The sequence below is a fragment of the Halomonas sp. HNIBRBA4712 genome, from assembly GCF_043558675.1.
Lineage (GTDB): Bacteria > Pseudomonadota > Gammaproteobacteria > Pseudomonadales > Halomonadaceae > Vreelandella.
The window spans coordinates 222,495-280,165 of sequence record NZ_JBIFXR010000003.1 but is presented as its reverse complement, the minus strand read 5'-3'; the positions used below and the strand labels follow the sequence as shown (position 1 = coordinate 280,165).

Annotated in this window: 46 protein-coding genes (2 of these 46 cut by a window edge); 27 read left to right on the top strand and 19 right to left on the bottom strand. The window is 61.3% G+C overall.

What is annotated here, in order from left to right; translation table 11 throughout:
* The 6 genes in view from ACGK9R_RS08510 to ACGK9R_RS08485 are tightly spaced (at most 20 nt apart) and all read left to right on the top strand, a layout consistent with a single transcriptional unit that may run on beyond the window.
* A protein-coding gene (locus tag ACGK9R_RS08510) for a hypothetical protein (protein WP_394580217.1) crosses the window boundary here: on the top strand, nt 1-591 show its 3' portion. It extends 204 nt beyond the left edge of the window; the window shows 591 of its 795 coding nt (coding positions 205-795); its start codon lies off the left edge, out of view; the stop codon is at nt 589-591.
* Nucleotides 588-1,598: a virulence RhuM family protein gene (locus ACGK9R_RS08505; RefSeq protein WP_394580215.1), complete on the top strand. Its 1,011-nt coding sequence runs from the start codon at nt 588-590 to the stop codon at nt 1,596-1,598. Before ACGK9R_RS08510 ends, ACGK9R_RS08505 begins: the two co-directional genes overlap by 4 nt.
* Nucleotides 1,599-1,611: 13 nt before the next feature.
* The gene (locus ACGK9R_RS08500) at nt 1,612-3,660 is read left to right on the top strand and encodes a DEAD/DEAH box helicase (protein WP_394580213.1); all 2,049 of its coding nucleotides are present in this window, start codon (nt 1,612-1,614) and stop codon (nt 3,658-3,660) included.
* A complete protein-coding gene (locus tag ACGK9R_RS08495) occupies nt 3,653-4,822 on the top strand; it encodes a GIY-YIG nuclease family protein (protein WP_394580211.1) in 1,170 nt (389 codons plus the stop codon). The genes ACGK9R_RS08500 and ACGK9R_RS08495 overlap by 8 nt, the downstream gene beginning before the upstream one ends.
* Before the next feature lie 20 nt (nt 4,823-4,842).
* Nucleotides 4,843-6,219 (top strand): Shedu immune nuclease family protein, encoded by a 1,377-nt coding sequence (locus ACGK9R_RS08490; RefSeq protein WP_394580209.1) that lies wholly within the window; start codon nt 4,843-4,845, stop codon nt 6,217-6,219.
* Complete coding sequence (locus ACGK9R_RS08485; RefSeq protein ID WP_394580207.1) at nt 6,216-8,234, top strand: ATP-binding protein; 2,019 nt, start codon at nt 6,216-6,218, stop codon at nt 8,232-8,234. Before ACGK9R_RS08490 ends, ACGK9R_RS08485 begins: the two co-directional genes overlap by 4 nt.
* A 246-nt stretch (nt 8,235-8,480) precedes the next feature.
* Here the strand turns inward: ACGK9R_RS08485 and ACGK9R_RS08480 are convergent, their stop codons facing one another.
* The 3 genes from ACGK9R_RS08480 to ACGK9R_RS08470 form a co-directional block, all read right to left on the bottom strand.
* On the bottom strand, nt 8,481-8,843 hold the full coding sequence (locus ACGK9R_RS08480; protein ID WP_394580205.1) for a hypothetical protein: 363 nt from the start codon (nt 8,841-8,843) through the stop codon (nt 8,481-8,483).
* 224 nt (nt 8,844-9,067) lie between these two features.
* Entirely contained in the window at nt 9,068-10,045 is a 978-nt protein-coding gene (locus ACGK9R_RS08475) for an Abi family protein (protein ID WP_394580204.1), read from the bottom strand.
* Nucleotides 10,046-10,083: 38 nt separating this feature from the next.
* Complete coding sequence (locus ACGK9R_RS08470; protein ID WP_394580202.1) at nt 10,084-11,931, bottom strand: 3'-5' exonuclease; 1,848 nt, start codon at nt 11,929-11,931, stop codon at nt 10,084-10,086.
* A 421-nt stretch (nt 11,932-12,352) separates the two neighbouring features.
* Between ACGK9R_RS08470 and ACGK9R_RS08465 the strand changes: the two genes are divergently transcribed.
* A complete protein-coding gene (locus ACGK9R_RS08465; RefSeq protein WP_394580200.1) occupies nt 12,353-13,015 on the top strand; it encodes an epoxyqueuosine reductase QueH in 663 nt (220 codons plus the stop codon).
* A gap of 73 nt (nt 13,016-13,088) precedes the next feature.
* Here the strand turns inward: ACGK9R_RS08465 and ACGK9R_RS08460 are convergent, their stop codons facing one another.
* Together ACGK9R_RS08460 and ACGK9R_RS08455 are read right to left on the bottom strand one after the other, a co-directional pair.
* Entirely contained in the window at nt 13,089-14,546 is a 1,458-nt protein-coding gene (locus ACGK9R_RS08460; protein WP_394580198.1) for a Na+/H+ antiporter family protein, read from the bottom strand.
* A 162-nt stretch (nt 14,547-14,708) separates the two neighbouring features.
* Nucleotides 14,709-14,939 (bottom strand): hypothetical protein, encoded by a 231-nt coding sequence (locus ACGK9R_RS08455; protein ID WP_394580196.1) that lies wholly within the window; start codon nt 14,937-14,939, stop codon nt 14,709-14,711.
* A 209-nt stretch (nt 14,940-15,148) separates the two neighbouring features.
* On the opposite strand from ACGK9R_RS08455, the gene ACGK9R_RS08450 reads away from it, so the two are divergent.
* From ACGK9R_RS08450 to ACGK9R_RS08435, 4 genes are all read left to right on the top strand, one after another.
* The gene (locus ACGK9R_RS08450) at nt 15,149-16,972 is read left to right on the top strand and encodes a CocE/NonD family hydrolase (RefSeq protein ID WP_394580195.1); all 1,824 of its coding nucleotides are present in this window, start codon (nt 15,149-15,151) and stop codon (nt 16,970-16,972) included.
* Between the two features lie 100 nt (nt 16,973-17,072).
* The gene (locus ACGK9R_RS08445) at nt 17,073-18,389 is read left to right on the top strand and encodes a short-chain fatty acid transporter (RefSeq protein WP_394580193.1); all 1,317 of its coding nucleotides are present in this window, start codon (nt 17,073-17,075) and stop codon (nt 18,387-18,389) included.
* Nucleotides 18,390-18,472: 83 nt separating this feature from the next.
* Nucleotides 18,473-19,153: a GntR family transcriptional regulator gene (locus ACGK9R_RS08440; protein ID WP_394580191.1), complete on the top strand. Its 681-nt coding sequence runs from the start codon at nt 18,473-18,475 to the stop codon at nt 19,151-19,153.
* A 375-nt stretch (nt 19,154-19,528) separates the two neighbouring features.
* On the top strand, nt 19,529-21,541 hold the full coding sequence (locus ACGK9R_RS08435) for a TonB-dependent siderophore receptor (protein WP_394580554.1): 2,013 nt from the start codon (nt 19,529-19,531) through the stop codon (nt 21,539-21,541).
* 75 nt (nt 21,542-21,616) lie between these two features.
* Here the strand turns inward: ACGK9R_RS08435 and ACGK9R_RS08430 are convergent, their stop codons facing one another.
* From ACGK9R_RS08430 to ACGK9R_RS08385, 10 genes are all read right to left on the bottom strand, one after another.
* Entirely contained in the window at nt 21,617-21,958 is a 342-nt protein-coding gene (locus tag ACGK9R_RS08430) for an AzlD domain-containing protein (RefSeq protein WP_394580190.1), read from the bottom strand.
* Complete coding sequence (locus ACGK9R_RS08425) at nt 21,955-22,668, bottom strand: AzlC family ABC transporter permease (protein WP_394580188.1); 714 nt, start codon at nt 22,666-22,668, stop codon at nt 21,955-21,957. The genes ACGK9R_RS08430 and ACGK9R_RS08425 overlap by 4 nt, the downstream gene beginning before the upstream one ends.
* On the bottom strand, nt 22,665-23,198 hold the full coding sequence (locus tag ACGK9R_RS08420) for a helix-turn-helix domain-containing protein (protein WP_394580186.1): 534 nt from the start codon (nt 23,196-23,198) through the stop codon (nt 22,665-22,667). Before ACGK9R_RS08420 ends, ACGK9R_RS08425 begins: the two co-directional genes overlap by 4 nt.
* A 73-nt stretch (nt 23,199-23,271) precedes the next feature.
* Nucleotides 23,272-24,276 (bottom strand): spore coat protein U domain-containing protein, encoded by a 1,005-nt coding sequence (locus ACGK9R_RS08415; RefSeq protein ID WP_394580184.1) that lies wholly within the window; start codon nt 24,274-24,276, stop codon nt 23,272-23,274.
* Between the two features lie 11 nt (nt 24,277-24,287).
* Entirely contained in the window at nt 24,288-26,585 is a 2,298-nt protein-coding gene (locus ACGK9R_RS08410; RefSeq protein ID WP_394580182.1) for a fimbria/pilus outer membrane usher protein, read from the bottom strand.
* 56 nt (nt 26,586-26,641) lie between these two features.
* Entirely contained in the window at nt 26,642-27,418 is a 777-nt protein-coding gene (locus ACGK9R_RS08405; protein WP_394580181.1) for a molecular chaperone, read from the bottom strand.
* Between the two features lie 48 nt (nt 27,419-27,466).
* Nucleotides 27,467-28,012, bottom strand: coding sequence for a spore coat U domain-containing protein (locus ACGK9R_RS08400; RefSeq protein WP_394580179.1), 546 nt, complete (start codon nt 28,010-28,012; stop codon nt 27,467-27,469).
* A gap of 10 nt (nt 28,013-28,022) precedes the next feature.
* Nucleotides 28,023-28,583 (bottom strand): spore coat U domain-containing protein, encoded by a 561-nt coding sequence (locus ACGK9R_RS08395; protein WP_394580177.1) that lies wholly within the window; start codon nt 28,581-28,583, stop codon nt 28,023-28,025.
* 369 nt (nt 28,584-28,952) lie between these two features.
* Nucleotides 28,953-30,179 carry a serine/threonine transporter SstT gene (sstT, locus tag ACGK9R_RS08390; RefSeq protein ID WP_394580175.1) on the bottom strand — a complete coding sequence of 409 codons (1,227 nt, stop codon included), beginning with the start codon at nt 30,177-30,179 and terminating at the stop codon, nt 28,953-28,955.
* Nucleotides 30,180-30,410: 231 nt separating this feature from the next.
* Nucleotides 30,411-30,734 carry a hypothetical protein gene (locus ACGK9R_RS08385; protein ID WP_394580173.1) on the bottom strand — a complete coding sequence of 108 codons (324 nt, stop codon included), beginning with the start codon at nt 30,732-30,734 and terminating at the stop codon, nt 30,411-30,413.
* A gap of 805 nt (nt 30,735-31,539) precedes the next feature.
* Between ACGK9R_RS08385 and ACGK9R_RS08380 the strand changes: the two genes are divergently transcribed.
* From ACGK9R_RS08380 to ACGK9R_RS08350, 7 genes are all read left to right on the top strand, one after another.
* The gene (locus ACGK9R_RS08380) at nt 31,540-33,210 is read left to right on the top strand and encodes an SLC13 family permease (RefSeq protein WP_394580171.1); all 1,671 of its coding nucleotides are present in this window, start codon (nt 31,540-31,542) and stop codon (nt 33,208-33,210) included.
* 164 nt (nt 33,211-33,374) lie between these two features.
* On the top strand, nt 33,375-34,199 hold the full coding sequence (gene nadE / locus ACGK9R_RS08375) for an ammonia-dependent NAD(+) synthetase (protein ID WP_394580169.1): 825 nt from the start codon (nt 33,375-33,377) through the stop codon (nt 34,197-34,199).
* A gap of 84 nt (nt 34,200-34,283) precedes the next feature.
* Nucleotides 34,284-35,435: an exonuclease SbcCD subunit D gene (locus ACGK9R_RS08370; protein ID WP_394580166.1), complete on the top strand. Its 1,152-nt coding sequence runs from the start codon at nt 34,284-34,286 to the stop codon at nt 35,433-35,435.
* Nucleotides 35,432-38,509, top strand: a complete 3,078-nt coding sequence (locus ACGK9R_RS08365; RefSeq protein ID WP_394580165.1) for an AAA family ATPase — start codon at nt 35,432-35,434, stop codon at nt 38,507-38,509. Before ACGK9R_RS08370 ends, ACGK9R_RS08365 begins: the two co-directional genes overlap by 4 nt.
* Nucleotides 38,510-38,537: 28 nt before the next feature.
* Entirely contained in the window at nt 38,538-39,251 is a 714-nt protein-coding gene (locus ACGK9R_RS08360; protein WP_394580163.1) for a tellurite resistance TerB family protein, read from the top strand.
* A gap of 127 nt (nt 39,252-39,378) precedes the next feature.
* Nucleotides 39,379-40,119, top strand: a complete 741-nt coding sequence (locus ACGK9R_RS08355) for a tellurite resistance TerB family protein (protein WP_394580161.1) — start codon at nt 39,379-39,381, stop codon at nt 40,117-40,119.
* Nucleotides 40,119-40,601, top strand: a complete 483-nt coding sequence (locus ACGK9R_RS08350) for a phosphatidylglycerophosphatase A (protein WP_394580159.1) — start codon at nt 40,119-40,121, stop codon at nt 40,599-40,601. The genes ACGK9R_RS08355 and ACGK9R_RS08350 overlap by 1 nt, the downstream gene beginning before the upstream one ends.
* 91 nt (nt 40,602-40,692) lie before the next feature.
* Here the strand turns inward: ACGK9R_RS08350 and ACGK9R_RS08345 are convergent, their stop codons facing one another.
* Nucleotides 40,693-42,075, bottom strand: coding sequence for an NAD-dependent succinate-semialdehyde dehydrogenase (locus tag ACGK9R_RS08345; protein WP_394580156.1), 1,383 nt, complete (start codon nt 42,073-42,075; stop codon nt 40,693-40,695).
* 220 nt (nt 42,076-42,295) lie between these two features.
* The gene (locus ACGK9R_RS08340) at nt 42,296-43,237 is read right to left on the bottom strand and encodes a LysR family transcriptional regulator (RefSeq protein WP_394580154.1); all 942 of its coding nucleotides are present in this window, start codon (nt 43,235-43,237) and stop codon (nt 42,296-42,298) included.
* Between the two features lie 182 nt (nt 43,238-43,419).
* On the opposite strand from ACGK9R_RS08340, the gene ACGK9R_RS08335 reads away from it, so the two are divergent.
* The 3 genes from ACGK9R_RS08335 to ACGK9R_RS08325 all read left to right on the top strand — a co-directional run bounded on the left by ACGK9R_RS08335 (nt 43,420) and on the right by ACGK9R_RS08325 (nt 47,263).
* On the top strand, nt 43,420-44,928 hold the full coding sequence (locus ACGK9R_RS08335; RefSeq protein WP_394580152.1) for a CoA-acylating methylmalonate-semialdehyde dehydrogenase: 1,509 nt from the start codon (nt 43,420-43,422) through the stop codon (nt 44,926-44,928).
* A 248-nt stretch (nt 44,929-45,176) separates the two neighbouring features.
* Nucleotides 45,177-46,868, top strand: coding sequence for a GMC family oxidoreductase (locus ACGK9R_RS08330; protein WP_394580150.1), 1,692 nt, complete (start codon nt 45,177-45,179; stop codon nt 46,866-46,868).
* Nucleotides 46,869-47,059: 191 nt separating this feature from the next.
* On the top strand, nt 47,060-47,263 hold the full coding sequence (locus tag ACGK9R_RS08325; protein WP_009101184.1) for a cold-shock protein: 204 nt from the start codon (nt 47,060-47,062) through the stop codon (nt 47,261-47,263).
* A 105-nt stretch (nt 47,264-47,368) separates the two neighbouring features.
* Here the strand turns inward: ACGK9R_RS08325 and ACGK9R_RS08320 are convergent, their stop codons facing one another.
* Nucleotides 47,369-49,414, bottom strand: coding sequence for a CocE/NonD family hydrolase (locus tag ACGK9R_RS08320; RefSeq protein ID WP_394580147.1), 2,046 nt, complete (start codon nt 49,412-49,414; stop codon nt 47,369-47,371).
* Between the two features lie 48 nt (nt 49,415-49,462).
* Nucleotides 49,463-50,764, bottom strand: coding sequence for an acetyl-CoA carboxylase biotin carboxylase subunit family protein (locus ACGK9R_RS08315; protein WP_394580145.1), 1,302 nt, complete (start codon nt 50,762-50,764; stop codon nt 49,463-49,465).
* 304 nt (nt 50,765-51,068) lie between these two features.
* Here ACGK9R_RS08315 and ACGK9R_RS08310 point away from each other — a divergent pair, with 304 nt between their 5' ends.
* From ACGK9R_RS08310 to ACGK9R_RS08285, 6 genes are all read left to right on the top strand, one after another.
* A complete protein-coding gene (locus ACGK9R_RS08310; RefSeq protein WP_394580143.1) occupies nt 51,069-52,838 on the top strand; it encodes an SLC13 family permease in 1,770 nt (589 codons plus the stop codon).
* 65 nt (nt 52,839-52,903) lie between these two features.
* Nucleotides 52,904-53,569 (top strand): alpha/beta hydrolase, encoded by a 666-nt coding sequence (locus ACGK9R_RS08305; RefSeq protein ID WP_394580142.1) that lies wholly within the window; start codon nt 52,904-52,906, stop codon nt 53,567-53,569.
* A gap of 114 nt (nt 53,570-53,683) precedes the next feature.
* Nucleotides 53,684-54,379 carry a DUF4040 domain-containing protein gene (locus ACGK9R_RS08300; protein WP_394580140.1) on the top strand — a complete coding sequence of 232 codons (696 nt, stop codon included), beginning with the start codon at nt 53,684-53,686 and terminating at the stop codon, nt 54,377-54,379.
* Nucleotides 54,376-55,866, top strand: coding sequence for a complex I subunit 5 family protein (locus ACGK9R_RS08295; RefSeq protein ID WP_394580138.1), 1,491 nt, complete (start codon nt 54,376-54,378; stop codon nt 55,864-55,866). The genes ACGK9R_RS08300 and ACGK9R_RS08295 overlap by 4 nt, the downstream gene beginning before the upstream one ends.
* A complete protein-coding gene (locus ACGK9R_RS08290) occupies nt 55,863-57,380 on the top strand; it encodes a proton-conducting transporter membrane subunit (RefSeq protein ID WP_394580136.1) in 1,518 nt (505 codons plus the stop codon). Before ACGK9R_RS08295 ends, ACGK9R_RS08290 begins: the two co-directional genes overlap by 4 nt.
* A protein-coding gene (locus ACGK9R_RS08285; protein ID WP_394580134.1) for a proton-conducting transporter membrane subunit crosses the window boundary here: on the top strand, nt 57,377-57,671 show its 5' end (the start). The gene runs 1,472 nt beyond the window's last position; the window shows 295 of its 1,767 coding nt (coding positions 1-295); the start codon lies at nt 57,377-57,379; its stop codon lies off the right edge, out of view. Before ACGK9R_RS08290 ends, ACGK9R_RS08285 begins: the two co-directional genes overlap by 4 nt.

The window sequence follows — 57,671 nt, the reverse complement described above, 5'->3', positions numbered from 1 at the left end:
TTCTACGAGTCCGCAAGTGCCGCTGACATTGAGTTCTACCAGCTCCTCAGCGAGATGCGCGACAGAACCTATCTTAGCGTTGCTGCTGGGATGTATCACGAATGGGATAAGCATTTTCGTAAATGGCTGACAGATGAAATACGCCATTGGCATACCGAAGAAATTGTTGCAAAAAAAGTATGGACCGTGGATTTTGGCAAGCTGGCTGACCTATTGGAAGGCCTTGGTTGGCAAGTTCGCAGTCAAGATTATTTTCCTAAACTGGATGCTTGTCGCTTGGTGGTCAATGTCTATAAGCATGGCAAGGGGAACTCGCTGAATGATTTGAAGAAGAGTTACCCAGAGCATCTTTCTCACCCATTCAACCACATTGATGATGCCTTTTCAGACTTGGATTATTTGGATCACACTCACCTATCTGTGAGTGATGATCAGCTACAAGCTTTCTCAGATGCGATTGTGGCCTTTTGGAAAGATGTCCCTGAAAATATTTTGAACCATGAAGATATTGAAGTACCCAGTTGGTTCGAAAGAGCCATGTCGGATGACCAGAAGGCTGTAAGTCGTCAGCAAGGAGGCTCCAATCCATGAGCGAACTGATCCTATACACCTCGGAAGACGGCCGGACCCAACTGCACCTTCGGGTGGATGGGGACAGCATCTGGCTAAGCCAGATGGAGATTGCTGAGCTATTCCAGACGACCAAGCAGAACGTCTCTCTGCATGCCAAAAACATATTTGAAGACAATGAGTTGGCCCCGGAAGCAACTGTCAAGGAATCCTTGACAGTTCAGTCCGAGGGCAATCGCCAGGTGAAGCGACGGATCAGTTACTACAACCTTGATCTCATCTTGGCCATTGGCTACCGCGTCCGCTCGCCACGGGGTGTGCAGTTCCGCCAGTGGGCCAGCACCCACCTCAAGGAGTTCCTGCTAAAGGGCTTCGTAATGGATGACGAACGCCTGAAGAACCCCAGTGGCTGGGACTACTTCGACGAATTGCTGGAGCGCATCCGGGACATACGGGCCTCGGAAAAACGCTTTTACCAGAAGGTCCGTGATCTATTTGCCCTCAGTTCCGACTACCAGGCCCGCGAGCGAGAGACCGCCCAGTTCTTTGCCGAGGTGCAGAACAAGCTGCTCTATGCCACCACCGGACACACGGCCGCTGAGCTGATCCTGAAGCGTTCAGACCCCAGCCAACCCAACATGGCGTTGACTAACTGGAGCGGTTCACGGGTACGCAAGCACGACGTCATCGTGGCCAAGAACTACCTAACAGCCGACGAGATCGACACGCTCAACCGGCTGGTAGTGATCTTCCTGGAACAGGCAGAGCTTCGGGTGAAGCAACAGAAGGATCTGACCCTGGACTTCTGGCGTAGCAACGTCGACAAGATGCTGGCCTTCAATGACCAGCCCATTCTCGAAGGTGCTGGATCGGTTAGCCGTGAGAATATGGAGAAGGTCGCCCGGGAACGTTATGAGATTTTCGACCAGCAGCGGCGTATTGCGGAAGCCAAGGCAGCCGATGTCGCTGACCTGAAGGAAATTGAACAACTGGAACAAGACCTCAAACACAAGGGCAAGAAGCCTTGACAGGTGTCGCGCTATGACAAAGATCGTACCCTCTGTTTCCGTCTCGTATGCCAGCAATGGCAGCTCCACCAAGTCCAATGCGTTGGGCATGCGTCCCATGCAGGAGCGCGCCTACGAGCGGCGCGGTGAGCAATACCTACTGATCAAGTCGCCACCGGCTTCCGGTAAAAGCCGGGCCTTGATGTTTATTGCGCTTGACAAACTCCACAACCAAGGACTCAAGCAGGCCATTATCGTTGTGCCAGAGAAGTCTATAGGTTCCAGCTTCAACGATGAACCGCTCAGTAATTTCGGCTTCTGGGCAGACTGGCACGTGGAGCCGAAATGGAACCTGTGTAATGCACCTGGCTCCGATAATGGGGGTAAGGTCAAATCGCTGGGCGTTTTTCTGGCCAGTGACGACAAGGTACTGGTCTGCACCCATGCGACCTTCCGTTTTGCCGTCGAACAGTTTGGCGTTACCGTCTTCGACGACCGACTGGTTGCAGTGGATGAGTTTCACCACGTCTCGGCCAACCCCGACAACAAACTAGGTGCTCACTTGGGGGAGTTCATTGCCCGCGACAAAGTGCATATCGTGGCCATGACCGGCTCTTATTTCCGAGGGGATGCCGAGGCAGTGCTGGCCCCCCATGACGAGTCGCGCTTCGATACCGTCACTTACACCTACTACGAGCAGCTCAACGGCTATGAATACCTAAAGCAGCTCGATATTGGCTACTACTTCTATTCAGGCTCCTACGCTGACGACATACTCAAGGTTCTTAATCCAGCCGAGAAAACCATCGTCCATATCCCCAGCGTCAATTCCCGAGAGAGCAGCGGTCAGAAGATCAAGGAAGTTGAACACATCTTTGAGGAGCTCGGTGAGTGGCAAGGAGCTGATCCGGTGACGGGGTTCCAGCTGGTAAAAATACCAGGGGGAAAAGTTCTGAAGATTGCTGATCTAGTCGATCCAGCACATCAAGGACGGATACAGGAAAGTCTCAGAGCTCTGTCAATGAAAACAGACCGTGACTACGTTGATATTATTATTGCGCTGGGCATGGCTAAAGAGGGGTTTGACTGGATCTGGTGCGAGCATGCGCTAACGGTAGGCTATCGCAATAGCCTCACAGAAATCGTGCAAATAATCGGCCGCGCCACCCGGGATGCCCCAGGCAAAACACGGGCACGCTTCACCAACCTGATTGCAGAACCCGATGCTGCTGAGCAGGCTGTGACGGAAGCTATCAACGATACCCTGAAAGCTATTGCCGCCAGTCTGTTGATGGAGCAAGTGTTGGCCCCGCGTTTCGAGTTCACGCCCAAAAAACCCACCAGTGGCCCGCAGGAAGGCTTCGACTACGGTGAGGAGGGCTATGACCCTGACAAGTGCAACGTGGGGGTCAACGAAGAAACTGGAAAGTATCAAATAGAAATCAATGGTTTGGCTGAGCCAAAAAGCGAGGAGGCCAATCGTATTTGCCAGGAAGATCTGAACGAGGTCATTGCCAGCTTTGTGCAAGACAAAAGCGCTATTGAGCGTGGTCTGTTCGATGAGGAGTTGGTACCTGAAGAGCTTACCCAGGTACACTTGGGCAAGATCATCAAGGACCGTTATCCCAACCTCGATGAGGAAGACCAAGAGGCCGTTCGTCAACACGCCATCGCAGCCCTGAATCTCACCCAGCAGGCCAAGCAGCTGCTAGAGGGAGAGAGCACCGTTGATACAAACGATCCCAAGCCAAATACGGCTCTGATTGCTGGTGTGCGAAAATTCGTGAATGTGCATGATCTCGATATCGACCTGATTGATCGCATCAATCCCTTCAGTGAGGCCTATGCGATTCTTGCCAAGACCATGAGCGAAGACAGCCTGAAACAGGTGGCGGCAGTTATCTCCGGTAAACGTACTAATCTGACGCCAGAAGACGCCAAGGAGCTTGCTGTGAGGGCTTTCAAATTCAAAAGGGAGCGCGGTCGGCTGCCTTCTATCAGCTCACAGGATGCATGGGAACAACGCATGGCTGAGGGTGCTGCCGCTTTCGTGCGCTTCAAGGATGAGGGCCGTTATGACTGATCTGGACGAATTGCGCGACGAACTGGACGGCTTCGCCCAGCCCGAGAAGAAGAAAGGCCGCTCTGCACGCGAAGAGCGCATCATCGCTGGTTTTGAAGAGATCCAGCGCTTTGTCGACCACCATGGCCGCACCCCACAGCATGGCGAAGACAAAGACATCTTCGAACGACTCTATGCCGTGCGCTTGGACCGCATACGCGCGCTTGAGGAATGCCGAATCCTGGTGACACCATTTGATCACCAGGGCCTGCTCGATGGCGATTACGCCATCGAAGCGGAATCCGTAGAGACTGTGGACGATGACGCCTTGCTTGCCGAGTTGGCCGGTGCCGCCGGGGCGCCTGAGCTTACCGAACTGAGGCATGTCCGTTCCAGCGCGGAGAAACGAGCTGCAGAAGAGGTCGCACACAGAGAGAAGTGCGAGGACTTTGAGACCTTCAAGCCGCTGTTTGAACAAGTAGACAGTGAGCTAAAGTCCGGGCTGCGAACCACTCGGCCATTCGGTAAGAATGCCACCATTGAGGTAAATCAATGGTTCATCGTGGACGGACAGACCGCCTATGTGGCTGATGAGGGGGAGGAGTTTGATTCGCCCCAAGGAAAGAAGGATGCACGCTTACGGGTGATTTTCTCCAACGGAACGGAAAACAACTTGCTGCGACTGTCGCTGGTTAGAGCGCTCTATAAGGATGAAGCAAGCCGCCGTATCACTGAGCCAGATGCCGGGCCGCTGTTCAGCGAGACCTGGGAAGAGGACGACATAGAAAGCGGTACCATATATGTGCTGCGCAGCCTGTCCGAACACCCATACGTTGCCGAGCACCGCGAGCTGATTCACAAGATCGGCGTCACGGGAGGCAAGGTGGAAACCCGCATCGCCAACGCAGCACACGATGCCACCTACCTGCTGGCCGATGTCGAAGTGGTCGCCACCTACAAGCTGGCCGGCATCAACCGCCGTAAGCTGGAAGCCCTCTTCCATCGCATCTTTGCACCGGCGCAGCTTGAGCTGACCATCCAAGACCGCTTTGGTCATCCGGTGAAGCCGAGAGAGTGGTTTTTAGTGCCGTTGCATGTGATCGATGAGGTGGTACAGCGGATTCGGGATGGGTCGATTACGTCTGTTGTTTACGATCCCGCTACAGCACGACTCAGCATTTAATCTCGAATGCAGGTATGCTTATGGCTAGGTTATTTCCTAATGATTTCAGTCCTGAAGATCTCGATATCGAGATCGAAGAGATTTTTCCAAATTGCACTGAAGTGTTTTATCTTCCCAGCCAGGCCGACTTAGACCTTGCAGGCAGAGGGTCTGAAGCCCCTAGGCAGCTTAGGAAAAAAATTGCCGTGTTTAATGGGAAGGATGGCTATATCTCAGTTTATCCAATTTTCACACTGCCTACCCATCCAGACTACCTAAATCAAAAATATCCGCAGATTGAGGAGATTAGACTTCTTCTCGATATCGACATCGTACCCTATACCAAAGATGACGTATTGTCTGCCTTGGAAGGTATGCCAGCAGGGTTTGTTAAAGATGTTCGTTATGGGTTGGGATTGATTAAAGATTTTCGATTCATTATATCGGCTGTTGAAGAGCAGACAAAAAGCAAAGTTCTTGTGCTTTGTGATGAGGAAACTAGAGATAAAGATGATGGTCGCTTCTGTCTAAGTTGGGGCGATTATGATGAGATGCGCCGTGATTGCAATCGAATAACTGAACGCGCCAGAAAAGCCGCACGGATTTCAAAAAGTGCTGCTACTTACAATCGTCTTGCCTATCTTTTAGGTAATGAGCAAAAGCCATTACCAATAGCCAACGATTCGATCAGTAAAATGCTTAGTATCAAGATATCAGATACTGACAAGCAGGCCGCAATGAACCTTATTGTAGGGGATAAGTCTGCTATCGAACAGACTGATACAGTGACTCTTTCGAGGTTGAAAAACGATATTGAGCTTGTGTCATTAGAGGTTCTGATAAAGAAATACGAAGAGCTGTTGTCTAAGAGTGCAAGGGAAGAGACTTGGCAGAAGCTGTTTAATGATAATCCATTTATCCTCAATCTAGCCTTTGGTTACCCTGCCATAAAAATTTCTGGTCAAGCTAGCGTTGGTGGAAAGCACTTGTCTGGAGATGGAGAAAAAATTACCGATTTTTTGTTAAAAAACGGTGTTACCAATAACTTGGCTATTGTTGAGATAAAAAAGCCTAGCTCAATGCTGTTAAATAAAACACAGTATCGTGGGGCCGTTTTTTCCGCTTCAAAAGAACTAACTGGCTCGGTAACACAAGTCTTAGATCAGTGCTATCAGTTACAAAAAAACATCTCAACTATAAAAGTTGATTCACGTGTCTATGATATTGAATCTTATGCCATCCACTGTATCTTGATTATTGGCACCATGCCTACCGATGAAAATCAAAAAAAATCGCTAGAAATCTATCGTCGGAATTCAAAAAATGTACAGATAATTACTTTTGACGAGATGCTTGTTAAGCTAAAGCAGCTCCACTGTTTTCTTTCTGATGATGATAACTCAGGGGTGGCGCAATGAGCTTACAAACAAACTTGAAGGGCCGGCTCCGAAATACTTCTTTGCCAAAGAGTCATGGACTTTTACCAGTGTTTGAAGCTGTAGTTAACTCAATTCATGCTATTGAGGAGAGAGTTGGAAACGCTGCCGGTAAGATTGTTCTTCAAATCAACCGAGATGTTCAGGAAGACTTGGAGCTAGATGCCAAGGCGTTGCCCCCCATCGTTGGTTTCACTATCAAAGATAACGGTTGTGGTTTTGACTCTAAAAATTTCAAGTCGTTTGAAACACTTGATTCTGATCACAAAATTGACAAGGGTTGCCGAGGCGTAGGGCGGTTAATGTGGCTGAAGGTCTTTGATGTGGTCGAATCAGAAAGCCATTTTTTCGATGAAGATAACGAGATCAACAAACGCTTTTTTCGGTTTGACGACAAGTCTGGTGTCCACGATGATAAAGTTCTGGCAGCTTCACAAGATCAAACAGGTACGACTATAAAGCTAATCGGCTTTGATGAGAGCTTCCGCAAGAAAGTGCCTGCCAAGGGTGAGTCTATTGCTAATCAGCTTTTAGAACATGTGCTTTGGTACTTTGTGCGCAACGAGGAAAGTCCGAAAATACTGGTTGCAGATATGGGGGAGAATGTTGACCTCGACGCTCTCTATGAACAACACATGCATGCCAGTGCCTATCATGAAACAATTGTTATTAAAGGCCAGGATTTCGAGTTAACACATATTAAATTTCGAGCATCTGTTAATAAGAAGCATCAGCTTGCTTTGTGTGCATCGAGTAGACTGGTAAAAGAAGAGATTATACAGGGAAAGATTCCTGGGCTCTATGGTAAGATTGCAGATTCATCTGGCGAGTTTACCTATACTTGTTATGTGGCTTCTGAATACTTGGATAACCATGTCCGTACTGAGCGAACCTCATTTTATATAGCTGAAGACGTCGAGGATATTCTTGATGAAATAACTTTAAAGGAAATACGTGAGGCAGTACTTGATCGTACAAAAGAATACTTAAAAGATGTTCTTTGTGAAAATGTAACAGCAGGAAGAAAGCGGGTAGAAGATTTTATTAATGAACATGCACCTCGCTACCGACCTATAACCAGCTATGTTGAAGGCGATATGCTCATTGTTGACCCCGAAAAATCGGACAAGGATATAGAGCTACACCTTCACGCAGAATGGTACAAAGTAGAGCGCCAGTTGGTCAGTGAAGGTCATGACATTATGCAGCCTCAAAGTGAAGAGCATGAAGAAACATACAAAGAACGGCTCGGTGATTATTTGCGTAAAGCTGAAGATATAAAAAAATCAGACCTGGCGAACTATGTTTCTCATCGAAAAGTTATCATCGATCTTTTGACAAAGTCTATTGAGAGATTAGATCATGGGAAGTACGCTCGTGAAGAGATGATTCACGAGCTTATTATGCCGATGCGCAAAGATTCAAGTGAGCTATTTCTGGACTCATGCAATCTCTGGCTAGTTGATGAACGTCTGGCGTTCCACAACTATATGGCATCAGATAAGACTATCAATGCCATGCCGATTACTAACAGCGACTCTGGAAAAGAACCAGACTTGCTTTCCCTTAAGGTCTTCGACAACCCTATTTTGGTAAATGACCAGCATAGCTTTCCACTTGCTTCAATTACCGTAATTGAGATTAAGCGACCTATGCGCAATGATATGCGGGAGGGCGAGGATAAAGACCCCATTGATCAAGCTTTAAGCTATTTGGAAAGGATTAGAGATGGGAAAGTAACAACTAAGTCTGGTCGTCCAATACCTAAAAATAGTGATATACCGGGTTACTGCTATGTGCTTTGCGATCTTACTGAATCGATGCATCGTAGATGCCGACGGGCAAACCTCAGAATCACATCCGATGGGATGGGATATTTTGGCTATAACGAACCTTCTCATGCCTACATAGAAGTGATTAGTTTCGATCAATTGGTGAAGGCCGCCAATGAGAGGAATCGCGCGTTCTTTGATAAGTTAGGGCTCCCTGTGGCCTAGATCGAACTATCGGTAGTGCACCGCTCAAAACGGTACACTACCGGTACATACACCAGCTTCGTGTGCTATCCTCAACTTTCGCTAATCTACTGATTCAAAAGAACTGTACCTTTCGCTCGATTACGGTCGCTTTTCCTTGTGTGTCAGTAACTTATTGTTTTAAAAGCGAACTCATAATCCCTTGGTCGTAGGTTCAAGTCCTACTGGGCCCACCATTTTTTCATACTCGTTACTTGAGCAAAGCGCTCAAACAACACCCCAAGCCTGCTTCAACCGCTCCACCGTATGCTCCCACTTCGGCGTGGTCGGTTTGCACACCGCGTTCTGATTTCCGAACAGCCCCACCTCATGAAAAGCCTCAGTGGTAGGAACGCTCTTAATCCAGCGGACCGGCACGATGTACTTCAGCGTTTCTTCGTCGTTCATCGAGTTTGTATCGTGTAGGTATGGGTACTCGTCAGGCGTGGTGACCGCTTTCAGGCTTTGTAACCCGTCCATCGTTTCGACCATGAACTCATCCGCCAGGCAGCGCTCGCTCATTACTTCCACCACGCCCACATAGCCGGTTTTGGGAATGTTGACCCAGACCTGGTCGCCTTCGGAAAACAAGTTGAGGGTCTTGAAGTACCAGTGGGCGCCACTGTCGGCGATGAAACCGTAGCGCCGCGCCAGCTCCCGTTCGATGACATTGCTGTTAGCATGATGTGAAAAGAGGGATACCTATACGTATTGCCGATACGTATAGGTATCACTATACTGTTATGTAACACGGCCCCCGCCTCTTGGCTCTCACGAGCTTACGCGGGGGTTCTTTTTTTTAGGCATAAAATCGCTTACTCGTCCCACCACCGCTCCCAGCCTGGCGGCGCGCCCATATCGTCAAGCGTTAGATTTCTCTGGGCGTGCGGTACCGGAAAACTTTCCATGTGCAGTTGCATGCGTCGATGCCACCCGGTCTCCGGGCAGACCACTTTTGTCATGTGCCGAACGATGCTCAATAGCAGGAAGGGGCGGGCGATCAATTGACGTTGATCGTGAAAAGCGTCGCACCACGTTAACGCACCCGGCTCTGGCAGTCTGGGCTGGTCGATAACGTTACGGTTCCAAAGCCGGCTGTGGTGAGCGCAAACGTTGCGCAGGTAATTCAGCGACCGGAGCCAGCTCTGAAAGACTTTCCAATCCTGAAGCCCATATTTCTGAGCGATGCATAACTGATCAGGCACCTTCATCAAGGCAAAAAGCTGCGAAATCGTCCCGAAGTCCCAGGTTTCGACCGCGACCCAGATCGGCAATCTTGGCCCATGCTTTTGCCGGTAGTGCTTGACGAAATCTTCCTTGGAGCGCTTTTCCATTCCTGCGCAGCGCTCCTGCCATTTTTCGAAGTTATCACGTGGGTCTTTTCCGGATTTTTTACGGGCGAAGGAGGGATGGAAGGTATCGCGGTGCAGGTGCGCAAAGGCGTCACGTTCCCCCAGTAGATGAGCGATATCGACGCGCAATGCGATCTCGATGCGCTCCAGGGCATCGGTGAGGCGCAGTCGAAGTTCCTTGTCGAACAGGTAAAGCCGCACCGCATCGACGAAGTGGGCGTTGGCAACGAAGCGATCCTTTGGCAGCGTCATTGGCCGCCCCTGTTGGTCGTGGTCGACCGTTTCGAAAATCCGAAAGGGATACCAGTAGGCGCTCAGTCGGTAATAACCAACCCGCGTCAGGTAGCTCAAGGCGGCGGGCTTATCGTCGACCAGCATGCCGCGCGCCATGAGTAGATCCAGCTGCTCGCGAAAGGATTTCCAGGGGCGTTTGTAAGTCATCCACTTACTTCCTGTTCTACCGCTACCTTGTGAGTCACTCAAGCCGACGCCAGTTTCTCTAACCGCTCGGTATACCAGTTAACCTTGCTCCCGGTCACCATCAGCCGCCTTCGCGCCCGCGTCATGCCCACATAAAGAAGCCGCGCTTCCTGGGCCTGATTTTCTTCGGCGGGGTCGAGCGCGCCGAGGCCGCTGAGCAGTACCGTGTCGAACTCCAGGCCCTTGCTGCTCTGGCGGCTGAGCAGGACCACTTCCTGGGCGTCCGGGTCGTAGCGGCGTTTATCGAAGGATTGCTGCAGGCAGCGGCTGGGAATGCCGGCGCTTTGAAGCGCCTCGTGGAAGCGCTTTCCCTGCGCGTTGCTGGTGTAAACCACCGCGATGCTGTTCAGCTCGCTTCCCTGTTCCTGCCAGGTCTTTATGCAGCGCACCAGGTAGTTGGCCTCGGCGTCGTCGCTTTTGAAGACGCGAAACGCGGGTTTGGGGCCGTGGACCCCGGCCACTTCCGGGGCGATCAGCGGTACGTGGTCGTCGTCGCCATCATGGGCCGTGAGGAAATCCCGAGCGAACTCGTAGGCGAAGCTCAATATCTCGCGGGTGTTGCGGTAGTTGAGTTTGAGGATGGTGGTGCGCCCGCGCGCCTGAATACCGGCCGACGACAGCGGGAATTTCAGCGCGCCTTTCTGGTAGATCGACTGGGCGTCGTCGTAGAGCAGGAGTAGCGAATTGGTATTCGGGTCGATCATCTGTACCACCAGCTTGAGCCAAGCCTGCTCGAAATCGTGGCCCTCGTCGATCATCACGGCGGCGTACTGGGCGCGGGGAATCTGCCCCTGGTCTACGGCGTGAATCACGCTCTCCACCTGGCGCTCGTACACCGGGCGGCTGCCGGGCCGCAGATCGACGTGGTACGTTTTGAGTTGTTGCCCGCACCATTCGTGAAAATGGTGCACCTTCACCTTTTCGGTCAGGCCTTTTTCGGCGATGAAGCAGCGAAGCCGGGCGGCCAGCGTGATGTTGAAACAGAGCACCAGAATCGGCTTGGTGGTGGCCTGCGCCAGATGCAGGCAGCGATAGCCCAGGATCAACGTCTTGCCGGAGCCGGCCACGCCGTGGATCACCCGGTGGCCGTCGCCCATGCTGCGCGCCAGCTGCTCCTGCTGCAGGTCCATCACGCGCACGATATCCGGCACTACGTTCGTGGCCGGCGCCTCACTCTGCTCTTCGTCATCGAACAGGTTGCCGGTGGGGGCATCGATACGCACCTCAGGAAAGAGCTGCCAGCGAATGCGGTCGAGCTGAGGTAGGGTAAGCTTGTCGCCGAAGCGGTAGTCGAACATTCCCCATAGATGCTCCTGAAACGCTTCCGGGTCGGCGGTGGCGAGCATCTCGTCCTTGCAGATCAGAAGGCGCCCAGGCAGTACGGCTTCCTGCGCCTCTTCGCTCATCGCGGCGTCCCATTGGCGACGGGTGATGTTGGGAAACACAACGCCGAACCCGTAGGGAAAGCAAAGCTTCCCCTGATAGCGGCCATCGCCCTGGGTGAGTTGCGGGTCACGCTCAAGTTGGTTGAGAGCGGTAAAGGCGCACTGACGCGCCTGAACCAGCGGGTTGCTCACCGTCTTGCGCCCCTTGGGGGTATCGATGACCGCGCTTTCCGGCGTGATCGAGTGCAGGGTATCGAGCTTCCAGTCCTTCACTTCGAGAAACAAAAGCCCGCGAGCGGGATGCAGTACGATGAAATCCGGATAGCGGCGCTGGCGTCCCAGCGGTATGTCGTACCAGACGATGTAATCGTCCTCGAGCAGGCTATCCAGGCGCTGCGCCACGCGGCGCTCGCCACTGGTCATGCGGCCAATGGTCGAAAGCGTGGGAATGAAGGTGGCCATGGCGTGAAGGCTCCGCAGTCGGGCCATTGACCCAAGGGTGAAGTTTTATTTGGTGTTTCATTCTATCTGCCGGACCCGCGGCCAGCAATTGCGATGGTGGGGCCCGCGAGTGGCCCTCTTTATGCGTGATGTTCTGCCAATCTCCAACCGACTTCCTTGAGATGACCGGCCCGCCCGGCAAGTTCGCTCTACCCGCTGGCGGTGGTGCAGCTGGTCGACCAGCTCCACCCGGACGAAATCGTGGCAGGCTCGGCGGATATGTTGGTGATGTACGGCGCCGGCTGTGCCGTGGCCCCACGCGAACCTCGTCTCTTGCTTGCCCGACTGTCGATCAACCCCAGCGCGCCGCACTTTTTTGCTATCATGCGGCCCAAATGCCACTGTTCAATATTCACGCTCCTCATGGTGAGATGATTTTATTATGACCGATATCGAAAGAACGCCGCTGCCTCTGCCCGAGGGGTTCGATCTCGAAAACGATCGTCTGCTGTTGCACTCCTGCTGCGCGCCCTGTTCCGGCGAGGTGATGGAGGCGATTCACGCCACCGGGGTCAACTACGCCATCTTCTTTTACAACCCGAATATCCACCCGGCGCGGGAGTACGAGATTCGCAAGGAGGAGAACATCCGCTTTGCCGAGCAACATAACGTGCCCTTTATCGACGCCGACTACGACACCGAGAACTGGTTCGAGCGGGCCAAGGGGATGGAGCACGAGCCCGAGCGCGGCGTGCGCTGCACCATGTGCTTCGACATGCGCTTCGAGCGCACCGCCTTGTACGCCCACGAGCACGGCTACTCGATGATCAGCAGCTCCCTGGGGATTTCGCGCTGGAAGGACATGTCCCAAATCAACGATTGCGGCCACCGGGCGGCGGCGCCCTATGAAGGACTCGAGTACTGGGACTACAACTGGCGCAAGCAGGGCGGCAGCCAACGCATGATCGAGATCAGCAAGCGCGAGCACTTCTACCAGCAGGAGTACTGCGGCTGCGTCTACTCGCTGCGCGACTCCAACCTGCACCGCCGCGCCCAGGGCCGCGACCTGATCAAGATCGGCGTTCAGTACTACGGCTACGATTGAGCCGATAACGATTGAACCCACCAGGCGGGCGAGGGTAGCCTCGGGTAGAGGCGGCGCTCGCCCGCTCAGCCGTTTAAAGCATCATTGCCGCCACCCAAGCGAACAGCAGCATGCCCAGGTTGGCGTGCAGGAACATGGGCATCACGCTGTCGCGGATATGATCGTGCTGGCCGTCGGCGTTGAGCCCGGCGGTGGCCCCCAGAGTGATGGTCGAGGCCGGCGAGCCCGCATCGCCCAACGCCGCCGAGGTACCGAGCAGCGCCACCGTGGCCATGGGCGAAAACCCCAGCGCAAGCGCGAGCGGAATGTAGATCGGCGCTAGAATCGGCACGCTGGCAAACGAGTCGCCAAAGCCGATGGTGATGAATAGCCCCACGATCAGCATGAGCCCCGCGCCCAGCAGCATGTTGCCGTCGAGCAGTTCGGCGGTGGCGGCCACCAGCGAGCCGATCTCGTCGGTGGCGCCGAGTACGCCGGAAAAGCCCGAAGCCAGCGTGATGATGACCGCGATCTGCGCCATCATGCGCATGCCTTGGGTGAACACATCGTCCTGTTCTTGCCAGCGAAACACTCCGCTCATTCCCAGAATGATAAAGCCCACCATGGCGCCGACCAGAAGCGAATCGAAGGCGAGCTGGCAGGCCAGCGCCGCGCCGATCGCTAGCACGGTCGCCGCTAGTTGCAGCAGATTGGGCTTGAGCGGCGGGGTCTCGAGCTCGATGTCGGTCGCCGCCACACTCTGGTAGTCGCGCGGTTGGCGGTAGCTGTAGAACAGACAAACCGCAGCGCCGGCCAGTAGCCCCATGACCGGCCAGAACATGGCCCTGGGCACCATGTCGGCGGTCACGGCCAGGTTCAAGCTCTCACCCACCGCGTTGACGTTGGCCAGCAGTATCTCGTTGAGATAGATCGCCCCGAAACCGGTGGGTAAAAGCAGGTAGCTTGCGCTGATGAAGCAGCCCAGCACGCAGGCCACCGCCCGGCGGTCGATTCGAAGGCGGTTCATCACCCCCAAAAGCGGCGGTATCAGAATGGGGATGAAGGCGATATGCACCGGCACCAGGTTTTGCGACATGACGGAGGCGACCATCAAGACCAAAAACAGGCTCGCCTTCACCCCCTTGTTGGTCGCGCCCTCCCGCCAGTCGAGCCTTGTAGCGATGCGGTGGGCGAGCAGATCCAATAGCCCGCTGCGCGCGATCGCCACCGCGAAGGCGCCGACCATCACGTAGGTCATGCCGACCTGAGCGCCGTTCAGAAGGCTGTCGTTGAAGGTGGTGATCGCCTCATTCATCGAAAGCCCGCCGTGAAGCGCCCCCAGAAGAGCCGCGCTGATCAACGCGATCGCCACCGGCATCTTGAGAAGACAGAGTGTGACCATCAGCGTGATCGTGAGGACGGCGGTATTGATGTGGTAATCCAGCGCCTGCGCGGCAACGTACACCAGGGCGAAAAGCCCGAGGATGGGCAGCACGCGGCGTTGCAGGAAGGCATCCGGCAAGGGGGCGGTGGGGGACGGCGAAGCGTTCATGCAGGTTCCTTATCTATCATCCAGGCCGGCGATAGCGGCACGGACCCAAAAGGCTCGAGGAAGGGGCGGGTTCAAGGGGCGCGATGATAGCAGATCGTGGACTGATCGAGGCCTGCGTTGAGTAATGGCCGGTTACGCCAATGAGCGGGCATGAGCGAAGCTTCAGGAAAGCGCAATTAGCCGCTGCCAGTAGACCCCCACTCCAACGACCAGGGTGCCGATCACTACCCCGATCCAGCCCAAAAGCACGACGGCGGCGCCGAAGGCGCTGAGCGCATCCGAACACGCCATACCGCCAAAGCCCAGCGCGCAGTGGTAAGGCGAGCGGTCCAGGCCGAGCACCAACAGCCACCAGAGCAGCGCGCCACTGGCGCCAAGTACCGCGAGAAGCATAACCCCGGCCGCCAGCAAGAGATTCCGGCTTCGGTACATGAGAGTGCCTCGTGAATAAAGCCCGCATTATTTCCCATGGCTTAGGGGGGCTCAAATCGCGGGCAGGGGCGGATAGTCAAAATAGGAATGTCTATTTTAATTATTGACATGTCAAAGTTGCGGGTTCAACCTTCCTTAAAATAATCAACCTTAACTTAAGGCAGGTTTGAATGTCCGATAGGATCGAATTTCTCCCCGAACAGTGGCTCGAACAGCGGCCCCCCCGCTATCAAGGTCAAAGGCTTGGCTCGCGCTATCTCACCATGCAGGACGGCACACGTATCGCCATCGACGTGCACCTGCCAGGCCGTGAGCCCAGCGATGAGGCGTTCCCCGTAGTAGCGTTCTTTACGCCCTACTATCGGCGCATGAAGCTCACTCCCGGCGCGCCGGCAGACCTGGAGGATTGCCCTAATATCGCGGTGTTTCGTTCGCTGCTGCTTTCCCGAGGCTACGCGCTGGTAGCGGTGGACGTACGCGGTAGCGGCGCCTCCTTCGGGGTGCGCACCGGTCTGCGCTCGCCCAAGGAGCGCAGCGACTACCTGGAGATCGTCGAATGGGTCAACGCCCAACCCTGGTGCAACGGGTCGATCGGCGTGACCGGTATTTCGTATCTCGGTGCGGCGGCGGACTTCACCGCCTCCTGGGCACACCCTGCGGTGAAGGCGATCGTGCCGCACTCGGCGGTGTGGGATACCTGGTCGAACCAACTCTACCCCGGCGGGGTAATGTGTCGGCGGCTGGTAAAAGAGTACGGCAACCTGATGGACGCGTTGGACGACGACGCCGCCGAGGATCGTGACAAGTTTCCTTACTTCAAGGGTGAGCACTACGCTGGCCCCGCGCCGGTGGACGATGATCCTGACGAGCGCCTTCTGAAAGCGGCGCTCGAAGAGCACAAGGCAAACTTCGACATGGCGGATTTCGTCCACCAGTTCACCTTCCGCGATAGGCCGCTGCATACCGACCCGGACTTCACCTCGGCGATCATCAGCCCCTACCATTACGCTAACCGCGAAGCGGACCAGCAGACCGCCGTTTACACCGTTTCTGGCTGGATGGATGGGCACTACGCCAAGGGAGCGGCGCTTCGCTACTTGTGGCAGCAAAACCCTCGCAAGCGCCTGATGCTGGGCGCCTGGGACCACGGTGGACGTTCCGGCGCAAGTCCCTACCGAAACGACTCGGCACCTCAGTCCAAGCCGCTCGCTGAAACCCTGCGTTTTTTCGATGAGCACTTGATGGGACTCGATACCGGTCTGGCAAACGAGCCACCGGTGCATTACTACACCGTGGGCGAGGAGCGCTGGAAGTCCGCCAGCCAATGGCCACCCGCCGAAATGCGGTGGCAAACGCTCTATTTCCAGTCCGGGCAAGGACTTTCGAGCGAGGCGCCCGAGGCTTTCGATGCCGCCGACCGCTACACCGGCGACTACACCTGCGGCACCGGCAATCAGTCGCGCTACAACCGGCTCTATGCCCAGAACGTCGAGCGCTACTACAGCGATTGGGATGGCCGTGATCAACGCATGCTTTGCTACAACACGGCGCCGCTCGAGACCGATATGGAGCTCACCGGCCACCCGGTGGTGCGACTGCATCTCAAGAGCGATACCCAGGACTGCGCGCTGTTCGTCTACATCGAAGAGGTGGACGTCGAAGGGCGGGCGACCTACGTCACCGAAGGGGTGTTCCGAGCACTACACCGGCGCATCGCCGAAAGTCATCCGAATCTGCCGACGTTAGGGCCGAATCACAGCTTCAACGAGCGTGATGCCCGCTATCTGATTCCCGGCGAGTACAGCGAAATCGCCTTTGATTTGCTGCCTACCTCGTGGCTGTTCAAAGCCGGTCATCGGCTGCGGGTGGCGATCGCACTGGCCGACCGCGATCACTTCTCGCGCATTCCCGATGGGGTGATGCCGACCATCGAGGTCAGCCGCAGCCAAACGCGCGCCTCCGCGATCGAGCTTCCCTTGGTACCGCGCGCCTAAAGCTACCGGATAAAAGGTCCCCGCGTCTGCGGGGCAGACAACTCAGTCGTACAGCGCCCAGCTACACAAGCGTCAAAACAAACCAACAGGGTTCTTACCGATGCAAACACTTACGCGATACTGTCTGAAGTTCGTGCAAACCTGCTTACCCAATGCGCTGCTGCTCGCCATGGCGCTCAGCGTGGTGGTCTTTCTCATGGGGATGCTGTTCGAGGGTCAGAGCGCGGCCACCATGCTCAATGGATGGGGCGACGGCTTCTCCAACCTCTACCGCTTCGCGATGCAGATGTCGCTGATTCTGCTGACCGGCTTCGTCATCGCCAAGACCCCCGTAGTGGCGCGGATGATCGATAGGCTGGCTTCACTGCCTACCTCGCCCGGCCAGGCCGCGGGGCTGGTGGCGGTGGTCTCCATGGTGACGTTCTACATCAACTGGGGCTTTGGCATGATCGTGGGGGCCTTTCTGGCCCGCGAGATGGCCCGGCGCGTGCCCGGCCTTCACTTCCCGCTGGCTGTGGCGGCGGCCTACTCCGGTGAAATCATCCGCGGTACCACCGCCTCCATTCCGCTGCTGATGGCTTCCCCCGGTAACTTCATGGAAGACGTGGTCGGAGTGGTACCGATCACCGAAACCCTCTACGCCTGGTGGAACGTAGGGCTTTCGCTTTTGTTGCTGCTATTGCTCTACACCATATTTTCCAGAGTCAAACCGGAAACGGACCAGATCGTTCAATACAAGGGCGAGCCGCTGGAAAACACCGTAGAAAAGGTCGATACCCGGGGCATGCCTTGGGCGGAGAAGCTCGAGCACTATCGGTTGCCGAACCTGATTCTCGCGCTGTTGCCGATTGGCTATCTGATCATCAACTTTCGTGAGTTGGGTTTCACCCTGAGCCTGGATCTGGTGATCCTGATATTTTTGGCGGTCGGGCTTTTGCTGCAGCCGAGCCCGGCCAGCCTTGGCGCGGCGGTAAAAGAGGGGATTCTTGCCTGTCGCGGTATCATCATTCAGTTTCCGCTCTACGCGGGTATCGCGGGTATGGTGAAAGTTTCCGGACTTGCCGACAGCATGGCCGGCTGGTTCGTCGAGATTGCCAACGTACATACCTTTCCGATCGTTACCTTCATTTCGGCGGGCATCGTCAATATCTTCATCCCCTCCGGGGGCGGCCAGTGGGCGATCCAGGGGCCGATCATGCTCGAAGCCGCCCAGCGGCTGGGTGCGGACATTCCGCAAACCATCATGGCCTTCACCTGGGGTGATGCCTGGACCAACCAGATGCAACCGTTCTGGGCGCTGCCGTTGCTGGGGGTTGCCGGGCTTTCCGCACGAGACATAATGGGCTACTGCGTGATGTGGACGCTGGTGTGCGGCGCTACCATCATGTCGGTCTTCGTACTGCTGTCGCTTCTTTAAAGCGTCATCGACTTGGGTAAATGTTAAAGTGGCGCGGCGCTCGGTCATTCCGGGCGCCGTTTTGCTTTCACAGGAAATCGTTCATGGCAGCGACAAAGAAAATCAGCCTGAATGCCCAGGCCTTCGACACGATCAAGCGCGATATCATTGCCTGTCGTTTGAAACCCGGCGCCACCATTACCGAAGTTTGGCTCACCGAGCATTATGGCTATGGCAAGGCCGCCGTTCGCCACGCCTTGGCGCGCTTGACCCAGCAGGGGTTGGCGATCAATCAAGGCCGGCTGGGCTATAGTGTCGCGCCCATCACGCTCAAGGGGATTCGCGAAAGCTACCAGGCACGCCGACTGATCGAGCCCGAGCTTTGCCGCTTGGCGGCGGGGCGAGTCGATGACGATATCCTCAAGATGCTCTACGACTGCAGTCGCGCGACGTATGATCGTCGCAACATCGCCGAGATGATCGACTACTCTTACGCCAATCACCGGTTTCATACGCTGATCGCGCAGGCGGCGGGCAATCAGCGTCTGGCGCGACTTGTCGAGGAGCTCTCGGAAGATCACATGCGAATTGCCTACGTCAGCATGGTGTATGGGCAAAAGGATGGCCATTGGAGCGAGGAGCACCTTCAGATCGTCGAGGCGTTGGAGACCGACCGTGCAGAGGAGGCCGCGCAGTTCATGAGCGAGCACTTGAGTCGCGGTGAAAAGGCCATCATGCACGCCGTATTGGAACTGCCGGATCTACTGGAAACCGCGATTGGTTGAGTAGCACCCGCGACAGCAACACCATTCAATATGGCGACTCCTCCGAGCCATGTTTCTGGGCTGGCCTCGGCCGCCAGACTCGCTGACCGCTACCGTTACGGGTACAGACACTTTTCTGGCGATTGAAAAAACGCAACGCAATGTTGCACTTTCAACGCTTGTCGAGTTAATGGAATTGTGGTTGTGAATTAAAATCTTTATCATTCGCCTTACTCGAACCGCTCCCTGCTCTTTAACGAGATCGACTCCATGCCTGCCATGCCTTTTATCGCTGCGCCTTTAACACTGGCCGTTCGTCGCTCCATGCTGCTTTCACTCACGGGGGTGGTTAGTGTCACACCGCTGGCAGCACTCGCTCAGGAGCAAACGGTGAATATGGGGACCACTACGGTCACCGCCACGGCGCTGAAGGTCGATACGCCGGATATCGAAACGCCGCGCTCGATTTCCACCGTCAGTGCCGAGGCGCTCGAGACCCAGGGCGTGCGCACCTATGACGAAGCCTTTCAGTACCGCTCAGGCGTCACTTCTCAGCCTTACGGCGACGACAACAACGCGGACTGGTTCCTGCTTCGCGGCTTCAGCGCCGAAAACTCGACCTATCAGGACGGCCTGCGCCTGTTTCGCACCGGCGGCTACTTCTGGTGGCTGACCGAAACCTTTGGCCTCGAACGGGTGGATTTGCTCAAGGGGCCGGCGTCGATTCTCTACGGCGAGGCGCCTCCCGGTGGCGTCATCAACGCGATCAGCAAGCGCCCGACCCGCGAGCCCCAGGGCACGGTGCAGCTTCAGGCGGGCAACCACGACCACCGCCAGGTGGGTATCGATACCTCGGGCCCGGTCGGCGAGAGCGACGACGTGCGCTACCGCATGGTGGGGCTCTACCGTGACCGGGAAGGGGAGCTCAACGGCACGGACAGCGAGCGCTACTACTTCGCGCCGAGCCTCTCGGTCGATTTTAGTGACGATACCACGATGACCTTCTTGGCCAGCGTACAGAAGGACCGTGGCACGCCGACGTCCGGCTTCTTTCCGGCGCAGGGCACCGTGAACGCTACGCCGCTGGGCCGTATCGACGCGGAAACCAACTACGGCCAGCCAAACTTCGACACCCTGGATCAGCGCCAGACGTCGCTTGGCTACGAGCTCGAGCACCAGATCAACGACACCTGGGAGTTTCAACAGAACGCGCGCTACGCGCATCTCGATCTCGAATTGAAGAACGTCTACCCGAACTCCTTCGTGACGCCGCCGCGCAGCATTTCGCGTGGGGTGATCGACCGCGACGGCGATTATGACGCTTACACCATCGACAACCGCCTGATCGCGCGCACCTACACCGACAACACCGAAAATACGCTGCTGCTCGGTGCCGGTTATCAAAAGCTCGATTTGAACTATACCAACCGCGACAGCTTCCGCACCCTGGGCGACGGCTCGAGCTTTTTCGCCAATATCGACACCGTCGATCTCTACCAGCCGGACTACGCCGCGTTCGAGCGCCCGGACACCGGCGACCCCACCCGCCACGATCTGAGCCAGCGCCAGTTCGGCTTCTACGTGCAGGACCAGCTGCGCGTGGCGGACAACTGGATCTTCCTGGCGGGTGCGCGCTACGACAACGTCAAGAGCTCCGAGGACTTGAGCGACACCACTGGCCGCTCAAACCAGGGCTACGACGACGAACAGGTGTCGCTGACCGCCGGCGCGATGTATCTGGGCGACAACGGTATCTCGCCTTACCTGAGCTACAGCGAATCCTTCACCCCGGTGGCGGGCATTGGCCCCAGCGGGGCGGGCTACGAGCCGCTGGAAGGCCGCCAGCTGGAAGCCGGGGTCAAGATCGCGCCGTTCGATATCGACGGCTACGTCACGATCGCCGCCTTCGATGTGAAAGAGGACAACACGCTGATTTCCACCGGCGCGCCGGTGCAGGAACAGGCCGGTGAGCGCCGCTCCCAGGGGCTTGAAATCGAAGGCGTGGGCTATCTGACCGATGCGTTGCAACTGACCGCCGCCTACACCTACACCGATGCGCGGTTTGATGTCAGCGATTCCCAGCAGGATGAGCGCGTACCGCTGGTGCCGCGCCACTCGGCGTCGGCGCGGCTCGATTACGACGCCAGCCAGTTCCTGGCCGGCGTATCGGTAGGCGCGGGCGTGCGCTACGTCGGTGAAAGCGAGCCGAGCCCCGGCAGCAGCGTCGAAGGCAGCGTCTCCTCGGCTACCGTGTTCGATGCCGTGGCAAGCTACGACTTCAGCCCGAACTGGACCGCCCAGGTGAACGTCAACAACCTCACCGACAAGGAGTACGTCAGCGGCTGCGACTTCTACTGCTACTACGGCGCCTCGCGCAGCGTGATTGGGAGCCTCAGCTACCGCTGGTAGAATGGTCGCCAGTAGTGAGTGCTCCAGCGTGTAAAAGCCCCGCCTTCAGCGAAGGCGGGGCTTTTCGCTGGGGGCTCAGGTAGTCAGGGCGGTGAACAGCAGCACGACCGCACCAAATACCGCCACCCCGGCGGCCACCGGCCAGCCAAGCGAACGGGTGCGCCGCCAGACCAGCAGCGTGGCGATGAGCCCAAGCGCCGTGGCGGCCCAGGAAACGGCGCTCTGGTTGACCGGGACGATGGCCACGCCCATCACCGCGGCGATCATCAACGGCCCCAGAATCACCAGCCACTCCGGCATTGCGCTGTGGCCTTCGGTCTGGTCGAGTCGGCGCTGCATCATCAGGAAAGGCACCACGCGCAGCACCAGCGTACCCAGCGCCGAGACCACTACGGCGATCCACAGCTCGAGACTCATAAGCGCCTCCCCGGCGCGAAGCGCACCGCGTAGAAACACAGCGCCCCGCAGGCGGCGGCCAGCGGAATGGCGATGTTGCTGGCGCCCACCAGCGAAAGCGTCATGGCGATAAGAATGGTGGCGCCCAGAGCCAGCGACCAGCGCAGGCCGACGAAACGCGGGGCGGTCATGGTCAGAAACAGCGCGGGCAGGGCGAAGGGCATGATCTCACCCAGAAGCGGCCAGAACGCGGTCACCGCTTCACCGGCCACCGCACCCACCACGGTGCCTACCACCCACACCGCCCAGGCCATCAGCGCGGCACCCAGAAACCAGCCGAAGCGCTGGCGCTCATCAACCTCGGGCAGCCGTGTCAGCGCCAGGGCGAAGACCTGGTCGGTCAGCCCGTGCATCAGCCAGGGCCAATGACGGCTTCGGGGTAAAAGCGCCGCCAGATTGGGTCCATAAACCACGTGGCGCACGTTGATCAGAAGCGTCAATACCACCACCAGCCACAGCGGCGAGCCGGCGGCGACCATGCCGACGAACAGAAACTGTGAAGCACCGGCGTAGATCAGCACCGAAATCACCGCCGCCTCCCAGGTCGAAAAGCCGGCCTGGGACGCCACCAGCCCGAAGGAGAGCGACACCGGCACGTAGCCGCCCAGAAGCGGTATGCCGTCACGCGCGCCTTGAAGGGCGGTGGCGAGGCGAGAGGGGTGATGGCTCATGGTGCGCTCTTTTCCCGATCGTAAGTGATGGTGAGCATCAGGGTGGCCGCAAGCTCATGGGTGCGGTAAAGGTGCGGCTGATCCGCCGCGAAGCAAAGGCTCTGGCCCGGCAAGAGCCAGACCGTTTCATCTTCCGGGCCCGCTTCCAGCGCGCCGCTGATCAGCGTGAGCGCCTCGCGTACGCCAGACGTGTGCGCCTCGGCGCGCCGCGTCGTATGGGCGTCGCAATGCATCCAGTACACATCCACTTGAGGGGTGTCCTGGCCCTGGTCGATCAGGCGTACCTGCACGCCGTCCTCTTCCCCCAACGGTACATTAATGGGCGCGACCAACGTGCCGAAGGGCACGTGGAGCTGTACCGCCAGGCGCCATAGGGTATCCAGCGTCGGATTGCCGCCACCCTGCTCGAGGCGCGACAGATTGGATTTGGCGATGCCCGCCGCACTCGCCAGCTGCGAAAGCGAAAGCCCGCGCGCCTGGCGCAGCGATTGAAGATGATGGCCCAGCGTCGTCAGGGCGGAAGTGTCCATGGCGAAACCCTTGGCGTTCCTTATATAGAGTGTTCTATATAAGGAACAGGGTTGCGTCAAGCTCGTAGGGCGTTCAAAAGGCGATATCTACCACGACGTTGTCCGTATAGGTGCCCGGCGGCGGGGTCGGCTGGTCGGGCAGTATTTCGGCGCGGTAGATGAAGCCCTGAGCCGTGACGCCGGTATAGCTTCCGGGATTGGTATCCGCCTGGGCGGCGCTGCGCCGCTGGCCGCCGGTGGCTCCCCAGCGTTCGCTGCCCGTGGCACCTTTGTAGATCTGGTAGGCCAGAAAGGCGCCTCCTGCTGCCATGCGCCGCGTCGTGCCGGTGGCGTGTTGACCGTCGCCGAGCCCGACGCTGTAGCTGCTGCCCTTGGTACAGGTGACCGTGATGGTCTGAGTCACCGGTGAAAAACCGCTTACCAGCGGATAGCTGCCGAAGTTCAGGTTGGGGGCGTTGATCGTACAGTCCGGTGTGACGCCGAGCGTTACGGCAATGCTGCTCGTACCCGAGCCCGTGAGGCGCCCAAGGCATACTCCGAGCAGGCCGATACCCGTACAAATACTCCAATTCCAACTGATGGTCAGCGTATCGCGGTAGGTACCGGCGGCCAGGTTGGCGGCGCCGGGAGAAGTGCGAAAGTACATCGGCAGGGTGGCGGGCTGGCCGCCAAGAATGCCCAGAAGCCCCAGAATATAGGCGTTATAGTAGTTGTAGGCCGTGCCCGGCGTGATGCGGGCCTGAAAGCCAGGATCGGCGAAGAGCTCATAGGCGATACCGTCGCCGCTGGCGGCATTCACCAGACGAGCACCGTTGACGCTGGTCACGGTGGCATCGACCCGGTCGCCGGTGACGATCAATCCCAAAAGGCTCCCCGGGCAGGTCACCCCCGCGCCTGGCTGCGCCGAGGTGGAGCGCGCCGCAGTGCCTACGATGAGCGAGCTGAAACTTCCGAAACCGGCGCTGGCGTTCGGGGTCGTTACGCTACAGGCCTGCGCCCGCGCGCTGAAAAGCGCCAGGGTGGCCAGCAGGGGCAGCACAAGCCCTCGGCGCGGAAAGCGAATCGGCAAACGGCGCATGGCATGGTCCTCTATCGGCAGGCCAGCGGGCCCAGTTGATGGATTTGATCCTGCTGCGGTGGCAAGACGATGTCGGTCTGGCAGGCGCCGCCGTTGGGCAGCTCGACGGTAAGCGTGGTACGCGGTGCCATGTCCTCGAAGTAGACCAGACCGTCCCAGCCGACGCGGGATACGCCGCCGCTCGAGAGGGTCGCCAGAGCGCCAAGCGGCAGCGGCGCGCCTTCTGTATCGACCAGCGCGATCTGGGCGGCGGTGGTGGCGGTCGCGGCAAAGCGCACCAGATGACCGCTTTTGGCGTGGACCGCGACCCGGCGCTCCACATCGGGAACGCGAACGGTGGCGGCCAGCGCGAGTGGGTCGATCGCGTACCTGCCGGCGTAGTAGGCCGTGGTCCAGGGGACCAGCAGATGACCGTGGCGGTCGGTATGGCCGACCAACTGATTTTCGTAGCGGACCGGCACGTCGGGCTGGCCATCGGTCGAGACGACCACGAAGCTGTCGTTGATGGCCTGGGCGGCGAACCAGCGTTGGTCCATGTGCACTAGCGAGCCCTGGGCATCTACCCAGTAGGTCGGCGCATCGGGGTCGCCGTGCACGCCCCCGGCGAGTTGAACGTGCGGGCCGCGCCAGGTGAGATCGGCCTGGTGATAGTCACTTCGCCCCTGGCGTGCTTCGCTTGCCAGCGACCAGCCGACGCCCCCGTGTAACGGCGCGGCGCGTCCATAGCTCACCCTCGTGCTCGTCTCGCCGCGGGCGCTGCGCTCGATGCTCGAACTCACCACGCCGTGGCGCTGAAGTGGCAAGGTAAGCTGGGCAAGGGTGTTCCAGTCGCCTTCGAGCTCACGGTTGGCAGATAGCGTCAGGTTGAGACGACCGAACAGCGCGCGGCTATAGGTAAGGTTCACTAGCCGGGTTCGCCGGTCATCGCCCGAGCCGATATCGAAGTAGCCCGCCGCGAGATTGCCTACCCCGCCCAGGGCTGCACCCGTCGTGATCTGGGTGACGTCGCGTCCCTGACGGTGGCGCGTCGTTTGCAGCGTGCTCACGTCCATGAAGGCGTCATCTTCACTGGTGTGACGAAGCCCCAGGTTGAAACGCCGTCCCTGGTAGCGGTAGCCAGCGCTGATCGCCTGCCCTTGTGTGTTCTCGAAACGGCTCTGGCGATAGGCGGTTTCGAAGGATCCCCAATGCCAGAGCCGAAAGACGCCGCCCGCGCCAAGCGTCGCCAGCTCCTTCGAGCTCTCGCCTTGCAGTTCCAGCGTGAAGGCGTCGGTCACACCGCGCCGATAGGCGCCCGTCAGCGCCAGCGGGCCGTAGTCGAAATCCGCCTGGCCATAGCGGCGGCGCACAGCGCCAAGGCTCGCGCTGTAGCTCGAAAGGCCCGGGGCGAGCAGATCGTTGACGACATAGAAAGGCAGCGCGTTGGCTACTCGGCGCCCCTGAGCGTCGGTGGTGACCAGCAGCGCCTCGCCGGCGCCGGTCACCACCGGCAGGTTGGTGACGGTGTAGGGGCCGGGGGCGATCTCGAGGGAGTCGCGCCGGGTGTCGTTGATGAACACGTCCAGGGTCGAGGGCAAGGCGGCTTCGCCGGAGAACGCGGGCAAGGGATAGGTGATCAAATCCGGGCGCAGGCGAAAATCTCGCGAGACCGATACCCCGCCCAGCCGCACCGCGTTCGACCAGCCCGTCGGGCGAGTCAGGGTATCGCCGAGTTCGTAGGTGGTGAGGTCCTGCTGGTCGGTGTACTGCCAGCGGGTGTCGAAGCGGCGGTAGCCCGTGTCGCCGCCCCGGCCGGTGAACGTTTCGCGATAGATGCCGGATGAGTGCAGGGCGCCGCGCTCGCCGAACAGACGCAGTTCGTGCTGAAGGCTTGCACTACGGGCGTACTCGGTGTCCCAGGCGTAGGCGCTGTAGTTGATCAGTGCGCCCTGGCTGGTTTGCGCCGGGGTGAACTCGGTTTGCCGCTGTCGTCCCAGCGCCTGGCGCGGCAGCCAGGCAGCGGGCACTTCCAGATGCAGGCGCTGAGCGGGGCCGTCGTAGGTGGCCGTAACGTCTGCGAGTTCGCTGATACGGATACGCTCATCGGCAAAGGCTATGGGAAGCCCGTGCTCGATGAGGGTCTGAACCTCCAGGCGGTAATCGTCATGTTGGCGCCAGACCGGCACCACCTGGCCGGTGGGATGTTGATTGATCACCAGCTCCAGGTGATAGGTCAGCCAGGCATCGTCGTCAGGCAGCTCTAACGGCGGGATACGCTGCGCCCAGGCTGGCTCGGCGAGCAGCGCCAGAGCGCAAAGCCACGGTGTCATGAGCTCTCGTCGGCACTTTTGAATGATATCCGCCTCGAAAACCATGCCGGTATGCTCTAGTGAGGCGCAATGGTGTACTCGGCTCCCCCGATACGCGCGCTCAAACTACCCTGTGCGCTCGCCCGGGGCGGCAACGGCCAGCGGCGAGTGCTGCCGGGTAGCACATAGCCCAGCAGTCCTTCTGCTACAGGCAGCGGTGCGCCATCGAAGGCCACCCGGTTCAGACGTACGTGACGATCGTTCTGATTGGTGATTTCGAGCATCTGGCGCCCGTCATCGACATAGGTACGAAAACCAAGGCCGGGGTAGTGGGAGGCTCCCTGCAGCGCGCGGGGGTCGAGCGGTTCGGCGCCGTGGCCGTAGACGAACAGCGGCAGTGAGTAGCGCATCTGAAAACGCACCCCGGCATTGGCCGCATCGGCGTGGGCGGTCAACGACGAGGCGCGGGGAATCTCGTCGATGATGACGCGAAAGGCGTTTTCACGACCCGCCGTTACCTCACCCTGACGGATGAGGCGCACCATTTGACGTTCACCAGGCGCAATTTCGATCATCGGTGGACTGCCGACGATCGCCTGTTGAGCCAGGAAGCGGTCTTCGCCGTTACCCTGCTCCCAGGCGAAGATGCGCAGTTGCATGGCAAGCGGCGCGTCGCCATGATTTTCGAGCCAGAGCGCGGTGGCGCTCTCGCCCTGCGCGATCTCGGGATATAGCGGCCAGATCAACAGTGAGCTGGCCTGCCCATTGGGCGCTGCAAGGCAGGCGCACAGCGTCAAGCAGAGCGTAGCGAGCCATTTTTTTCTTGTTTCGTACGTAGCGTTTGTACTACCCATGGCATTTCCCCTGAAGCCAGCCTCGGTGGTGTTCGAAAGTGCCCGCGCTCACCAGGTCAGAGTAAAGGTCAGCTCATCGGTGTATTCGCCTGCGGGGAGCTGGCCGGGCAGCGTAAGCCGGCCCCGCACCGGGAACTGCACGTTGAGGGCGCCGCTGTCGGTATCGAGCGCAAAGGCCTGGTCGATACCGATGAGCGTCTGGAAACCGGCATCCTGATACAGGCGGTAGGTGACGAAGGCGTCCTGTTGCTGATGCTGCATCCGGCGGTTGCCCCCTTGAGCGTGCAGGCCCGCCCCGACCTGCATGGTGAGCGCGATGCCCGGCGAGCAACTCAGCGTGATACCTCCACTGCGTACCAGTGTGGTGTCACGCGTGGCTCGGGAAAGCGCCGAGTCGATGCCGAAATCCAGTCGACCGACGTTGCCCAATTGAGGTATCTGGCTCGGCAACTGGCTGTTGATCAGACACCCTCGCGTCACCGTCGCCCCGACCTGGAACGTGGTGCCCGGAAGCGTCTGGGCGCTCGAGCTTGCGCTGACCATCAGGCCGATCCAACCGGCGAGCGCGTGGCCCCAGGCCGTCGGGCGGTGCACGTTGCGCGCCTTAGAACGTCAGTTCGACGCTCAAGGTATCCGTATAGGTACCGGAAGGAAGTGCCCCACCCGCGCCGAACGCCCGGCCGTAAAGCTCGATGACTTGCGGCGTACCGTCGAAGGTCGTCAGTGCCACGGTTTCCCCCAAACCGATCAGGTCCGTGCGCGCGGCGTCTCGATAGAGCGAGTAGCCGACGAAGTCGCCGGCGCCGTTGGCCATGGCATGCAAGCCCTCGCTGGCAGCGCCATCGTTGAGCCCGCTAGTGAGGGCGAAGGTCGGCTCGACGCCCGGGGAGCAGAGGACTTCTACCCCGTTAGCGCCGCCACCGGCCACCGTAGAGTCCTCTGCGTCGAACACGGCAGGGGCGGTCCCGAAATCGATGTCGCCAAAATCGACCCCCGTATCACCGCCGCTGGCTTCACTTCCATTGATCACGCAGCCATCCACCAGGGTGATGGAGCTGTCGATGACGCCGGAAATGGCTTGTGCCTGTGCCAGGGTGGGCAAAAAGAGCATACATGCTTGCAGCGAGGCGCCCAGCCGGGCGCACCTGATCAGTCGAGTACCCATGCCGTTCTCCAGTGGCCGAGGACCAAACCCGCTTGAGTGCCTGAATCGCGCATGCAGGCTCTTCATGGGTGAGCTGTCGTTGGGTTCGGCCGAATAATGATTGTGTTTTTGTCAGGTGAACTCTTTATGCATAGACGCCGCGAACCGCGTTGTAGGTAGATTTTTGTAACGTATTTTTCTTGTCTGTTCCTGCGCTGATGGCCTCGGGTTCGATGGGTCCATGAATTCAAGGACTTGTTCAATGCTGCGCTAATGGCGGTGTGTTATTCGAAGTCGGGAGAGGGGAAAAGGGAGAAGGGGAAAGGTATTCATCGAAGGCGAAAGGCCAGGGCGTCGAGCCCTGGCCTTGAAGGAGAAGCGCTTGCTGAATCAGGGCGTCGGCGACGCCTTGCCGGCGCGACAGGCCGCCGCGGTGAACAGCACGTCCGTCGAAGAGTTCAGCGCGGTTTCGGTGGCGTCCTGCACCACGCTGATGACGAAACCAATCGCCACTGCCTGCATGGCCACCTCGGTGGGAATGCCAAAAAGGCTCGCCGCCATGGGAATCAGCATGAGCGAGCCCCCGGCCACGCCGGAGACCCCGCAGGCAGCCAGGGCGGACACGATGCACAGCAGAAGCGCCGTGGGAAAATCGACCGGGATGCCCAGCGTATGGGTGGTCGCCAGGGTAATCACGGTAATGGTGATCGCCGCGCCGCACATGTTGATGGTCGCCCCCAGCGGAATCGAGATCGAGTAGGTGTCGGCGTCGAGCTCGAGCTTTCGGCAAAGCTCCAGGTTGACCGGAATGTTGGCCGCGGAGCTGCGGGTGAAAAAGGCGGTGATGGCGCTACCGCGAAGGCAGGCCCAGACCAGCGGGTAGGGGTTCTGCCGGGTCATGAAGTAGACCAACAGCGGGTTGGTGATCAGCGCAACGATGACCATGCAGCCCACAATGATCGCCAGTAGCTGAGCGTAGTTCAAAAGCGCGTCAATACCGGCCTCGGCAAGCGTTCCGGCGACCAGGCCGAAAATCCCCAGCGGCGCCAGGCGAATGACCAGCGTGACCAGCCTTGTCACCGCGGCAGAAAGATCCGAAAGCCCTTGGCGGGTGGTATCGCTTGCCTGGCGAAGCGCCAGACCAAGCCCTACCGCCCACACCAGAATCGCGATGAAGTTGGCGTCCATCAGGGCGCTGATCGGGTTGCTGACCGCGTTAAGCAGCAAATCGCGTAGCACGCTGAGAATATCGCCGGGCGGGTTGCCGTCGGCCTGGGGAGCGGTCAGTGCAAGCTCGGTGGGGAGCAAAAAACTTGCCGCCACGGCGATCAGCGCGGCAATCAGCGTACCCGCTACGTAAAGGCCCAGCACGGCACGAATCTGCGTGGGTCGACCCTGACGGTGGGCGGCGATGGCGGCCATGACCAGTACGAAGACCAGAATGGGCGCCACCGCCTGCAGCGCGCTGATGAAGAGCTGGCCGAGCAGCGCCACGCGCAGCGCGCCCTCCGGGGCCAGCAAGGCCAATACCACGCCCGCCACAATACCGATGAGAATTTGGGCAATCAGGCCCAGCCGTAAAAGAGGCCGAAACGCCGCTTGGGCAGTCGCAATCATTACAAAGCTCTTGATCAGTCGAAAGGCGGTAGCGTCGCACTCGACGCCCTTGTGAGGGGCGCATTCTAGCAGCACAGCCGTGCGCGAGGGGTAAGCGGAGGAAAAAACGTGCAACTTTAACGTGTTCAAACGAAGAAAGGGGCGTGGTCAGCGCATTGCCAATAAAAAGCGCCCTGTTTTCATCTGGAAAACAGGGCGCTTTTGGCTCGCTGTGAAGCAGTACGCAACGCGTTAGGCGATGGCGGCTTCCACTTCGACAGCGGCGTGCCTCATGGCCGGCTGGCTCAAGGCTTGTTTCTGGGCCCAGGAGGTAGCGCTCATCGTGTCGACCATGGCGTAACCTTCGTTGATTAGCTCGACCACGTCCGGCGAAGAGCCCCATTTCAGCAGCATCTCGTCGAGGTAACGCTCGGCGACGTCAAAATGGCTACAGTGGCTCAACATTTTGGCAATGGTGTAATCCGTATGCGGTGTGTCGAACATTTCGCTACGGATTTCCTGGATCGCCAATTTCAAGCCGGCTTCAGAGATGTTTTCCAATTGCAATCTGTGCATGCCACCACTCCTTGTGAATGCTTGATACTCGACATCAGGTATTTATTTATACGCGTCTTGTACCAATTCACAGTAATACACCTTTTCAGCCGACGCAATGGGCAATGCCACCTGACTATCAAAAAAGTTGTGCATGAAAAAAGCCCCGACGGTAGGGCGGGGCTTTCACTAGTAAAAACAGGCCTTAAAGCGGTACGATAAAAGCGAGCGTAGCCAGGCTTCCTGCCAGAAAAGAGAAAGCCGTCAACCAGATAAAATCCGAATGCCTCTCTTTTTCGCGTCTAAGCTCCTGTTCGCGTAGATATTTCTCAAGATGCTCTCGGCTTCCCGGCTGTACCTCATTGAAAAGATGTTGGCGTATCATCTTAACTCCTTGAGCTTCAACGGTTTGGATAACGTCCCGAGCGTGTCTCTTCCCTCAACCTCAATGCTTGTACAGACATTCTCCGGATATTGGCGAAAGTATAGACCATGTGCGGGTTTTGGGGTTCATGAAAGTTGTACAAAAAGTTCATGAAATGGCAACGGCATCCTGCGTGCCGGTGACTCGTCGCCCGTTCTCTCGTGATGTGAGTCAAGTATCCAGGTACGGTAACGGAGTCGGTGAAAATGAAAGGGGCGCGGGCATGTTCGACCAAGGTAGTTAGACTTTGGTATTAAAAAGGGTTAATTCGCTGGACTAATAGGCGCTTGCAGTGAATAAAGGGCGCTCTAAAATCAGCCTGGCTACTCTTCTAGCCATCTCGTAAGGCTCGCTCACGCGACGCGCCTTGACTGCTCACACGTTATCAAGCGGTACTGCTCCATGTTCAAAACGGCCACCCTGTCGGTCTGGGACCAGCTTTGGCACTACCACTACCAGGCCAAAAACCTTCTTCTCTGCGCGCTGCCGACCTCCGGTGCGCCCGGCGCGGCGCATAACGGCTCCGGCGCCTCGAGCGGCCAGGGCGATCAGAATCCCGATCCCTCGCCGCGCCCGCCGGCCTATAACCGCGCGCAGCTGATCGGCCTGGTCCTCGGCCCGCTGCTCTTCGCCTTGACGGTGATGTTCTTCCAGCCGGCAGATTTGAGCTTCGAAGGGCGCATGGTGCTTGCGACCACGCTGTGGGTCGCGGTCTGGTGGATCACCGAGGCGATTCCGATTCCGGCGACTTCGCTTTTACCCATCATTTTGCTGCCCATTACCGGGGCGCTCGAAGGTAGTGCGGTCACCGCCGCTTACGGCAACCCGATCGTGTTTCTGTTTTTGGGCGGGTTCATGATTGCGCTGGCGATGGAGAAGTGGGACCTGCACAAGCGCATCGCACTGACGATCATCTCGGTACTCGGCACCAGTATCAACAGCATCGTGTTCGGCTTCATGGCCGCCACCGGCTTTCTCTCGATGTGGGTCTCCAACACCGCATCGGTAATGATGATGCTGCCGATCGCCACCGCGATCGTCTACCAGGTGACCCAGGAGCTTGGCAAGAGCGAAGGCGATTACAGTGGTGAAATCGACAAGTTCAGCAAGGCGCTGATTTTTGGCGTCGGTTACGGCGGTACCATCGGCGGGCTCGGCACGCTGATCGGCACGCCCCCCAACATCATTCTGGCCGCGGTGGTCAGCGAGCTTTTCGGCTACGAGATCTCGTTTGCCAGCTGGCTGATGTTCGCCTTCCCGGTGGTGGTGGCACTGCTGTTCATCGGCTGGATTCTGCTCACGCGCTTTATCTACCCGATGAAACTCGGCCAACTGCCCGGCGGCAAGGCTTTGATCAAAAAGGAGATGGAGGCGCTGGGGCGTACCAGCTTCGAAGAGAAAGCGGTGCTTGCGGTGTTCCTGCTGGCGGCGTTTTTCTGGATCACTCGCTCGTTTTTCTGGCAGGGCCAGATCATCAATATCCCCGGCATCAGCGACACCATGATCGCGATCGCCGCGGCGGTGGCGCTCTTTTTGATTCCCTCGCGCACCAAAGGCGGCTGCCTGCTGGATTGGGACATCGCCCGCGACGTGCCCTGGGGCATTCTGCTGCTCTTCGGGGGCGGGCTTGCGATCGCCGCCGGCTTCAACTCCTCGGGTTTGGCCGCGTGGATGGGCGATCAGATGAGCGTACTCGACGGCGTCAACTTCCTGCTGGTGATTCTGCTCTCGGCCGCGATGGTGCTGTATCTCACCGAGATCACCTCCAACACCGCGACTGCCACCATGATTCTACCGGTACTGGCCTCGCTTGCGCTGGCGCTGAACGTGCATCCGTTCGTGCTGATGGTGCCCGCGGCCATGGCAGCCAACTGCGCCTTCATGCTGCCGGTGGGCACGCCGCCCAACGCGATCATCTTCGCCACCGGCAAGATCACCATCGTCGAGATGGTCAAGAACGGTTTCTGGCTCAATATCATTGCGCTGATTTTGATCGTCTCGGCGACCTACTTCCTGCTGCCGGCGCTTTGGAGCGTGGACCTGACCACCTACCCGGACGCGTTTAGAAACTAACCGCTTCGTTCGAGTGTCATCCGCCCCGCCTTTTGGCGGGGCGTTTTTATGGGTAACGGCCTGCGTGCGAACGATGACGATGCAAGTGCCCATTGGCGCCGAGCCGGTGTCTCGCTACGCTTGATGAAACGCCGAAGACGGCGACCTACTTCGAGGACACTCCCATGGAAAACGACAGTGAGCAGCAAACCCGTATCCGTCAGGCCCTGAACGTCAAGGCGTCGATCGACGTGGAAGAGGAGATCGAACGGCGCGTGGGCTTTCTCTGCCGACGACTGCGCGAGACTGGCCTGCGTGCGCTGGTATTGGGGATCAGCGGCGGGGTGGACTCCACCGTGGCCGGGCGCCTTGCCCAGCTAGCGGTGGAAAGAGCGCGAGACGAAGGGCTGGACGCGCAGTTCTACGCCATGCGCCTGCCCTACGCTATCCAAGCGGACGAGGACGACGCCCAGCAGGCGCTGGGCGCCATCAAGGCCGATCATGTGCTGACGGTGAACATCAAGTCGGCCAGCGACGCCGCGCTCGCAGCACTCGAAGAGGGTGGGCTCGCTTTTGACAACGAACACCAGCGGGACTTCGTACTCGGCAACATCAAGGCGCGCCAGCGCATGATCGCTCAGTACGCCGTGGCGGGCACCCACCAGGGGCTGGTGGTGGGTACCGACCACGCCGCCGAGGCCTTGATGGGCTTTTTCACCAAGTACGGCGACGGCGCCTGCGACCTGGTACCGCTGGCGGGGCTGACCAAGGATCAGGTGCGCCGCCTGGGCGCCAGGCTGGGCGTTCCCGAGGCGCTGGTGAAAAAGCCGCCCACCGCGGATCTCGAAACCCTCAAGCCCCAGCTCGCTGACGAAGAGGCACTCGGCGTCACCTACGCCGACATCGACGCCTTCTTGACGGGCGAAGAGATCGGCGACCAGGCGCGTCAAACCATCGTGCAGACCTATCAGCGCACCCAGCATAAGCGCAACCTGCCCATCGAACCCTGAGCGTTTCGACGGCCGCCGCCCCGGGCGTGGCTAGCCTGGATGTGGATGATAAGATGCGGGCATCCTGTTCAACGCGAGCCTGCCATGCGACTTCTCCACACCGCCGACTGGCACCTGGGGCGGCTATTTCACAACGTTTCACTGCTCGATGACCAGCGCGTCGTGCTCGACCAGCTCATCGAGATCGTCGATGTCGAGGCCGTCGATGCAGTGCTGGTCGCCGGCGACATCTTCGATCGCGCCATTCCTCCCGCCGGCGCGGTCACGCTTCTGGACGACGTGCTTTATGAGCTCTGCGACAAGCGCGGCCTGCCGGTGGTGATGATCTCCGGCAACCACGACAGCGCCGAGCGGCTGCGCTTTGGCGCGCGCCATTTCAGAAAGGCCGGGCTGCATATCCTCTCCGAGCTGGGCGCGGTCGACGCGCCGGTCACGCTAAAAGCGCGCGGTGTGGCGGTGGATATCTTCGGGCTTCCCTACGCCGACCCGGAGCACGTAAGAAGCCACTTCAAGGTGGAGGTGCGCGACTTCGACAGCGCCCACCGCTTTCTGCTCGAACGCGTGGAAAGCGCCCGCCACCCGGGGCGGCCGACTATTCTGATGAGCCACTGCTTCGTCGATGGCGGCGCCGCCTCGGACTCCGAGCGCCCGTTGAACCTGGGCGGCGCTGAGAGCGTGGCCTGGGAGCCGATGCAGGGCTTTGACTACGTGGCGCTGGGCCACCTGCACGGCCCGCAGTATCGCGGCGGCGAGCATATCCGCTACAGCGGGTCGCTTCTGAAGTACAGCTTCTCCGAGGCGCGCCAGAAAAAGGGCGTGACCCTGGTGGATATCGACGAGCAGGGTAGCGTAACCACCCAGTGGCGCACGCTCACTCCAAAGCGCGAGGTGCGGGTGCTCGAAGGTGAGCTCGAGGTGCTTCTCGAAGAGGCGCAGAGCGCCCCGATCGAGCGCCGAGACGATTATCTGCTGGTACGTCTGACCGATCGCCACGCGATTCTCGACCCGATGAGCAAGCTGCGCGCGCACTACCCCAATGTGCTGCACCTGGAGAAGCCCGGCATGCTGGAGGCGCGCGGCGCCCAGCAGCTCGACCGCGAGAAGCTCGGCTTCAGCGCGCTGGAGATGTTCAGCGACTTCTTCGAGCAGACCAGCGGCGAGGCGCTCGACGAGGAGCAAAAAGAGATCGTGCGTGAGCTGATCCGGGAGCTCGACCGAGCGGAGGCGCACTCATGACGCCGCTTACGCTGACGCTTCAGGCCTTTGGCCCCTTCGCCAGGGTCGAGCGGCTCGATTTCACTGCCCTTGGCCGCCACCCGCTGTTTCTGATCAACGGCCCCACCGGCGCCGGCAAGAGCTCGATTCTGGATGCGATTTGCTTCGCGCTCTACGGCCAGACCACCGGGCAAACCAGCAGTGATGAGCGCAGCGCCAGCCAGATGCGCTGCGACAGCGCCGCCCCCGATTTGCTCACCGAAGTGACCCTGGATTTTCGCCTTGGCGACGGCGTTTACCGCATTCGCCGTGTGCCCCAGCAGCAGCGGCCCAAGGCGCGAGGCGAAGGCACCACCACGCACAATACCGAAGCCCAGCTCTGGCGTTTGACCGAGGCGCTGGAAGAAGAGAAGTGCCTGGTGGTGAAAAACGTCAAGGAGGCGACCGACCAGGTTCAAGCGCTGTTGGGCCTCGATGCCAGCCAGTTTCGCCAGGTGATGGTGCTGCCCCAGGGCAAGTTCCGCGAGCTGCTGGTCGCCCCCTCCAGCGAGCGAGAAAAGATCTTCGCCAAGCTCTTTCAGACCCACATCTTCCAGCGTATCGAAGAGCAGCTGCTGGAGCGCTCGAAAGGCATCGTTGCCCGGGTCAAGAGCCACCGCGAGCATATCAGCGGGCTGCTGGCCGGCGGCGAGCTCGAAAGCGAGGCCGCACTCGATCAGGAGCTTTCCGCGCTGGCGCCTCGGGTCGGGGAAGCCTCCGCCGGGCTCGAAGCCGCCAGGCAAGCGCGCCGCCAGGCGGAGCAGCGCCGCGACGCGGGCCGCGAGCTCGAGCGCCAGCGCCAGGCCCGCGACGCGCTGGTCAGCGAAAAGCGCGCGCACCTGGAGCGTGGTGAAGCGATCGACGCCGAGCGCCGGCGGCTTTCGCAAAACGAGCGCGCCCAGCAGCTGCGCGCCTCGTTTGACGCCGAGGCCCAGGCGCGCACGGCGTTCGAGGCGGCCCGCGAGGAGCAGCGCCAGGCCGAGGCCGGGCTGAACGCCCAGCGCGAACGCAGAGTGGAGGCGCAAACGGCGCTGGCCGCGGCGCAAAAGCGCGCCGAGCAGTTGGGTGATTTGACCGAGCGGCGCCGGGCGCTGGGCGAGTATCTCGAAAAAGGCCAGGCGCTCGAGGCGCTCGCCGCGCAGACGGGCGAGGCCGAGGCGGCGCGGGAGCGCCTGGAAGCCACCTTCCAACGCGAGACCCGGCGCCTTGACGAGATTCGCCGTAAGGGCGAGGCGGCAAGCCAGCGGCTCGAAGCGCTGCAGAGCGAGTATCAAAAGCTTGCCGGGGCGCCGGCCGAGCTTGGCCGGCACCGGGAGCTTTTGGCCGCGCGCCGCGAGCTCGAGGCGCTGGGTGAAAAGGAGCGCCAGACCGACGCCGCCGAGCGCCGCGCCGCCCAGGCGTTTGAGCGCAGCCAGGCGGCGACGCAACAAGCCGAGCGCGCCGCCACCGAGTGCGAAATGCACTGGCACCGGGGCCAGGCGGCGCTGTTGGCGCACACCCTTCAGGCCGACACACCCTGCCCGGTGTGCGGAAGTACGAATCACCCCGCGCCCGCCGAGCCCGCCGGTGACATCGTCACAGGCGAGCAAGTGGAGCAGGCGAGGGCGCAGGCGGCCCGCGCCCGCCAGGCCCAGGCCGAGGCCGAACGCACCCGTGAATCAGCGCGCTTCGACACTCGCCAACACGCGGAGCAGCGCCGCCGCCTGAGCCAGGCACTCGGCGAGTGGGCCGAAGCACCGCTTGCCGCGCTCGAGCGCGCCGTTTCTACCGCTGAGGCGCAGTGCGCGCGGCGCGAGCAGGTCGAGCGTGAAATGGCCGAGCTTGGCCGCGAGCGCGAGATGCTGCGTCGCGACTGGAGCGCCCAGGATCAAAAGCTGAAAGCGGCCCAGGCTGAGCGTGAAACCGCTCGGGAGCAGGCGCTGCGCCTGGCGAGCCAGCGCGACCAGCTCAGCGAAGCGCTGCCCGCGGATGCCCGCGACCCGAAAGCGCTGAGAGCGAATATCGACACGCTGGACGCCGAGATTCGCGAGATCGACACCCGTTTTGCAGCCGCGCAAAAGGCGCACGGTGAAAGCGTGGCGCAAGAGGCTCGCGCCGAGGAGCGCGCCAGCGGCGCCGCCACGCGGCTTACGCAGAGCGAGCGGGCGCTGCAAAACGCGCTTGACGAGTGGCGGGAGGCGCTGGCGGCGAGCCCGTTCGAGAATACCCGCGCCTTTGAAGCCGCCAGGCTCGATGAGCCCGAGCGGCTGGCGATTGCCGAGTGGGTCGAGGCCTACCAGCGGCGCCTGGATGAGCTCACCGGTGCCATCGCCAGCGCCGACGCACGGCTTGGCGAGCAGCCGGCGCCGGACATGGCCGCGCTCGAAGCGCAGGTCGAGGAGCGCCTGGCTCGCGAGCAGGCGGATTTCGAGGCCTGGCGAGGGCTGCAGGAGCGCCAGAACGCGCTTTTGGCGGTGCGCCAGAAGCTCGCCGCTGCCCATCAGGCCCAGCAGGCGCTGGAAGCCGAGTACCGGCTCTGGGGCACGCTCAGCGACGTGGCCAACGGGCGCACGGGCAACCGCATCAGTTTGCAGCGCTTCGTGCTCGGGGTGCTGCTCGACGACGTGTTGATCCAGGCCTCCCAGCGGCTCACGCGCATGAGCCGCGGGCGCTACCAGCTGGTGCGCCGCGAAGACCCGTCGAAAGGCAATCGCGCCTCAGGGCTCGAGCTCGACGTGGCGGATACCTACACCGGCAAGCAGCGCCCGGTGGCCACGCTCTCCGGCGGCGAGTCGTTCATGGCGGCGCTGTCGCTGGCGCTGGGGCTTTCGGACGTGGTTCAGGCCTACGCTGGCGGCATACGGCTGGACACGCTGTTCATCGACGAGGGCTTTGGCAGCCTCGACCCGGATGCACTGGAGCAGGCGATCGAGGTACTCTGCGAGCTGCAGTCGAGCGGGCGGATGATCGGCATCATTTCGCACGTTAGCGAACTCAAGGAGCAGATGCCGGTTCGTATAGAGGTGGCCGCCCACCGCCTGGGAAGCACTCTCTCGATCAAGGGGGCGGTACCGTGAACATTGGCCTAAACACAAGGAGTGATCCATGAACGCGAGCAGGATTCTACAGCAGCTGATGCAGCAGGCCGGCGGCAAGGGCGGCCAGAGCGGTGGGGTGGACGTCAAGGGCATGCTCGACGGCCTCTCGCGCCAGTTCGGCGGCGGTGAAGGCGGGTCGTCATCCAAAGGCGGCGGGCTGGACATGAAGAGCCTGCTCGGCGGCGGCGCCGTAGGCATGCTGGTGGGTTCGAAGCGCGGGCGCAAACTCGGCGGCAAGGCGCTGAAGTACGGTGCTATCGCCGGGGTCGGCATGCTCGCCTGGAAGGCGTGGCAGAGCCACCAGGCGAAGGGCGCCGGCGTTGAGGCCGATGAAGGCGAGCGCGTCGAGGTGCTCGAAGGCGAGCTTCAGGAGCGGCGAAGCCTCGAACTTCTGCAGGCGATGATCATGGCCGCCCGCGCCGATGGCCATATCGACGCCGAGGAGCGCGCCTTGATCGCTGAACAGATAGATGCCCTCGGCGCCGACGACGAGCTCCACGCCTGGGTCGAGCAGCAGCTCTCTGCCCCGCTCGACGCCAAAGCGCTCGCCTCGCAAGCGGACTCGCCCCAGGCGGCGCGGGAGATGTACCTGATCAGCCTGGCGGTGAGTGATGAACAGAACCCGATGGAGAAAGCCTGGCTCGATCAGCTTGCCTCGGAGCTTGCGCTCGACCGCGACATGGTCGCCGAGCTCGAGCGCCAGGCGGTCCAGGCCGGCTGAGGCTCAGCCGCACGATCGCCCGGCCGCCCTTGGCCGTGTAGACCGGGTGGAGGTCAACCGGGTCGAAAGCGTCTAATCTGCTGGTAGAGTGGCGGGTTGCCACTCCATTAGCTCAAGGAGTCCACGGATGAACGCGAGTCATGTTTTCAAGCAGTTGATGCAGCAGAGTGACGGCGAGATGGGTATCAAGGGCGTACTGGACACCCCAGCGTACGAGTCCCAGGGGTCGCGCGAGCGCTATCAGGGCCGTGCCCAATCGGCCCCCGCCTCACGGCCGCGCGGCTTCGATACCCGAAGCGCGCTGGGCGGCGGCGTCATGGCGCTGCTGATGGGGTCCGGCCCCGGGCGCAAGCTGACCGGTAAGGCGCTCAAGTACGGGCTCGTGGCGGGCCTTGGCGTCTACGCCTGGAACGCGTGGCAAGGCTCCGAGTTACGCAACGGCCGTGGCGGCGCAGACGATGAGCGGCAAGACGATACCCGCTTTGATCCGCTCGACACCCTGGGCGGCGAGCGCCAGGAGCAGCGCAGCCGGGCTCTGCTTCAAGCGGTGATCATGGCCGCCCGCGCCGGCGGTGAAAGCGACGAGCAGGTGCGCCGCTCGGTGACCCAACGTATGCACGAGCTGGGCGCCGACGATGAGCTCAACGCCTGGGTGGAAACCCAGCTAAGCGCCCCGCTGGATGCAAACGCGCTTGCCGAGCAGGCGGACTCGCCCCGGGCCGCTCGGGAGATCTACCTGGTCAGCTTGGCAGTAATCGACGAGCATCCTGCGGCGAACCACGCCTGGCTTCATGAGCTGGCCGACGCTTTGGGGCTCGACCGCGACACCGTCGCCGAGCTCAAGCGCCGGGCGGCCCAGGCCGGCTGATGCTGGAGACGCTCAATCTGGCGCTCGCCTCGGGGTTGGGGGTTGGCTTCGCGCCGCTCGCCCCGGGCACGGTGGGCACACTTTGGGGCGTGGCGCTGGCCTGGTGGCTTTTGCGCCTTCGTTTGCCCCAGCAGTTGGCGATCAATGCCGCGCTGCTGGGTTTGGGCGTTGTGGTTTGCCACTTTGCCTCAAGCTATTACGGCGGGCTGGATTACGGCAGCATCGTGTTCGACGAGATCGTTGCCTTTCCGCTGGCGGTGATCGGGCTTGCCGGTGCCCGCACGCCCTGGGCGATGGCGCTGGCGTTCGTCATCTACCGCGTCTTCGATGCGCTGAAACCGCCGCCGGTGCACCTGGCCGAGTTCGCCCCCGGCGGGCTTGGCGTGGTGCTCGACGATGTGATCGCCGCGCTGCTCACTTGGCTTTTGATGGCCGCGCTCTTGACGCTGCGCCGCCGGGCGTACTTCAGAAAAGCGGCCTGATACTGTCTACAAAAGCGCTACAAGCCACAAAAAACGCCGCAAGCAGCGCTTGCGGCGTTAATCGATACTCGAGCTAGCAAGGTGTTAGCGATCACTCCTGAACGACGATCACCGCCTTGGCGTTGACGAACTCGTGCATACCAAAGCCGCCGTGTTCACGGCCGTAGCCGGAGTCCTTCACGCCGCCAAAGGGCATTTCCGGGGTGGCGACGCCAAAGCCGTTGATGAACACCATGCCGGTGTCGAAGTACTTGCTGGCAAGCTCGGTGGCGCGCTTGACGTCCTTCGAGATGATGCCGCCGCCGAGGCCGTAGCGGCTATCGTTGGCGATGCGCATCGCGTCTTCATCGTCTTTCGCGCGAATCAGCGCCGCGACCGGGCCGAACAGCTCGTCGTCGTAGGCGGGCTGGCCGGGCTTGACCTCATCGAGCACCGTAACCGGATAGAAGGCGCCGGGACCAGAGGGCTTCTCGCCGCCGCAGAGGATTTTGGCGCCTTTGGCCACGCTCTTCTCGACCTGCTCGTGAAGGCCGTCGCGCAGATCCACCCGTGCCATCGGGCCGACATCGGTGCCGCTCTCCTTCGGGTCGCCCACCTTGAGCTGCTTCATCTTTTCGACGTAGCGCTCCTTGAAGGCCTCGTAGTTCTTCTCGGTGACCACGAAACGCTTGGCTGCCACGCAGGTCTGGCCGCCGTTGAACACGCGCCCGGTGACGCAGGTGTCCACCGCCAAGTCCAGGTCGGCGTCGTCGAGCACCAGGTAGGCGTCGTTGGAGCCCAGCTCCAGCACGGTCTTCTTGAGGTTCTCGGCGGCCTTGGCGGCGACCTTGCGCCCGGCGGTGTCACTACCGGTCAGGGTCACGCCGCGCACATGCTTGTGCTCGATGATCTTGTCCGATACGTCGTGGGAGATGACGATGGTGCGGAAGACGTTTTCCGGTAGGCCCGCCTCGCGGTAGAGCTTCTCGAGGAACAGGCCACTGCCGGTGACGTTTTCGGCGTGCTTCAACAGCACCGCGTTACCCGCCATGAGGTTGGCGATGGAGTAACGCACCGCCTGATAAGCCGGGAAGTTCCAGGGCTGAATGCCGTAGATCACGCCCATCGGCGAGTAGGTGACGATGCCGCGCTCGCCGTTGCCGGGCTTGCGCTGCTCGTCGGCGAGCTTTTTCGGCCCCTGCTCGGCGGTGTAGTCGCAGATGCCGACACACAGATCGATCTCCTGACGCGCCTCTTCCGGCGGCTTGCCCATCTCGTCGACGATCAGCGTGGCGAACGCCTCCTTGTTGTCGGCCAGCGCCTTGCCGATCGCCTTGATGACCTGAGCGCGCTCGTCGAGGGACTTCAAACGCCACTGCAAAAACGCTTCGTGCGCCTGCTCGACGACTTCGAGGGCTTTCTTTTCATCCATCAGCGAGTAGGTTTCGAGGTTTTCGCCGGTGGCCGGATTGACTGTCGTAATGCTGTTGCTCACAAGACCTCCTATCTTTAGATCAACGCGTTGAATCGAGCGGTGTCGATTGATGGCGGTGGCTTCCACCGCCTCCGGTCCTATCGAATCGATCCTGTCAGATCGTGCAATAGCCGACCGGTCTATTCGGTACATCGTTAACCCTAGTAGACGAATGTCGAAATACGCAAACGGGAAATGTTGTGTTTCTCGAGTACCGCCTCTTGAGCTTAGCCCGTTTTGGTCATTTCTCCGCTGAAAAGGTTTCAAGGCCCGGTTCGACGGCCGCAGGGCGGTGAAGCCAGACGCTTTCCAGGGTATCCAGCGCCGCCTGAATCGGCGGCTCCACCTCGCGGTCGCTTCGCCAGGCGAGGCTGAGTGCGCAGGGCAGGCGCACCCCTTGCGCCACGGCCAGCCCGTTTGCCTGGCGCTCGGCCATCGCCTGGGCGTCGCGGGCGAGGCTCAGGCCGACCCCGGCGCGCACCAGGTCCAGCATGCACGCCTCCTGGTCGACCAGCGCCACGCCGTTGGGCGTGGCGCCGCAGGCCTTCAGCGCGTGGCCGAGCAGCCGGTGGTGGGCGGAGTCCTTCGGCGTCACGATCCAGGGGAGCCTGGCGAGCGCCTCCCAGCGGGTATCGAGAAGCCGGGTTTCCCAGCCGGGCGGGGCGATGACGTGGTAGTGAAAATGGGTCAGCTCACGATAGGCGAGCGCCTCGACGCCGGGGCCTTCGCCGGGCGGGGCGAGCGTGAAGCCGACATCCAGGGTGCCGCGCTCGAGCTTTCTGATCACGCTGCCGCTCATGCCGTGGGCCAGCTCGGTTTGAAGCTGCGGCGCGCGGGCCATCAGCCGGCTCAAGAAGTGGCCCAGGCGGATGAACTCCGGGTCGACGATGGTGCCGACCTTTAGCTTGCCGTGAAGGGTCTGGTGCAAGGCGCTGGCGCTCTGTTCGAAGACCTGAACGCTTGCCAGCGCCTGGCGGGCGGCGGGCAGCAGCGCGTAGCCATCGTCGGTCAGCGCAAGCCCCTGGGGACGGCGGGTGAACAGCGTCAGGTTCAGGCGCGCCTGGAGCTGTTTGAGCTTCAGGCTGACCGCGGGCTGGGTGAGGTGAAGCTGCTCGGCGGCTTTCGAGACGCTGCCGCTCTGGGCCACGGCGACGAACGCTCTGAGCGCGGCGTACTCCTGCATCAAACGTCCTCGGTGGGCGAGTGTTATCAAAAAAGCTTATATCGCGGTTAAGAATTACTCAATTGATCCCGGCGGGGAGCGCGGTAAGCTCGAAGGATGGGGCCTCGTCCCGTTTCAAAGTCACTATCTTCAGCGATCACTAGCTCCAGCGATCACTACCTCCAACGATAAAAAGGCAGCTTATGTCCACCGCGATCCATCACTATATCAACGGCCAGCGCACCCCGGGCAGCAGCGGCGAGTGCCAGCCGGTCACCAACCCGGCAACCGGCCAGGTCACCGGCGAAGTCGCGCTGGCCACGCCTAGGGATGTCGACCAGGCGGTCGAGGCGGCGCTGGCCGCGTTTCCCGCTTGGGCGGATACCCCGCCGATTCGCCGCGCGCGGGTACTGTTCAAGTTTCTCGAGCTTCTGAACGCGCACAAGGACGAGCTCGCCGAGGCGATCACCAAAGAGCACGGCAAGGTCTTTTCCGACGCCCAGGGCGAGGTGGCCCGGGGTATCGATATCGTCGAGTTCGCCTGCGGCGTGCCGCAGCTCTTGAAGGGTGACTACACCGATCAGGTGAGTACCGGCATCGACAACTGGACGCTGCGCCAGCCGCTCGGCGTGGTGGCGGGCATCACGCCGTTCAACTTCCCCGCCATGGTGCCGATGTGGATGTTCCCCATGGCGATCGCCACCGGCAACACCTTTATCCTGAAGCCAAGCCCCTTGGACCCGAGCGCCTCGCTTTTGATCGCCGATCTGTTGCAGCAGGCGGGCCTGCCGGATGGCGTGTTCAACGTGGTGCAGGGCGGCAAGGAGGCGGTCGAGGCGCTGATCGATCACCCGGACGTTCAGGCGCTGTCGTTCGTCGGCTCCACGCCGATTGCCAACGCGATCTATCAGCGCGGCGCAAGCCACGGCAAGCGGGTGCAGGCACTGGGCGGGGCGAAGAACCACATGGTAGTCCTGCCCGATGCCCACCTGGATAAAGCCGTGGATGCGCTGGTGGGCGCGGCCTTCGGCTCCGCCGGCGAGCGCTGCATGGCGATCAGCGTGGCGGTGCTGGCCGATGAGATCGCCGACGAAGTCGTCGCACGACTGGCCGAGCGGGCGCACGGGCTCAAGGTGGTCGACGGCATGCAAGCGGACGCCGAGATGGGGCCGATCGTCACCCGCCAGGCCCATGAGCGCATCACCGGCTATATCGAGAAGGGCGCGGCGGAAGGTGCAACGCTTGTGGTCGACGGGCGCGAGTTCGACTCGAGCCAAACCGGCGAGGGCAACGCGGAAGGCTTCTGGATGGGCGGCACGCTCTTTGATCACGTCACCCCGGAGATGACCATCTACAAGGAAGAGATCTTCGGCCCGGTGCTCGCCTGCGTGCGCGTGCCGGACATCAAGAGCGCGATCGAGCTGATCAACGCCCACGAGTTCGGCAACGGCGTGAGCCTCTTCACCGAGAGCGGCAGCGCGGCGCGGGAGTTCGGCCGGCGTATCCAGGTGGGAATGGTGGGCATCAACGTGCCGATTCCGGTGCCCATGGCCTGGCACGGCTTCGGCGGCTGGAAGCGTTCGCTGTTCGGCGATACCCACGCCTACGGCGAGGAGGGCGTGCGCTTTTACACCAAACAGAAGTCGATCATGCAGCGCTGGTCCGACTCCATCGACACCGGCGCCGACTTCACGATGCCCACGGCCAAATAAACCGCGTTTTTTCAACCACGTACCGCCCCTGCACTGCGGTAATGCCAGTCAGGCTTGTTCAGGTTTTGTGGGAGGGAGCTTCAGCTCGCGACGGGTGGCCAGGCCAAGGCGCCTGACGGCGCCATTCGCCGAAATGTCGGACCACCGCTGAAGCGGCCTCCCACAGCAGGCTAGCCTAACGTAATGGGTAGTTGGATACCTTGACTGAACGGCATTGCGGCTTGGCTGGTGCGGCAGGGGAGACCCTCATGGTCGCTACCAATAATAATGACGACAACCGCACGCCCAACGCTTCATCGTTTGACTACATCGTTATCGGCGCCGGCACTGCGGGCTGTTTGATGGCCAACCGGCTAAGCGCCGATCCGAATAACCGCGTGCTGCTGATCGAGGCGGGTGGGCGCGACAACTACCACTGGATCCACGTGCCGGTGGGGTATCTCTACTGTATCAACAACCCGCGCACCGACTGGCTCTACAAGACCGAGCCGGACGAGGGCTTGAACGGCCGCGCGCTGATCTACCCGCGCGGCAAGACCCTTGGCGGCTGTTCGAGCATCAACGGCATGATCTACATGCGCGGCCAGGCCCGCGACTACGACCACTGGGCAAGCGTGGTCGACGACCCGGCCTGGCGCTGGGAGAGCTGCCTTGCGGATTTCATCCGCCACGAAAGCCACTACCGTATGGACGAAGGCGGCGACGCCGACGCCGAGCACCGCCAGTTTCACGGCGGGGGCGGCGAGTGGCGCATCGAGAAGCAACGGCTCAAGTGGCCGGTGCTCGACGACTTCGCTCGCGCCGCCGTCGAGGCAGGGATTCCACGCACCGAGGACTTCAACCGCGGCGATAACGAAGGCGTGGCCTATTTCGAGGTCAACCAGCGCGCGGGCTTTCGCTGGAACACCTCGAAGGCGTTTCTGCGCCCGGCGCTCAAGCGGGCGAATCTCACGCTCTGGCACACAAGCCAGGTCAACACGCTCTGCTTTGACACAACCGGCGAGCGCCCGCGCTGCGTGGGCGTCGAACTCGAGCGGCGCGGGAAAACCGAGCGGGTGCACGCGTCAAAAGAGGTGGTGCTGTGCGCCGGCGCCATCGGCTCGCCGGCGCTTTTGCAGCGCTCCGGCATCGGCGCCCGCGAGCACCTGGACGAGCTGGGTATCGAGCTGGTCAAGGAGCTGCCCGGCGTGGGCGAGAACCTGCAGGATCACCTCCAGATCCGCTCGGTGTATCGAGTCAGCAACGCCAGAACGCTTAACGCCATCGCTTCCACGCTTTTGGGCAAGGCGGGCATCGGCTGGGAGTATTTGACCAAACGCACCGGGCCGATGAGCATGGCGCCGTCGCAGCTTGGCGCGTTCACGCGAAGCTCACCCGACTACGCTCACCCCAACATCCAGTACCACGTGCAGCCCTTGAGCCTGGAGGCGTTCGGCCAGCCGCTGCACCCGTATCCGGCGATCACCGCGAGCGTGTGCAACCTGAACCCGACCAGCCGCGGCACGGTGCGCATCAAAAGTCGCGACCCGGCCGTGGCGCCGTCGATCCGCCCGAACTACCTGAGCACCGAGGAGGATCGCCGGGTGGCGGCGGATTCGCTGCGCGTGACCCGGCGCATCGCCGCGCAGCCGGCGTTTGCCCAATATCGCCCGGAGGAGGTCAAGCCCGGCATCGAGTACCAAAGCGACGAGGAGCTGGCCAAACTCGCCGGCGATATCGGTACCACGATCTTTCATCCGGTCGGCACCACGCGCATGGGCCGCGCGAATGACCCGATGGCGGTGGTGGATGCCAGACTCAAGGTATTCGGGGTGGACGGGCTCAGAGTGGCGGATGCCGGTATCATGCCCACCATCACCAGCGGCAACACCAATTCGCCCACGCTGATGATCGCCGAAAAAGCCGCTAAATGGATTTTGGATTCGCCGTCATCGCATTGACATTTTTTTAAGGCATGGTGTTGACGTGTGTACCGCATAGGTGCATGCTTCGAAACAGTAGGTTAGCAAGTCGAACGTTGTCAGCAGGATCGAAACGCTTGAGCGTTGAGTCTGGTGAAAGTTTCTTGTTCTACCCACTGTAACTCGGGTATTACCCGGCTTTTCATTGCGCTACATCGAGGATTTCGATCATGGCAACTGGTACCGTCAAGTGGTTCAACGACACTAAAGGTTTCGGCTTCATCTCTCCTGACGACAACGGCGACGATCTGTTCGCTCACTTCTCCGAAATTCAGGCTGACGGCTTCAAGACTCTGCAGGACGGCCAGAAGGTTTCCTTCGACGTCACCCAGGGTAAAAAAGGCCTTCAGGCTTCCAACATCAAGGTTCTGTAATTTCGAACCCCTGATGTTTCCCGCTTGCTGACGCAATCGGGCAAGAAAAACCCCGCTCATCGCGGGGTTTTTTGCGTCTGGCGGTGGGGCGCTCGCTTCGGCTCGCTAGACCAGATCGCGCGCAATCCACTCATCCCAGCTTTGTGAATAGACCCGCGTGTCGCCCTCCCAGGCGTCGAGCGTGGCCTGGATGCGAAAGGCGTCGCTCGTTGCCGTGAGCCGCGTGTGGGTCAGCGTGCGCACCATCCAGTCGCCGCGGCGAAACATCCGCTCCCAGTCGGTGATGCCTTCGATGCTGCGGTAGTCGCCGTAGGCGTAGCGGTAGCGCTCGGTCACCTTGCCGGCGATCTCGAGATCGATATCGTCGAAGCGGTAGCAGCCCTCGTCGTTGACCACCAGCACCTCGTTGACGTCGGTGGCCAGGTCGCGAATCACCCGCCACACCTCGCCGCCGGTTTCGATCACGGTGGTGGCCAAGCCCGGCGCCGATACCGGCGGCTCGAATTCCGGCAGCGCCGCTTCCTCGTCCGGGCGCGGCTCGCGGGTGGGCAAAACCAGCCGGCAGGCTTCGGGGTGAAAGGTGAGGCGCACCGGCTCCGGCGCCGGCCAGGCGATGGGCCAGTAGCTGGTCGAGATCGCCACGCGAATGGCGTGGCCGGCCTGAAACTGCTGGGCAATGTGCTTGAGCGCCACGCGTACGCGGTAGCGCTTGCCGGGTTCCAGCGGCTCGGGAAATTCGTCGCTGTCGCGGTGGGTCAGGTTCAAAAGTCCGTAAGAGACGCGGGTCGCCTTGTCGTCCGGGTGGATGTCGCTCAGGCGCACTGCCACCATCGCCACCGGCTGATCCGATGAGAGTGTAAGCTCCAGCACCGGCTGGCCGCAGATTTCGAGCGGCTCTTCGAGTCGCGCGGTCTGGAAGATCAGCGAGCCGCCGTCTTCGTCGCGCTGGTCGTGGGGCAGGTCCGGCGGCGCGTTGTAGGAGCACCACTTGCCGGCGTGAAGCCCTACCGACAGCGACGAGCGCAGCGTCATCGGCGGCTCGCTGGCCGCATGTGCGCTTTCGCTCGCGGCGTCTTCTTCGGCCAAAAGGTCGTGGCCGGCGGTCAGCCGGTAACGCTGAGGGACGATATTGGCCGAGGGCCAAGCGGGCTCGGCGATCCAGCGCCCCGGGCGGTAGTCGTAGCGGGTCGAGGGCGGCGCCGACTCCTGCATCCAGACGCGCAGCATGGGCTCGTCCATGATGGTGTTGTCGATGCCCTTGAGCCAGTAGTCCCACCAGCGCAGCGCATCCTGCAAAAAGCCGATGGCCGGCCCCGGCACGCCCAGGTGCGGGTACTTGTGCGACCAGGGGCCGACCAGCCCCTTGCGCGGCACGTCAAGGCCCGCCATCAGCCGGAACACCGCGTTGCAGTAGCCGTCGGCCCAGCCGCTGATGGCGTAGACCGGGCACTTGATCGCGCTGAAGTCCTCGCACACCGAGCCGTGCTTCCAGTAGTCGTCGCGGCGCTGGTGCTCGAGCCACTGCTTGAGCCAGAGCCCGCTGCCGGCCAGGCGCTCGAGCCACATCTCGCGCCAGCGCTCGCCCACCAGCGCCGGGTCCGGCGGGCAGGCGTTGCCGTCGAACATGGTCGAGGCCCAGGAGAGGTTATCCACCAGCATGCAGCCGCCCATGTGGTGCACGTCGTCGGCGTAGCGGTCGTCGGTGGAGCAGATGGTGATGATCGCTTTGAGTTCCGGCGGCTGGCGCGCGGCGATCTGCAGCCCGTTGAAGCCGCCCCAGGAGATGCCCACCATACCGGCGCTTCCCGTACACCAGGCCTGGCGGCCGAGCCAGGCGAGAATCTCGACGCCGTCATCGAGCTCCTGGGGCAGGTACTCGTCATAAAGCACGCCGTCGGACTCGCCGGTGCCGCGAATGTCCACCCGCACGCCGGCGTAGCCGTGGCCGGCCCAGAAGCGGTGCATACCGGCGTCGCGCTGGGCGGTCAAATCGCGCTTGCGGTAGGGCAGGTATTCGACGATGGCGGGGACCGGGTCGGCGTCGGAATCGAAGGGCCGCCAGATGCGTACCGCCAGGCGCGTGCCGTCACTCATCTCGATCCAGCTCTCCTCTTCGAACACGCGCCGGGGCAAGTCATCCACGATCTGCATAAGCACTCTCCTTGAAGGCGAGGTTTTTCATCGAAACGAACGCTTCGCTCAGCCGATCACGTCGCTGAACTCGAAGTGAAGCCGCTCGGCCAGGTTGCGGTAGTTTTTCTCCAGCGCTTCGCTGGTGGTCGCCCCCATCCAGATGTAGGCCAGCGCGTAGCTGTAGGCGTCCTGCTCGGGCAGATCCGAGAGCCGTTGGCCGGGCTTGACCTGCAGGTCGATCAGCGTGCCGGGGTAGGCCTCCTCGAGCGCTCGAACCTCCTCTTTCGAGGGTACGCGGGCCACGGTCGCGTCATCGAAGAAGACGCGGTAGAAGAACTTGCCGGCGACGGGAAACGCGCCTTCGCGGTGGGGCATGTCGGGCCTCTGGCCCAGCGCCAGGTCGATGGTGACCTGCTGATGGCTGACGCCGTCGACCTTTTCGAACACGTCGCAGTGGGACTGCGAAATACGCGTGTTGACCTCCAGAAGCCAGATGCGGTTCTGAATCTCGTCCCAGAAGAACTCGACGTTGAAGGCGGCGTTGTCGTAACCGATATGGGTCAAGAGCGTAGTGGTCAGCTCGCACATCTTTTGCTGGATCTTCTCCGGCAGGGTGGAGGGGTAGTGGTAGCAGAGAAAGCTCAGCACCCGCGGGTAGCGCAGTGAGTCGACGATGCCGTAGGGCACCACCTCGCCTTCGAACACGTAGCCTTCGACGGTGCACTGCCAGCCGCCGATGATCTCCTCGGCCATGCAGTAGCCCCCATCCACCCGGCGCACCTCCTCGGGGATCTCGGCCTGGTCGAGAATGAAGTTGAACGGCTCGGAGATCAGGCCGATATCGCGCCGGAGTTCCTTGATCGCGGATTCGAAATCCTCGGGGCTATCGATGCGAAAGCCAAGACGCGAACCCGAGGACTTGATCGGCTTGACGAAAAACGGAAAGTAGAGCCCGGCACGGCCGATCTCGGAGAGTGCCTGATCGTCGAAGGGGTCGAAGGCGGTAAAGCGGGGAATGAAGTTGCCGATCACCTCGCGCTGGCAGCGCCGGCTCCAGTACTTGTGCTCGCACTTCAAAAGGCTTTCAAGGCTCGTGGTGCGGGTACCGAAGCGGTTGCACAGAAGCGGCAGCATGGTCGAGACGGGAAAATCCATGTAGCCGACGATGGCGTCGATTTTGGGTTCGAAGCTGGAAAGGGTGTCGCCGGCGCGCTCGACCATCGATTCGATCGGGAACACTTCGGTATCGTACACCTCGGCGGGCTCGATGACGCCGTGAAACTCGAAATGCTCGGCGCCGCGCAGGCGCTTCAAGCGCTCGCGGTTGAAGTCGTTGAGTCCCACCACGAAGATATGCTGCGTTTTCATCGGTAATCTCCTGTCACCAAGGAAAATGCGGTTGACCGCCACGATCCATCGGGCTCCAGCAGCGTACGGGGGAAAGAGGAGGTCGCCTTTGTTCTGTTTGTGTAACGGCTACTTTAAGGAGCTTAGCGGGCTTTATGGGTTGGCGCTCGCCGGGATTTCGTCACGGCGTCAGGTTCTCGCGCTGTCAGAAATAGGCTTGATGGCCGTATAGATTTTTATGGAATAAATGTGTTTCTAAAAATGACTTTTTAGAATATCAGTCAGGCGGCACAATGAGCGCGTTTCTATTTTCAAGGCGCGCGTCATGTCATTGGATGCTTGGATTGCGTTGGGCGTGGTATTGACGGTGTTTCCGTTGATGGCGCTCTCCCGGCTGGGGCCGGATATGATTCTGATGGGCGCGGTGGTCGTGCTGATGACGCTGGGCGTGATCGACCCCGGCCAGGCGCTGGGCGGCTTCTCCAACTCGGGGCTTTTCACCGTGGCGTTCATGTACGTGCTGGTGGCGGGTATCCGCGAAACCGGCGGTATCGATTTGATCATTCGCCACGTGCTGGGCCAGCCCGCTACGGAGCGGCGCTCGCTCGCACGGCTGGTGCTGCCGGTGGCGACTCTCAGCGCCTTTTTGAACAACACCCCGGTGATGGCGACCTACATCCCCGCGGTGATGGGCTGGAGCCGACGCATCAAGCGCTCGCCCCAGCGGCTTTTGATGCCGCTGAGCTTCGCCTCGATTCTCGGCGGCACCGTGACGCTGTTTGGCACCAGCACCAACCTGGTGGTCTACGGCCTTCTTACCGAGCGCTACCCCACACTTTCGATGGGTCTATTCGACCTGGCCTGGGTGGGGCTGCCCGTGGCGCTGGCGGGGCTTGCCTACCTGATTTTCATCGCGCCCAAACTTTTGCCCAACCGTGAGGGCATGGCGCGGGCGTTCGCCAACCCGCGCGAGTTCACCATCGAAATGGAGGTCGACCCCCAGGGCGTGCTGGTCGACCGCACCGTTCAGGAAGCGGGGCTCAGACACCTGCAGGAGCTATTTCTGGTCGAGATCGAGCGCGCCGGCAACGTGGTCAGCGTGGTGGGCCCCGGCGAGCGGCTCAAGGGCGGCGACCGGCTGGTGTTCGCCGGCACCAGCGACGCGGCAGTGGAGCTTCAGCAGATTCGCGGGCTGGTGCCCTCGAGCGAATACGGCTCGAGTCTGGAAAAGGAGTTCAAGGAGCGCCGGCTGGTCGAGGCGGTGGTGTCGCACCAGTGCCAGTTCATCGGTCAGCGCATTCGCGATGGCCGCTTTCGCACGCTCTATGGTGCGGCGGTGCTGGCGATCTGCCGCGGCGGCGAGCGGGTCACGGGGAACCTCGGCCAGGTGCGGCTGCAGTCATCCGACGTGCTGCTGCTCGAGGCGCGCCCGCCGTTCATCGAGCGCCACCGGGAGTCGAAGGACTTTCTTCTGATCAGCGAGCTCAACGGCGCCGCCCGGCCGGTACACGAAAAGGCGCCGCTGGCCTGGGGCATTCTGATCGGCGCGGTGCTGCTGGCGGCGTTTGGCGTGTTGAGCATGCTCAACGCGGCGATGCTGGGGGCCGCACTTGCGCTGTTGACCGGCTGCTGCTCGGTGGCCGGCGCCAAGCGCGGCCTCGATACCCAGGTGCTTCTGACCATCGCCGCCTCCTTTGGCGTCGGTGCGGCGCTTTCGAGCTCCAGCGCGGCGGACGTGCTCGCCGGCGGCGTGCTGTCGATGGTCTCGGGCAGCCCCTGGCTTTTGCTGCTGGGCACCTACTGCGTGGTGGCGCTTCTGACCGAGCTTGTGACCAACAACGCCGCGGCGGTGATCATCTTTCCGGTGGTGACCGCCGCCGCCGAGAGCCTGGGGGTGAGCGTGATGCCCTTCGTGGTGACGATCATGTTCGCCGCCTCGGCCAGCTTTCTGACCCCGATCGGCTATCAGACCAACCTGATGGTGTATGGCCCCGGCGGCTATCGCATCACGGATTTTCTCAAGGTGGGCGGCGGGCTCAACGTGCTGACCGGCGTGATCGCGGTGGCGCTGATTCCGCTGGTGTGGCCCTTCTGAGCGCGACGCTCGCCGTGGCGGCCGGTTTGCGCTAGGGTGTCGCTTTTGCTTGAGGAAAACCTTCGATGTCAGAGCCCGGTGAGTTGATCATTGAACCCAAAAGCGGCCAGCCGGCGGATGCCTGCGTGTTCATCATTCACGGCCTTGGCGCCGACGGTCACGACTTCGAGCCGCTGATTCCGGCCATGGGGCTGTCACCAAAGCTCAACGTGCGCTTCATCATGCCCCACGCGCCGCGCTTGCCGGTGACCGTCAACGGCGGCATGGTGATGCCCGCCTGGTACGACATCCTGGCGATGGATTTGGGCCGCCGGGTAGACGAGGTGCAGCTGACCCGCTCCGCCGAGCGCATTCAAGCGTTGATTCAGGAGCAGATCGACCAGGGCATGGAGAGCCGGCGCATCATCGTCGCGGGCTTCTCCCAGGGCGGGGCGGTCGCCTACCAGGCCGCGCTCACTTTCGACGCGCCGCTGGGCGGGCTTCTGGCCATGTCGACCTACTTCGCCACCGGCGAGAGCATCGCGCTAAGCGAAGCCAATGCGGCGATTCCGATCGAGGTGCACCACGGCAACTTCGACCCGGTGGTGCCGGAAAGTCTGGGCCGCGCCGGCGCCGACCGGCTCAAGAACAAGGGTTACAGCGTCAACTACCGCCAGTATCCGATGGCCCATGCGCTCTGCCCGCAGCAGGTCAACGACATCGGCAAGTGGCTGCAGGCGCGCCTGGGCTAACGCACCCGGAGCGTTTAATCGGGCCGCTCGCCACCGGTTCGAACCCAATCGACAAGCGCGACAAAGGCAGGCACAGTAGCCCTTTTCGAGCCGAGCAGGGAATCAGCGAGGCCTATGTTAGCGTCCATCGACCCTTGGGAAACGGCGCTCGCCGTGTGTTTGGCGCTTGCCACACTGGTGTGTCTGTTCGATCGTCATGTCTTGCGCGCCACCGTCGCGTTCATCGCGTTGGCGCTCTTCATGGTGCTCGCCTGGGCGTGGCTGGGCGCACCCTGGCTTGCGCTGGCGGAACTGGCGCTGGGCGTGCTGCTTACCGGCGCGGCGCTGTTTTACGCCCTCGGCGCCTTCCACCGGGGGCTAGCGCGGCGCGCTCTCGGGCGTAAAAGCCCGCATATCGATACCTTCCAGGGGCCGGTCAGCCACCGCTTTGCCCGCGGCGCGCTCACGCTTGCCTGGTGCGTCATGGTGGGCGCGGTGATTCGCCTGGTCGTGCCCGGCATGGCCTACGCGCCGTCGGAGCATCCGCTGATGCTCGTGGCGGTATTGATGGTCGGCACCGCCATGGGCGCCTTTGCGCTGCACCGCCATCGGCTTCGTCGGCTGCTCGCTTTCAACGTATTGGGCTCCGGCGTGTTTTTGCTGATGATCGGGCTCGCTGGGGCGCATGAAGGCGCCCAGGCGCTGGTCGGCGTGGGACTTTTCATCGCCTGTGTCGGTACGCTGCTTGGCGCGCTATTGATTCGCCACCTTCACTCCCACGACGACGAGGCGAACCAGGAAGATATCCAGGCCTCTGGAGTCGCCCGATGAGCTGGCGCTTCGGTCTTTACGACAGTACCTTCGCACCGCTGGCGCTCAGCCACTGGGCGCTTTTGTGCGTGCTGCTGCTGCCTCTGGTGGCGGGGCTTTGCGCGGCGCTGCGCCCGCCCAAGCGCGGCGTGTCGGTGCTGCTGGCAAGTGGGGTGATCCTTGCCGCCGGGCTTTGGCTGATGCGCGATGTGCAGCAGGCCGGGCTCTTGCGCTGGCAGGCCGAGGTGGCCGGGGTCGGTCTATCGCTGCGCCTGAACGGGCTCGGCGCGCTTTTACTGCTCGTGACCCAGTGCGTGGGCGCGGCAGCGGCGCTCTATACGCCGGGGCATTTTCGCCTGAGCCCGGCCGGCCCACGCGAGCGCTGGCTGTGGCCGCTGATGGGCGGGGTGGTCAGCGCGCTGTCGCTTTTGTGGCTGGCGGCGGATCTTCTGACCCTTTACGTGGCGCTCGAGGCGCTGGGGCTTTCGGCGGTGGCGATGCTGCTGTTGTCCGGCAAGCCCGAGGCGCTCGAGGCGGGCATGCGCTACCTGTTGCTGACCCTGGTTGGCTCACTTACCTACCTGATGGGCGTGGCGCTGATTCTTGGCCAATGGGGGGAGCTTACGCTTCTCGCGCTTTCCCGGGTGGTCGAGCCCGGCGCCGTGGCCTGGGTGGCGGCGGCGCTTCTGGGCGCGGGGCTCGCCCTCAAGGCGGCGCTTTTTCCGCTACACGGCTGGCTGACGCCGGTGCATCAGAGCGCCTGGACGCCGGTGAGCGCGCTGCACGCGGGGCTGGTGATCAAGGGCTCGCTCTACATCCTCATCATGCTCTGGAGCATTCTGCTGCCGGATACCTTCTGGGCGCCGCGGCTGGTGGCTTGGCTTGGCGCGCTGGCCATCGTCTGGGGCGGGCTGATCGCCTGGCGGGCAGAGTCGCTGAAAACCATCGTCGCCTCGTCGACGGTGGCGCAGCTTGGCTATCTGATGGTGGCGTTTCCGCTGCTGCTGGGCCCGGACGTGGCGCCGATCCCCCAGGCGCTGGGCTGGCAGGGGTTCTGGCTGATGTTGATCGGCCATGGACTTGCCAAGGCGGCGATGTTCATGGCCGCAGGCAATCTGATTCTCGCCACCGGCGAGAGCTCGCTTGCCGGGCTTGCCGGCACCAGCCGACGTCTGCCGCTATCGCTTCTTACCTTTGGTATTGCCTCGATCACGCTGATGGGCCTGCCTCCCAGCGCCGGCTTCACCGCCAAGTGGCTGTTGCTGCACGCCATGGTGCTCGAAAGCCAGTGGACGGCGGCGGCGGCGCTTTTGGCGGGAACGCTTCTGACGGCGGCCTACGTGTTTCGCGTGTTTCGCTACTCCTTCGATGAAACCGCGCCGCGCCACGATTACCGCCCCTTGGCGCCGGGTATGGACGCGATTGCGCTGACCCTGGCGCTCGCCGCGCTTTGCCTGGGGCTTCTGGCGCACCTGCCGCTGGCGCTTTTGCAGGGAGGGGGCGCATGAACGAAATGAACGACATGGCGTGGCTGCCGCTGGCCACGCTTTTAGTGTCGCTGGTGGCGGCAGTGGCGATCTTTTCGCTGCCCGAGCAGGCGAGGGCGGTTCGTACCGTCATCAACCTGACGGCGGCGGCGTGCAAGGTGGCGCTGGTGACGCTCATGGTCGGGCGCATCTCGGCGGGCTTCGAGGACACCTTCAGCTTTCAGATCATCGGCGGCATCGACTTCGTGCTGCGCGCCGATGCGCTCGGCGTGATGTTCGCCGGGCTCTCCTCGATACTCTGGCTCTGCACCACCGTTTACGCCATCGGCTATCTCGAAGGCGCGGCGAACCGCAAGCGCTTCTTCGGCTTTTTCAGCCTGTGTGTGACCAGTACGCTGGGCATCGCGCTGGCGGGCAACCTGTTCACCTTCCTGATCTTCTACGAAATGCTCACGCTTTCGACCTACCCGCTGGTGGCCCATGCCGGCACCGCTAAGGCGCTGGCGGCGGGGCGAGTCTATTTGCGCTACACGCTCTCTGCCGGGGTGGTACTGTTGCTTGGCGTGGTCATGCTCTACAGTTTGACCGGGGATCAGTCTTTTGCCTCGGAGCAGGGGCTTTCGCGCTATCTCGACGATCACCGGGGGCTTCTGACGCTGATTTTTGCGTTGCTGGTCGGCGGGCTCGCGGTCAAGGCGGCGGTGGTGCCGCTGCACGGCTGGCTGCCCCGGGCGATGGTGGCGCCGGCGCCGGTCAGCGCGCTCTTGCACGCCGTTGCGGTGGTCAAGGCCGGCGCCTTCGGTATCCTGCGCATCATCTACGACCTTTACGGTATCGAGCTCAGCGTCGAGCTGGGGGTAACCAGCGTGCTGGCGGTGATCGCCTCGGTGACGATTCTTTATGGCTCGCTGCGGGCGCTCACTCAGACCGAGCTCAAACCGAGGCTCGCTTTTTCCACCATCAGCCAGGTCTCCTACATCGTGCTGGGGGTGTGTCTGGTCGGGCCGTTTGGCACCATCGGGGCGCTGGCCCACCTGCTGCACCAGGGCCTGATGAAAGTGACGCTGTTTTTCTGCGCCGGCATCTACGCAGAGGAGCTCGGCATTCACCGCATCGACGAAATGGACGGTGCGGGCAAGCGCATGCCGCTGACCAGCATCGCCTTTACATTGGGCGCGTTTGGCATGATCGGGCTTCCGCCCACCGCCGGGTTCATCACCAAGTGGTATCTGGGTATTGGCGCCGTCGAGGCGCAGATGCACTGGGTGGTGGCGGTGCTGGTGGCGAGCAGCACGCTCAACGCGCTCTATTTTCTGCCTATCGTCTACCGGCTCTGGTTTCGCCCGGGGCCCGCCCACGGCGTGGGCGCTTGGCCCGATGAGCAGCGCCTGGGGCGGCTGGAGACCCACGGCTGGCTGCTGTGGCCGGCGGTGTTCACCACGGTAGCGAGCCTGGCCGCCGGGCTTCTGGCGGGGCTGCCTTTCAGCCCGCTGGACTGGGCCACCAGGGTCGCCATTGGGGAGTACCTGCCATGACCGCGCTCTTTCTACTCGCGCTGGCGTGGCCGCTTTGCGTGGCGCTGGGCGCGGCGGGCCAGGCGTTTCGAGCGTCGGCCAGGCGGCGCTACTTTGGGCTGTCGTGGGTAAGCGCTGCCTGGCCGGCGCTGGCGCTGGCCTTCGCGGGTGAAGGGGCGTGGGAGTGGGCGCCCTGGCTTCTGGGAGGGGAGTGGGCGCTCGACGCCTTGGCCCGCCCCTGGCTTGCGTTCACGGCGCTGTTATGGAGCTTGGCCGCGCTTCACGCCTGCGGCTACTTCAAGCGTGCCCAGG

Coding starts and splice junctions, on each gene's coding strand:
- nadE (WP_394580169.1), top strand. CDS start 33,375: ATGGAAAACGACAGTGAGCAGCAAACCCGTATCCGTCAGGCCCTGAAC.
- ACGK9R_RS08290 (WP_394580136.1), top strand. CDS start 55,863: ATGAACGAAATGAACGACATGGCGTGGCTGCCGCTGGCCACGCTTTTA.
- ACGK9R_RS08440 (WP_394580191.1), top strand. CDS start 18,473: ATGGCAGCGACAAAGAAAATCAGCCTGAATGCCCAGGCCTTCGACACG.
- ACGK9R_RS08335 (WP_394580152.1), top strand. CDS start 43,420: ATGTCCACCGCGATCCATCACTATATCAACGGCCAGCGCACCCCGGGC.
- ACGK9R_RS08435 (WP_394580554.1), top strand. CDS start 19,529: ATGGGGACCACTACGGTCACCGCCACGGCGCTGAAGGTCGATACGCCG.
- ACGK9R_RS08300 (WP_394580140.1), top strand. CDS start 53,684: ATGTTAGCGTCCATCGACCCTTGGGAAACGGCGCTCGCCGTGTGTTTG.
- ACGK9R_RS08355 (WP_394580161.1), top strand. CDS start 39,379: ATGAACGCGAGTCATGTTTTCAAGCAGTTGATGCAGCAGAGTGACGGC.
- ACGK9R_RS08460 (WP_394580198.1), bottom strand. CDS start 14,546: ATGAACGCTTCGCCGTCCCCCACCGCCCCCTTGCCGGATGCCTTCCTG.
- ACGK9R_RS08485 (WP_394580207.1), top strand. CDS start 6,216: ATGAGCTTACAAACAAACTTGAAGGGCCGGCTCCGAAATACTTCTTTG.
- ACGK9R_RS08450 (WP_394580195.1), top strand. CDS start 15,149: ATGTCCGATAGGATCGAATTTCTCCCCGAACAGTGGCTCGAACAGCGG.
- ACGK9R_RS08445 (WP_394580193.1), top strand. CDS start 17,073: ATGCAAACACTTACGCGATACTGTCTGAAGTTCGTGCAAACCTGCTTA.
- ACGK9R_RS08470 (WP_394580202.1), bottom strand. CDS start 11,931: ATGGCCACCTTCATTCCCACGCTTTCGACCATTGGCCGCATGACCAGT.
- ACGK9R_RS08315 (WP_394580145.1), bottom strand. CDS start 50,764: ATGAAAACGCAGCATATCTTCGTGGTGGGACTCAACGACTTCAACCGC.
- ACGK9R_RS08385 (WP_394580173.1), bottom strand. CDS start 30,734: ATGCACAGATTGCAATTGGAAAACATCTCTGAAGCCGGCTTGAAATTG.
- ACGK9R_RS08425 (WP_394580188.1), bottom strand. CDS start 22,668: ATGAGCCATCACCCCTCTCGCCTCGCCACCGCCCTTCAAGGCGCGCGT.
- ACGK9R_RS08320 (WP_394580147.1), bottom strand. CDS start 49,414: ATGCAGATCGTGGATGACTTGCCCCGGCGCGTGTTCGAAGAGGAGAGC.
- ACGK9R_RS08415 (WP_394580184.1), bottom strand. CDS start 24,276: ATGCGCCGTTTGCCGATTCGCTTTCCGCGCCGAGGGCTTGTGCTGCCC.
- ACGK9R_RS08305 (WP_394580142.1), top strand. CDS start 52,904: ATGTCAGAGCCCGGTGAGTTGATCATTGAACCCAAAAGCGGCCAGCCG.
- ACGK9R_RS08380 (WP_394580171.1), top strand. CDS start 31,540: ATGTTCAAAACGGCCACCCTGTCGGTCTGGGACCAGCTTTGGCACTAC.
- ACGK9R_RS08370 (WP_394580166.1), top strand. CDS start 34,284: ATGCGACTTCTCCACACCGCCGACTGGCACCTGGGGCGGCTATTTCAC.
- ACGK9R_RS08495 (WP_394580211.1), top strand. CDS start 3,653: ATGACTGATCTGGACGAATTGCGCGACGAACTGGACGGCTTCGCCCAG.
- ACGK9R_RS08455 (WP_394580196.1), bottom strand. CDS start 14,939: ATGCTTCTCGCGGTACTTGGCGCCAGTGGCGCGCTGCTCTGGTGGCTG.
- ACGK9R_RS08295 (WP_394580138.1), top strand. CDS start 54,376: ATGAGCTGGCGCTTCGGTCTTTACGACAGTACCTTCGCACCGCTGGCG.
- ACGK9R_RS08475 (WP_394580204.1), bottom strand. CDS start 10,045: ATGACTTACAAACGCCCCTGGAAATCCTTTCGCGAGCAGCTGGATCTA.
- ACGK9R_RS08350 (WP_394580159.1), top strand. CDS start 40,119: ATGCTGGAGACGCTCAATCTGGCGCTCGCCTCGGGGTTGGGGGTTGGC.
- ACGK9R_RS08410 (WP_394580182.1), bottom strand. CDS start 26,585: ATGACACCGTGGCTTTGCGCTCTGGCGCTGCTCGCCGAGCCAGCCTGG.
- ACGK9R_RS08505 (WP_394580215.1), top strand. CDS start 588: ATGAGCGAACTGATCCTATACACCTCGGAAGACGGCCGGACCCAACTG.
- ACGK9R_RS08365 (WP_394580165.1), top strand. CDS start 35,432: ATGACGCCGCTTACGCTGACGCTTCAGGCCTTTGGCCCCTTCGCCAGG.
- ACGK9R_RS08330 (WP_394580150.1), top strand. CDS start 45,177: ATGGTCGCTACCAATAATAATGACGACAACCGCACGCCCAACGCTTCA.
- ACGK9R_RS08490 (WP_394580209.1), top strand. CDS start 4,843: ATGGCTAGGTTATTTCCTAATGATTTCAGTCCTGAAGATCTCGATATC.
- ACGK9R_RS08465 (WP_394580200.1), top strand. CDS start 12,353: ATGACCGATATCGAAAGAACGCCGCTGCCTCTGCCCGAGGGGTTCGAT.
- ACGK9R_RS08340 (WP_394580154.1), bottom strand. CDS start 43,237: ATGCAGGAGTACGCCGCGCTCAGAGCGTTCGTCGCCGTGGCCCAGAGC.
- ACGK9R_RS08395 (WP_394580177.1), bottom strand. CDS start 28,583: ATGGGTACTCGACTGATCAGGTGCGCCCGGCTGGGCGCCTCGCTGCAA.
- ACGK9R_RS08430 (WP_394580190.1), bottom strand. CDS start 21,958: ATGAGTCTCGAGCTGTGGATCGCCGTAGTGGTCTCGGCGCTGGGTACG.
- ACGK9R_RS08310 (WP_394580143.1), top strand. CDS start 51,069: ATGTCATTGGATGCTTGGATTGCGTTGGGCGTGGTATTGACGGTGTTT.
- sstT (WP_394580175.1), bottom strand. CDS start 30,179: ATGATTGCGACTGCCCAAGCGGCGTTTCGGCCTCTTTTACGGCTGGGC.
- ACGK9R_RS08360 (WP_394580163.1), top strand. CDS start 38,538: ATGAACGCGAGCAGGATTCTACAGCAGCTGATGCAGCAGGCCGGCGGC.
- ACGK9R_RS08420 (WP_394580186.1), bottom strand. CDS start 23,198: ATGGACACTTCCGCCCTGACGACGCTGGGCCATCATCTTCAATCGCTG.
- ACGK9R_RS08500 (WP_394580213.1), top strand. CDS start 1,612: ATGACAAAGATCGTACCCTCTGTTTCCGTCTCGTATGCCAGCAATGGC.
- ACGK9R_RS08405 (WP_394580181.1), bottom strand. CDS start 27,418: ATGGGTAGTACAAACGCTACGTACGAAACAAGAAAAAAATGGCTCGCT.
- ACGK9R_RS08325 (WP_009101184.1), top strand. CDS start 47,060: ATGGCAACTGGTACCGTCAAGTGGTTCAACGACACTAAAGGTTTCGGC.